At 37.1% G+C, this 57671-nt stretch carries 58 protein-coding genes (2 of these 58 running past the window's edge); 55 read left to right on the top strand and 3 right to left on the bottom strand.

Annotation, left to right across the window (positions count from 1 at the left end; genetic code table 11):
• The 27 genes from aroQ to JOC83_RS02145 all read left to right on the top strand — a co-directional run.
• Positions 1–420: the 3' portion of a type II 3-dehydroquinate dehydratase gene (gene aroQ, locus JOC83_RS02015; RefSeq protein ID WP_205183009.1), read on the top strand. Its footprint begins 24 nt before the window's first position; 420 of the gene's 444 nt are visible here — the last part of the coding sequence; its start codon lies off the left edge, out of view; it ends in the stop codon at positions 418–420.
• Positions 417–1478 carry a M24 family metallopeptidase gene (locus JOC83_RS02020; protein ID WP_239583265.1) on the top strand — a complete coding sequence of 354 codons (1062 nt, stop codon included), beginning with the start codon at positions 417–419 and terminating at the stop codon, positions 1476–1478. Before aroQ ends, JOC83_RS02020 begins: the two co-directional genes overlap by 4 nt.
• Positions 1479–1497: 19 nt before the next feature.
• On the top strand, positions 1498–2055 hold the full coding sequence (efp, locus tag JOC83_RS02025; RefSeq protein WP_205183013.1) for an elongation factor P: 558 nt from the start codon (positions 1498–1500) through the stop codon (positions 2053–2055).
• A gap of 200 nt (positions 2056–2255) precedes the next feature.
• A complete protein-coding gene (locus JOC83_RS02030; protein ID WP_205183016.1) occupies positions 2256–2537 on the top strand; it encodes a YqhV family protein in 282 nt (93 codons plus the stop codon).
• A 76-nt stretch (positions 2538–2613) separates the two neighbouring features.
• Positions 2614–3552 (top strand): stage III sporulation protein AA, encoded by a 939-nt coding sequence (gene spoIIIAA / locus JOC83_RS02035; RefSeq protein WP_205183018.1) that lies wholly within the window; start codon positions 2614–2616, stop codon positions 3550–3552.
• A complete protein-coding gene (spoIIIAB, locus tag JOC83_RS02040; RefSeq protein WP_205183020.1) occupies positions 3549–4061 on the top strand; it encodes a stage III sporulation protein SpoIIIAB in 513 nt (170 codons plus the stop codon). Before spoIIIAA ends, spoIIIAB begins: the two co-directional genes overlap by 4 nt.
• 18 nt (positions 4062–4079) lie before the next feature.
• A complete protein-coding gene (gene spoIIIAC / locus JOC83_RS02045; RefSeq protein ID WP_205183022.1) occupies positions 4080–4286 on the top strand; it encodes a stage III sporulation protein AC in 207 nt (68 codons plus the stop codon).
• A gap of 20 nt (positions 4287–4306) precedes the next feature.
• The gene (gene spoIIIAD, locus JOC83_RS02050; RefSeq protein WP_205184746.1) at positions 4307–4690 is read left to right on the top strand and encodes a stage III sporulation protein AD; all 384 of its coding nucleotides are present in this window, start codon (positions 4307–4309) and stop codon (positions 4688–4690) included.
• A gap of 26 nt (positions 4691–4716) precedes the next feature.
• Positions 4717–5895: a stage III sporulation protein AE gene (gene spoIIIAE, locus JOC83_RS02055; RefSeq protein ID WP_205183024.1), complete on the top strand. Its 1179-nt coding sequence runs from the start codon at positions 4717–4719 to the stop codon at positions 5893–5895.
• A gap of 16 nt (positions 5896–5911) precedes the next feature.
• Complete coding sequence (spoIIIAF, locus tag JOC83_RS02060) at positions 5912–6556, top strand: stage III sporulation protein AF (RefSeq protein WP_205183026.1); 645 nt, start codon at positions 5912–5914, stop codon at positions 6554–6556.
• On the top strand, positions 6549–7220 hold the full coding sequence (gene spoIIIAG / locus JOC83_RS02065; RefSeq protein WP_205183028.1) for a stage III sporulation protein AG: 672 nt from the start codon (positions 6549–6551) through the stop codon (positions 7218–7220). The genes spoIIIAF and spoIIIAG overlap by 8 nt, the downstream gene beginning before the upstream one ends.
• 2 nt (positions 7221–7222) lie before the next feature.
• Positions 7223–7867 carry a SpoIIIAH-like family protein gene (locus JOC83_RS02070; protein ID WP_205183030.1) on the top strand — a complete coding sequence of 215 codons (645 nt, stop codon included), beginning with the start codon at positions 7223–7225 and terminating at the stop codon, positions 7865–7867.
• Positions 7868–8426: 559 nt separating this feature from the next.
• Positions 8427–8945, top strand: a complete 519-nt coding sequence (gene accB / locus JOC83_RS02075; RefSeq protein ID WP_205183034.1) for an acetyl-CoA carboxylase biotin carboxyl carrier protein — start codon at positions 8427–8429, stop codon at positions 8943–8945.
• A 14-nt stretch (positions 8946–8959) separates the two neighbouring features.
• On the top strand, positions 8960–10312 hold the full coding sequence (gene accC / locus JOC83_RS02080; protein ID WP_205183037.1) for an acetyl-CoA carboxylase biotin carboxylase subunit: 1353 nt from the start codon (positions 8960–8962) through the stop codon (positions 10310–10312).
• A gap of 28 nt (positions 10313–10340) precedes the next feature.
• Complete coding sequence (locus JOC83_RS02085) at positions 10341–10742, top strand: Asp23/Gls24 family envelope stress response protein (RefSeq protein WP_205183040.1); 402 nt, start codon at positions 10341–10343, stop codon at positions 10740–10742.
• A gap of 152 nt (positions 10743–10894) precedes the next feature.
• Positions 10895–11284 (top strand): transcription antitermination factor NusB, encoded by a 390-nt coding sequence (gene nusB, locus JOC83_RS02090; RefSeq protein ID WP_205183042.1) that lies wholly within the window; start codon positions 10895–10897, stop codon positions 11282–11284.
• Between the two features lie 164 nt (positions 11285–11448).
• The gene (gene xseA, locus JOC83_RS02095; protein WP_205183044.1) at positions 11449–12789 is read left to right on the top strand and encodes an exodeoxyribonuclease VII large subunit; all 1341 of its coding nucleotides are present in this window, start codon (positions 11449–11451) and stop codon (positions 12787–12789) included.
• 5 nt (positions 12790–12794) lie between these two features.
• Complete coding sequence (locus JOC83_RS02100) at positions 12795–13028, top strand: exodeoxyribonuclease VII small subunit (protein WP_205183046.1); 234 nt, start codon at positions 12795–12797, stop codon at positions 13026–13028.
• Between the two features lie 38 nt (positions 13029–13066).
• Complete coding sequence (locus tag JOC83_RS02105) at positions 13067–13924, top strand: polyprenyl synthetase family protein (protein WP_205184748.1); 858 nt, start codon at positions 13067–13069, stop codon at positions 13922–13924.
• A gap of 434 nt (positions 13925–14358) precedes the next feature.
• Entirely contained in the window at positions 14359–16263 is a 1905-nt protein-coding gene (dxs, locus tag JOC83_RS02110) for a 1-deoxy-D-xylulose-5-phosphate synthase (protein WP_205184750.1), read from the top strand.
• Positions 16260–17096 carry a TlyA family RNA methyltransferase gene (locus tag JOC83_RS02115; RefSeq protein WP_205183048.1) on the top strand — a complete coding sequence of 279 codons (837 nt, stop codon included), beginning with the start codon at positions 16260–16262 and terminating at the stop codon, positions 17094–17096. The genes dxs and JOC83_RS02115 overlap by 4 nt, the downstream gene beginning before the upstream one ends.
• Before the next feature lie 222 nt (positions 17097–17318).
• Complete coding sequence (gene ahrC, locus JOC83_RS02120) at positions 17319–17768, top strand: transcriptional regulator AhrC/ArgR (protein ID WP_205183050.1); 450 nt, start codon at positions 17319–17321, stop codon at positions 17766–17768.
• 216 nt (positions 17769–17984) lie between these two features.
• Complete coding sequence (recN, locus tag JOC83_RS02125) at positions 17985–19706, top strand: DNA repair protein RecN (RefSeq protein WP_205184752.1); 1722 nt, start codon at positions 17985–17987, stop codon at positions 19704–19706.
• Between the two features lie 339 nt (positions 19707–20045).
• On the top strand, positions 20046–21329 hold the full coding sequence (spoIVB, locus tag JOC83_RS02130) for a SpoIVB peptidase (protein ID WP_205184754.1): 1284 nt from the start codon (positions 20046–20048) through the stop codon (positions 21327–21329).
• A 403-nt stretch (positions 21330–21732) separates the two neighbouring features.
• Complete coding sequence (spo0A, locus tag JOC83_RS02135) at positions 21733–22521, top strand: sporulation transcription factor Spo0A (RefSeq protein ID WP_205183052.1); 789 nt, start codon at positions 21733–21735, stop codon at positions 22519–22521.
• A gap of 148 nt (positions 22522–22669) precedes the next feature.
• Positions 22670–22912 carry a site-specific integrase gene (locus JOC83_RS02140; protein ID WP_239583266.1) on the top strand — a complete coding sequence of 81 codons (243 nt, stop codon included), beginning with the start codon at positions 22670–22672 and terminating at the stop codon, positions 22910–22912.
• Between the two features lie 318 nt (positions 22913–23230).
• Positions 23231–23872, top strand: a complete 642-nt coding sequence (locus JOC83_RS02145; RefSeq protein ID WP_205183054.1) for a hypothetical protein — start codon at positions 23231–23233, stop codon at positions 23870–23872.
• A 597-nt stretch (positions 23873–24469) separates the two neighbouring features.
• Here JOC83_RS02145 and JOC83_RS02150 read toward each other — a convergent pair.
• A complete protein-coding gene (locus tag JOC83_RS02150; RefSeq protein ID WP_205183056.1) occupies positions 24470–24610 on the bottom strand; it encodes a YycC family protein in 141 nt (46 codons plus the stop codon).
• Between the two features lie 124 nt (positions 24611–24734).
• Here JOC83_RS02150 and JOC83_RS02155 point away from each other — a divergent pair, with 124 nt between their 5' ends.
• Positions 24735–25460 carry a glycerophosphodiester phosphodiesterase gene (locus tag JOC83_RS02155; RefSeq protein WP_239583267.1) on the top strand — a complete coding sequence of 242 codons (726 nt, stop codon included), beginning with the start codon at positions 24735–24737 and terminating at the stop codon, positions 25458–25460.
• Between the two features lie 51 nt (positions 25461–25511).
• Here the strand turns inward: JOC83_RS02155 and JOC83_RS02160 are convergent, their stop codons facing one another.
• On the bottom strand, positions 25512–25772 hold the full coding sequence (locus JOC83_RS02160) for a DUF2627 domain-containing protein (RefSeq protein WP_205183061.1): 261 nt from the start codon (positions 25770–25772) through the stop codon (positions 25512–25514).
• 155 nt (positions 25773–25927) lie between these two features.
• Here JOC83_RS02160 and JOC83_RS02165 point away from each other — a divergent pair, with 155 nt between their 5' ends.
• The 17 genes from JOC83_RS02165 to JOC83_RS02245 all read left to right on the top strand — a co-directional run bounded on the left by JOC83_RS02165 (position 25928) and on the right by JOC83_RS02245 (position 46570).
• Positions 25928–27997, top strand: coding sequence for a sigma-54 interaction domain-containing protein (locus tag JOC83_RS02165; protein ID WP_205183065.1), 2070 nt, complete (start codon positions 25928–25930; stop codon positions 27995–27997).
• A gap of 130 nt (positions 27998–28127) precedes the next feature.
• Positions 28128–29042, top strand: coding sequence for a phosphate butyryltransferase (yqiS, locus tag JOC83_RS02170; protein WP_205183068.1), 915 nt, complete (start codon positions 28128–28130; stop codon positions 29040–29042).
• Positions 29043–29054: 12 nt separating this feature from the next.
• Entirely contained in the window at positions 29055–30158 is a 1104-nt protein-coding gene (gene bcd / locus JOC83_RS02175) for a branched-chain amino acid dehydrogenase (protein WP_205183084.1), read from the top strand.
• 150 nt (positions 30159–30308) lie between these two features.
• Positions 30309–31409, top strand: a complete 1101-nt coding sequence (gene buk / locus JOC83_RS02180) for a butyrate kinase (RefSeq protein ID WP_378912574.1) — start codon at positions 30309–30311, stop codon at positions 31407–31409.
• 18 nt (positions 31410–31427) lie between these two features.
• Positions 31428–32849 carry a dihydrolipoyl dehydrogenase gene (gene lpdA / locus JOC83_RS02185; RefSeq protein ID WP_205183090.1) on the top strand — a complete coding sequence of 474 codons (1422 nt, stop codon included), beginning with the start codon at positions 31428–31430 and terminating at the stop codon, positions 32847–32849.
• Between the two features lie 27 nt (positions 32850–32876).
• Positions 32877–33875, top strand: a complete 999-nt coding sequence (locus JOC83_RS02190) for a thiamine pyrophosphate-dependent dehydrogenase E1 component subunit alpha (protein WP_275580390.1) — start codon at positions 32877–32879, stop codon at positions 33873–33875.
• A 13-nt stretch (positions 33876–33888) separates the two neighbouring features.
• A complete protein-coding gene (locus tag JOC83_RS02195) occupies positions 33889–34872 on the top strand; it encodes an alpha-ketoacid dehydrogenase subunit beta (RefSeq protein ID WP_205183093.1) in 984 nt (327 codons plus the stop codon).
• Between the two features lie 14 nt (positions 34873–34886).
• Complete coding sequence (locus tag JOC83_RS02200; protein ID WP_205183096.1) at positions 34887–36167, top strand: dihydrolipoamide acetyltransferase family protein; 1281 nt, start codon at positions 34887–34889, stop codon at positions 36165–36167.
• Between the two features lie 173 nt (positions 36168–36340).
• Positions 36341–38422: an acyl-CoA mutase large subunit family protein gene (locus JOC83_RS02205; protein ID WP_205183099.1), complete on the top strand. Its 2082-nt coding sequence runs from the start codon at positions 36341–36343 to the stop codon at positions 38420–38422.
• Entirely contained in the window at positions 38423–40639 is a 2217-nt protein-coding gene (scpA, locus tag JOC83_RS02210) for a methylmalonyl-CoA mutase (RefSeq protein ID WP_205183102.1), read from the top strand.
• Positions 40617–41609, top strand: a complete 993-nt coding sequence (meaB, locus tag JOC83_RS02215) for a methylmalonyl Co-A mutase-associated GTPase MeaB (protein ID WP_239583268.1) — start codon at positions 40617–40619, stop codon at positions 41607–41609. The genes scpA and meaB overlap by 23 nt, the downstream gene beginning before the upstream one ends.
• Positions 41610–41818: 209 nt before the next feature.
• Positions 41819–42256, top strand: a complete 438-nt coding sequence (locus tag JOC83_RS02220) for a BrxA/BrxB family bacilliredoxin (RefSeq protein WP_205183108.1) — start codon at positions 41819–41821, stop codon at positions 42254–42256.
• Between the two features lie 318 nt (positions 42257–42574).
• On the top strand, positions 42575–43354 hold the full coding sequence (locus JOC83_RS02225; protein ID WP_205183111.1) for a transporter substrate-binding domain-containing protein: 780 nt from the start codon (positions 42575–42577) through the stop codon (positions 43352–43354).
• A gap of 95 nt (positions 43355–43449) precedes the next feature.
• Positions 43450–44109 carry an amino acid ABC transporter permease gene (locus tag JOC83_RS02230; RefSeq protein ID WP_205184759.1) on the top strand — a complete coding sequence of 220 codons (660 nt, stop codon included), beginning with the start codon at positions 43450–43452 and terminating at the stop codon, positions 44107–44109.
• Entirely contained in the window at positions 44102–44824 is a 723-nt protein-coding gene (locus JOC83_RS02235; RefSeq protein ID WP_205183114.1) for an ATP-binding cassette domain-containing protein, read from the top strand. The genes JOC83_RS02230 and JOC83_RS02235 overlap by 8 nt, the downstream gene beginning before the upstream one ends.
• A gap of 169 nt (positions 44825–44993) precedes the next feature.
• Complete coding sequence (locus JOC83_RS02240; RefSeq protein ID WP_378912576.1) at positions 44994–45944, top strand: aromatic acid exporter family protein; 951 nt, start codon at positions 44994–44996, stop codon at positions 45942–45944.
• Between the two features lie 125 nt (positions 45945–46069).
• Complete coding sequence (locus tag JOC83_RS02245) at positions 46070–46570, top strand: L,D-transpeptidase (protein ID WP_205183118.1); 501 nt, start codon at positions 46070–46072, stop codon at positions 46568–46570.
• A 108-nt stretch (positions 46571–46678) separates the two neighbouring features.
• On the opposite strand, the gene prli42 is transcribed toward JOC83_RS02245, so the two are convergent.
• Positions 46679–46774 carry a stressosome-associated protein Prli42 gene (gene prli42 / locus JOC83_RS02250; protein ID WP_205183129.1) on the bottom strand — a complete coding sequence of 32 codons (96 nt, stop codon included), beginning with the start codon at positions 46772–46774 and terminating at the stop codon, positions 46679–46681.
• A gap of 172 nt (positions 46775–46946) precedes the next feature.
• On the opposite strand from prli42, the gene mce reads away from it, so the two are divergent.
• The 10 genes from mce to JOC83_RS02300 form a co-directional block, all read left to right on the top strand.
• Entirely contained in the window at positions 46947–47360 is a 414-nt protein-coding gene (gene mce, locus JOC83_RS02255; RefSeq protein ID WP_205183132.1) for a methylmalonyl-CoA epimerase, read from the top strand.
• Between the two features lie 3 nt (positions 47361–47363).
• On the top strand, positions 47364–48914 hold the full coding sequence (locus JOC83_RS02260; RefSeq protein WP_205183135.1) for an acyl-CoA carboxylase subunit beta: 1551 nt from the start codon (positions 47364–47366) through the stop codon (positions 48912–48914).
• Between the two features lie 27 nt (positions 48915–48941).
• A complete protein-coding gene (locus tag JOC83_RS02265; protein ID WP_205183138.1) occupies positions 48942–50063 on the top strand; it encodes a tripeptidase T in 1122 nt (373 codons plus the stop codon).
• A gap of 487 nt (positions 50064–50550) precedes the next feature.
• A complete protein-coding gene (locus JOC83_RS02270) occupies positions 50551–51924 on the top strand; it encodes an NAD(P)-dependent oxidoreductase (RefSeq protein ID WP_205183141.1) in 1374 nt (457 codons plus the stop codon).
• 23 nt (positions 51925–51947) lie between these two features.
• The gene (gene preA, locus JOC83_RS02275) at positions 51948–53234 is read left to right on the top strand and encodes an NAD-dependent dihydropyrimidine dehydrogenase subunit PreA (protein WP_205183144.1); all 1287 of its coding nucleotides are present in this window, start codon (positions 51948–51950) and stop codon (positions 53232–53234) included.
• Positions 53235–53245: 11 nt separating this feature from the next.
• A complete protein-coding gene (gene hydA / locus JOC83_RS02280; protein WP_205183148.1) occupies positions 53246–54664 on the top strand; it encodes a dihydropyrimidinase in 1419 nt (472 codons plus the stop codon).
• Between the two features lie 244 nt (positions 54665–54908).
• Complete coding sequence (locus JOC83_RS02285; protein ID WP_205183151.1) at positions 54909–56381, top strand: NCS1 family transporter; 1473 nt, start codon at positions 54909–54911, stop codon at positions 56379–56381.
• A 9-nt stretch (positions 56382–56390) separates the two neighbouring features.
• The gene (locus JOC83_RS02290) at positions 56391–56603 is read left to right on the top strand and encodes a hypothetical protein (protein ID WP_205183154.1); all 213 of its coding nucleotides are present in this window, start codon (positions 56391–56393) and stop codon (positions 56601–56603) included.
• Between the two features lie 234 nt (positions 56604–56837).
• Positions 56838–57029 (top strand): hypothetical protein, encoded by a 192-nt coding sequence (locus JOC83_RS02295; protein WP_205183157.1) that lies wholly within the window; start codon positions 56838–56840, stop codon positions 57027–57029.
• A 114-nt stretch (positions 57030–57143) separates the two neighbouring features.
• Positions 57144–57671: the beginning of a PucR family transcriptional regulator gene (locus JOC83_RS02300; protein WP_205183160.1), read on the top strand. It continues 1086 nt past the right edge of the window; only the first 528 of its 1614 coding nucleotides appear in the window; it begins with the start codon at positions 57144–57146; its stop codon lies off the right edge, out of view.

Below are 57671 nucleotides of genomic sequence, written 5' to 3' on the forward strand. Positions count from 1 at the left end.
GGTCCTAATTTAAATCGTTTAGGCTTACGCGAGCCAGGGATTTATGGACATGAAACATTACAAACCTTAGAACAACATGTAAAAGCGTTTGGTGAAAAGCAACAAATCGAAATTGAATGTGTTCAATCAAATCATGAAGGTGTGTTAATTGATCACATTCATGCAGCTGATACAACATTTGATGGAATTGTGATGAATCCTGGAGCATTTACTCATTATAGCTATGCCATTAGAGATGCGATTGCAAGTATTTCAATCCCGGTAATTGAAGTACATATCTCTAATGTACATGCTCGTGAGGAATTTCGACATCATTCAGTTACGGCTCCTGTCACCGCTGGGCAAATTGTAGGATTAGGATTACAAGGGTATGAGTTAGGCATATTAGCACTTTTAAAGTTAAAAGAGGGGGAATCATGATGAAAGTAGCGAAGCTTCGTGAACAGTTTGCTTCATTAAATATTGATGGGATGTTAATAACGAGCGCGTATAATCGTCGTTATGTAACAAATTTTACTGGTAGTGCAGGTGTAGCGATTATTTCTAAAGATCGAGCTGTATTTATTACAGATTTTCGTTATATGGAACAAGCTGGTGAGCAAGCAGAAGGCTTTGAAATTGTTCAGCATAAGGGAGCTCTTGTGGATGAAGTAGGGCGCGTTGCAGCTGAGTTAGGAATTAAGCGTCTTGGGTTTGAACAAGATCATATGATGTATTCTCAATTTAAAATCTATGAACAAAAAGTTGATGGAGAGCTTGTACCTGTCTCAAATACCATTGAAAAGTTACGCTTGATTAAGAGCGACTCAGAGATTAAGATATTAAAGGAAGCTGCAAAAATTGCGGATGCAGCATTTGAACATATTTTGACGTTCATTCGCCCTGGTGTAACAGAATTAGAAGTTTCTAACGAACTAGAATTCTTTATGAGAAAGCAAGGTGCATCATCTTCTTCGTTTGATATCATTGTTGCATCTGGTTATCGTTCAGCTTTACCGCACGGTGTTGCAACCGATAAAATCATTGAAAAAGGTGAACTTGTTACGCTAGATTTTGGAGCATATTATAAAGGTTATTGCTCGGATATTACGCGTACATTGGCGGTAGGAGAAGTAAGCGATGAGTTAAAGAACATGTATGACATCGTATTACAAGCTCAATTAAAAGGTATGAATGGTATAAAACCAGGCATGACAGGTAAAGAAGCAGATGCGTTAACTCGTGACTATATCACAGCTAAAGGATATGGTGAGTATTTTGGTCATTCTACGGGTCATGGACTCGGAATGGAAGTGCACGAAAGTCCTTCATTATCATTGAAGTCTGATACAACGTTAGAACCAGGAATGGTTGTTACGGTAGAACCAGGTATCTACATAGCAGGTCTTGGCGGTGTTCGAATTGAAGATGACACAGTCATAACAAAAGACGGGAATGAGTCGTTAACATATTCAACAAAAGAGTTGATTATTTTATAAAATATAGGAGGATTTCTTCATGATTTCAGTAAACGATTTTCGTACAGGTTTAACAGTAGAAGTAGACGGAGGTATTTGGCGCGTTGTTGATTTCCAACACGTAAAGCCAGGTAAAGGTGCAGCGTTTGTTCGTTCAAAATTACGTAATCTACGTACAGGAGCGATTCAAGAAAAAACATTCCGTGCAGGTGAAAAAGTAGGAAGAGCTCAAATTGATAACCGCAAAATGCAATATTTATATGCAAACGGTGACCAACACGTATTTATGGATACGGAGTCTTATGAGCAAATTGAATTACCAGGAACTCAAATTGAGTACGAATTAAAATTCTTAAAAGAAAACATGGAAGTATCAATTATGATGTATCAATCAGAAACACTTGGTGTTGAACTTCCAAACACAGTTGAATTAACTGTAACAGAAACAGAACCAGGCATTAAAGGTGACACAGCTTCAGGTGGTACAAAACCAGCTATTCTTGAAACTGGCTTAAGTGTACAGGTGCCATTCTTCATTAACGAAGGCGATGTACTTGTTATTAATACTACAGAGTCAAGCTACGTGTCACGCGCATAATAAATGAAAGCCTCCTAATAGGGACTCCCTATTAGGAGGCTTTTTTTATTTTTAAAGGTATGTTAAAGAATGAATCTCCTAACTATTGGTGCTAACTATATCTATCACAGCATAGGTTGTACTAGAATTACCTTTTTTGTTCAACACACCTAACAATGATCGAAACGAAGCTAGATAGACTACTTATAGGAGAGGACGATATGAAGCAGTGGTTAGAAACAATAAATGGCTCTGTTTTAATAATGGCTTGTTTACGTTTTGTTTCTTCATTTATTGAGTTAACAGTCGCCGTTTTAATTTTAATGAACAATGATGTGAAAAAAGCCTTGATGTTTAATGGATTATTAGCACTTGTTGGCCCATTTATTATGATTGCATCTTTTACAATTGGGCTCGTATCTGTCGCGGATCAGTTATCGTTTGCAAAACTTGCTTTTATAGTGATAGGGGTACTTTTTATTTTAATCGGTATTTTTAAGTAGCGTGTTAAGAGACAAGTCATAAAGTAAACAAGCTCGCATACATTTTAACTAATGAAAAAAATGCGAGGGGATTCGTATGTTACAAGAAGTGATGCAAGTGTTACCGAAGTCAATAGAAGAAGCAGCCTCTAGGTATATCCATTCGTCAGCTAATTACTTAGAAGAGATTCGAATCCGTGTTGATCGACAAATTGAGTTCATTGTAAATAATCGACCCTACTTTCACCCCTATATCGCCACAAAGGAAGATGCGCTGTTCATCCTTAATAAGCTTAGCCATTTTTCCATTTATATGATTGAAGAGGAGTTAAAGAAAGGTTACGTGACAATTGAAGGTGGTCATCGAGTTGGTTTAGCAGGAAAAGTCATTACAGAGAACGGACGAGTGAAAGTCATTCGAGACGTAACGTCTTTTAACATTCGAATTGCTAAACAGAAAATAGGCATTGCTAATAAGTTAATTCCATTTTTACATGAGCGTAAGTGGATGAATACAGTACTAATTGGTCCTCCACAAACAGGAAAAACAACAATGGTAAGGGATTTAGCGCGAATTATGAGCCTTGGCGTAGCAGAACAACGTATTCAACCAGTAAAAGTAGGGATTGTAGATGAACGTTCTGAAATAGCAGGATCTGTAAAAGGAGTGCCTCAACATACATTTGGTACAAGGTTAGACGTGCTAGACAGTTGTCCTAAAGCCGAAGGTATGATGATGATGATTCGATCGATGAGTCCAGACATTATTGTTGTAGATGAAGTAGGCAGGCAAGAAGATTGTGATGCGGTACTAGAAGCTGTGAATGCGGGTGTGCATGTTGTTATGACTGTACATGGATATGACATTGAAGATTTAAAAAAGCGGCCAACAATAAGAGAACTATTAAATTTAGAAGTATTTCAGCGATTTATTGTTTTATCAAATCAAAATGGACCAGGAACCATTAAAACGATTTATAACGAAGCACATAAGCGAATCTATACTCAGCAAGCTGTAGAAGGTGATGTTATATGAAGGTATTTGGAGCCATTTTTATTTTGCTTGCATCGACATGGACGGGCTTTGAAATGGCAAAGCAACTAAGTGAGCGTCCGAGGCAATTACGACAGCTGAAAGCGGCACTACGTTCATTAGAAGCGGAAATTATGTATAGTCATCGACCACTACATGAAGTATCTTTGCTTTTATCCTCGCAAATGCCAAAGCCGTTGTCATGGCTATTTAAACAATTTGCAACCAAGCTGCAAAAAGGAGATCAAAACGTCAAGCAGTGTTGGGATGACAGCATTGATGAAGTGTGGAAAATGACAGCCTTTAAACAAGGTGAGCTAGAAGTATTAAAACAGTTTGGTGAAACGTTAGGTCAACACGATCGCTATTCACAACAAAAACACATTATGTTAGCGCTGAATCATCTTGAAAGAGAAGAAAGTGATGCAATTGAGAGACAGCATCGATATGAAAAAATGGTAAAGAGCTTAGGATTTCTTTCAGGGTTACTACTAGTCATCCTATTGATGTAGTGATTGGAGGATAACAGAATGAGTGTAGATATGAATACAATTTTTCAAATTGCTGGTATTGGGATTGTTGTAGCGTTTCTTGTAACAGTACTAGAGCAGATGGGGAAGAAAGATTACGCAAATTGGGTTACGTTAATGGGCTTTATTTACATTTTATTTATGGTAGCTTCCATCGTTGAAGACTTGTTTAAAAAAATTAAAGCAGTCTTTTTGTTTCAAGGCTAAAGGAGGGATTAGCGATTGAGATCATCCAAATTGTTGGCTTAGGATTAGTCGCGACGTTTTTAGCGTTAATTGTAAAAGAACAAAAACCCTCCTTTGCGTTTTTACTCATTGTATTTGTTGGCTGTGTTATCTTTTTGTTTCTAATTGATCAAGTATATGAAATCATTCGTATGGTTGAGAGGCTATCTGTAAATGCACATGTGAACATGATTTATGTTGAAACAATATTAAAGATTATTGGGATTGCGTACATTGCAGAATTTGGTGCACAAATTACAAAAGATGCTGGTCAAGGGGCAATCGCTTCAAAGATTGAGCTCGGAGGGAAAATTCTCATTCTAGCCATGGCCATCCCAATTTTAACCGTCATTATTGAAACCATCATCTCAATGCTACCAACCTAAAAACATTTATATCATGGGGTGACAAAATGAAGTGGGTAAATCTAAGGCACTATCGTCTCATTCTTTTTTTCTTACTCCTTTTTTTCTTGCCAGAAGAGGTACAAGCTTCTCAACCTCAACAGCAGCTTGTGGATAATCAGCTTGACACAATTGGAGTAGAAGAAATTAAAGCCTTTTGGGATGATATTCTAACGCAATATGGAGGTTTTTTACCAGAAAGTCAAAAAGGTAGTTTGGTAGACTTTTTAAGCGGAGAAAAGAAATTTTCAATAAAAGAGTGGTTTGTAGGGTTTGTAAAGTTCTTTTTACATGAAATTATTGCAAATGGAAAGTTGCTTGGTACGTTAATTATGTTAACCATCTTCAGTGTTTTTTTGCAGACGTTGCAAAATGCATTTGATCAAAAAGCCGTTAGTAAAGTCGCATATGCTCTTGTTTATATGGTACTCATTATTATTGCTTTAAATAGCTTTCAAGTAGCCATCTCCTATACGCAGCATGCCATTCAAACGATGACACAGTTTATTTTAGCTCTCGTCCCGTTATTACTTGCTTTGATGGCTACATCAGGAGGCATTATATCAGCTGCATTTTTTCATCCTATGATTATCTTCTTAATGAATACAAGTGGATTATTAATTCAATATGTTGTCATGCCGCTTTTATTCTTATCCGCACTATTAAGCATTGTGAGTACACTTTCAGATCAGTATAAAGTAACACAGCTAGCTCAGCTACTTCGGAACATTGCGATTGGATTACTCGGAATCTTTCTAACCATTTTCTTGGGAGTTATTTCTGTTCAAGGAGCTACTTCTGCTGTAGCTGATGGAATTACACTTCGTACTGCTAAATTTATTACAGGGAATTTTATTCCAGTAGTTGGAAGAATGTTTACAGATGCAACAGATACGGTTATGGGTGCTTCCTTGCTTTTGAAAAATACAATAGGTATTGCAGGGGTAGCCATCCTCTTACTAATTGTTGCTTTTCCTGCTTTGAAAGTTCTATCACTAGCCATTATTTATAAATTAGCAGCTGCCTTGTTACAACCAATCGGTGGAGGTCCTGTCATTACGTGTTTAAGTATTATTAGTAAAAGTGTCATTTATATCTTTGCAGCATTGGCAATTGTATCACTAATGTTTTTCTTATGTTTAACCGTCATTATTACAGCTAGTAATGTAACCATGATGGTTCGTTAAAGTAGGGAGTGAGTATATGGCTGCTTTGACAGGTTGGATTACGAACATTGTGTTATTCATCTTACTTGCAACAATTATTGATTTACTATTACCTAATTCGAATCTACAAAAGTATGCAAAACTTGTAATTGGGCTGTTGCTCATGTTAATTATCATTACACCTATTTTTCAAGTGTTTAAGGTAGACGTAGACAAGCTCTTAGTTTCTATGAATTTAACAAGTAATGATGAAGAACAAAAAATGAAAAATGTAATTGAATTAAAGAAAAAAGAAATACAAGCTTCTCATCGTGCATATACATTAGAACAAATGGCTGTCCAAATGGAGACAGGTGTCAAAGAGGAGTTGATGGAACAGTATGGTGTAGCAATCGATCATATTCACATCGAAACAGCAGAAACGACTGATACCCCCACACCAGAGAACATTAATGAAAGCATTCGCTCCATTCATATTGTGATTAGTGAAGATAAAGAGGAATCAGAATCAGAAGTTGTTTCGGCCGTGAAAGTCGTTTCCATTGATACCTCCAAACCAATGCAAGTTGAAAAACAACATAAAGAAACGTCACACATCTCGGCGTATCTCGCAAATAAATGGGGCATCGATCTAAACAAAGTCACTGTGAACTTGGAGGAGGGATTAGAAGAAAATGAGTAAGAATCATGACAGCCCGTCTTTTTTTCGGCGTCTCTTTTCAACCAGTAATCAAACGACTGATAAAAAAGGTGATAAGAAACCACCGAAAATCGCTTATATGGGTGTGTTGCTAGCAGCTGGTGTAGCCATAATGTTAATAAGTAATTTAACATTACTTAATGAGCCTGCAGCGCCAAGTGGTGGGACGATTCAAGTGAATAGCAGTGAGGAAGCACCTGCTTTTAGCCAAAAAAAAGCACCTCAATCAAGTTCAATGGCAGATTATGAAGCTCATTATGAATCGCAATTAAAGGACGTATTGCAAGCCATTGTTGGGGTAGATGATGTTGAAGTTATTGTCAATCTTGATGCAACTGAATCAAAAGTATATGAGAAAAATAGTGTCAGCCAATCACAAACGACCGAGGAGACAGATAGAGAAGGTGGCACACGAAAGGTTCAAGATAGTTCAACAGATGAGCAGTTAGTGATCGTACGGAACGATAATCAAGAAAAGCCAGTTGTTGTCAAAACAAAAAAGCCTGAAATTCGAGGTGTACTTGTTGTGGCAAAAGGGGCTAACAACATTGAAGTAAAGAAGTGGATCATTGAGGCTGTCACGAGAGTGTTGGATGTTCCAAGTCATCGTGTTGCTGTTTTACCAAAGAAATCTAAGGGGGAATAAAAATGTTACTTAAAAAGCAAACAGTTTGGTTGTTAACAATGTTAAGTTTGGTTGCCGTGTTATCCGTTTATTATATTACATCACCTGAAACTCCACCGAGCAACATGGCAGTGGCACCGGAAGAAGAGAAAGAAGTAACAGAAGAGGAAAAGTCTGCTGACGGCAAAGAGGAGAAACCTGCTGAAAGTGGCGAAGAAAAGTCTGATGAAGAAGGTACAAAAGATGAAGAAGGAAGCAAGGATACAAAAGAGCAAAGTGCTGTAAAAGAAACAACCGTTGTATCGAGTGTAGATAGTGATGAGCTATTTACTGCACTTCGCTTAGATATTACAGATGAAAGAAGTAAATTACGACAAGAACTCACAGATGCAACAGCAGCAAAAGGGGCAACACCAGAACAAGTGAGTAAGGCAATGGATAAAATTCAAGAATTATCACAAATTGAAGAAAAAGAACTTGTTCTTGAAACATTGATTAAATCAAAAGGATACGGAGACGCACTAGTAAGAGCAGATGGAGGACAAGTGAAAGTAACGGTAAAAGCGAAAGAGCAATCAGCGAGTCGAGCCAATGATATTATTCAACTAGTGAAAGATGAATTAGGTTCAAAACAATATGTAGCAGTAGAATTCCAACCTGAAAAATAAAAAATGAGGGGGCGACCACACTGTGGTTGCCCCCTCATTTTGTGGCTTGGCTAAATAATTGAACATTTTTTGTTAGAGTCACAAGAGAGAGTAAAGTAAGGAAAGATTAAAATTTAAAGAAATTGTTCAAATCAAATAAAAAATAGTTATAAGGGAGTACTTTTTTTACAATAGTGTTTTATGGAAAAAGAGGGTGAAAAATTTAACATGGCGTTATCATGCTAAATCAGTTATAATAGGTTTCATACCCTTGTATTAGTACTAAGTAATAAAAAAGTGATTTAACGGTTTACTAGTTATTTATATAGGATTTGTAAGCCGTTTTTTGGTTTTAAATAGGCTAGACAAATAAAAGATACTTTATACATGTTAGCGCCTATTTATTACATAGCCTCAAAATTATATGAGAAAAGTAATGAGTTTGATGATGTGACATAAGTAACGAAAAAAAGAATGAAAGTGTTCTCAATATTTTTTCAGAATTATTGAATTACAACAAGTTCGTGTCGTATCATTAGAGTAAGTTAAAAAGTATAATTATTAGACAGGAGTGTTTTGTTTGTTAAAGATTCAAGAAATTCGCGAAATCATCAAATTAGTCGATCAATCAACTATTGAAGAGTTTGTGTATGAACACTCAGATTCGAAAATTAAGTTAAAGAAAAAGGGTGCTATTACAGCAAAGCAAGCAACAGCTCCACAAGTAATTGTAGAAGAAGTAAGACAACCAGTTGCTGAATCAACTCAACCTGTAGCAGCTGTCCAAGAAACAGTAGCACCAAAAGTAGCAGATAATCAACAGGTAGAAAAGAATACAGCTACAAGCCAAGATGAATCTTTACATAAAATTACCTCTCCAATGGTAGGAACATTCTATGCATCTTCTTCTCCGGATTCAGATCCATATGCACGAGTTGGAGATCGTGTGAAGAAAGATAGTGTTGTATGTATTGTAGAAGCAATGAAATTATTTAATGAAATTGAAGCGGAAGTAAATGGTGAAATCGTTGAAGTATTGGTTGAAAATGGACAGCTTGTAGAATACGGACAACCACTTTTCTTAGTGAAAGCTGAGTAAGGGGAGCGTTTGATATGATAAAAAAAGTCTTAATTGCCAATCGTGGAGAAATTGCTGTCCGTATTATCCGCGCTTGCAAAGAATTAGGGATTGAATCAGTTGCTGTTCATTCAGAAGCAGATCGTAATTCCTTACATGTACAATTAGCAGATGAAGCTTATTGTATAGGTCCTACAGCTTCTAAAGATAGTTATTTGAATTTCACCAATATTATTAGTGTAGCTACATTAACAGGGTGCGACGCGATTCATCCAGGATATGGATTTTTAGCGGAAAACGCTGATTTTGCAGAGTTATGTAGGGAATGTAACATTATATTTATTGGCCCAAGTCCTGAAGCTATTACGAAAATGGGGACTAAGGACATCGCACGTGAAACAATGAAGGAAGCAGGAGTACCGATTGTGCCAGGCTCTACAGGAATTGTAGAATCTGTTGATGATGCAATGAAGATTGCTAATCAGATTGGATATCCTGTAATTATTAAAGCAACTGCGGGTGGTGGAGGAAAAGGTATCCGTGTTGCACGAACAGAACAAGATCTTGTAAAAGGAATTAAAATTACACAACAAGAAGCAGCAACGGCATTTGGAAATCCAGGTGTGTATCTTGAGAAATACATTGAAGACTTCAGACATGTTGAGATTCAAGTGTTGGCTGATTCACATGGTAATACTGTTCACTTAGGTGAGCGCGATTGTTCAATCCAGCGACGACTTCAAAAGTTAGTCGAAGAGACACCTTCTCCTGCATTAGACGGTGAAACACGTCAGAGAATGGGTGAAGCTGCAGTAAAAGCAGCTGAAGCTGTGAACTATACAGGTGCTGGAACAATTGAATTTATCTATGATCATAACGAAAATACGTTTTATTTCATGGAAATGAATACACGCATTCAAGTAGAGCATCCGGTTACAGAAATGGTAACGGGGGTAGACTTAATTAAAGAGCAAATTAAAGTTGCAAATGGCGATAAGCTTTCGTTCAAGCAAGAAGAAGTTACATTTAACGGTTGGGCGATTGAATGTCGAATTAATGCAGAGAACCCAGAGAAAAACTTTATGCCTTCTCCAGGAACGATTCATATGTATCTACCTCCAGGTGGGTATGGAGTTCGTGTTGACTCGGCAGTTTATCCAGGGTATGCTATTCCTCCATACTATGATTCAATGGTGGCAAAGTTAATCGTTCATGCGCCAACGCGTGAAGAGGCAATTGCACGTATGAAGCGAGCGTTGAGTGAATTTGTAATTGAAGGGGTAGCCACAACTGTGCCTTTTCATTTAAAATTGTTAAGTCATCAGAAGTTCATAGACGGTGAATTTAATACAAAGTTTCTTGAGCTACATGATGTAATGAATTCGTAGTATAGTATAAGTATAGGAGGTGCTGTACATGAATGAAAATCATGTATTAGAAATGGAAGAACATCCGAATTCCCTTGGAAGAGTAGAAATTGCACCAGAGGTCATTGAAGTGATTGCTGGCATTGCAGCATCTGAAGTTGAAGGTGTGACTGCAATGAGAGGGAACTTCGCAACGGGTGTGGTTGAGAAATTAGGTAAGAAAAACCACGGTAAAGGCGTAAAAGTCGAATTGAGTGAAACTGGCATTAAAGTGGACGTGTATTGCATGATGAAATTTGGTGTGTCTATCCCAGTTGTTGCACAAAAAGTTCAAGATAATATTCGTCAAGCATTAAAGAATATGACCGCAATTGAGCTAGAAGAAGTCAATATTCATATCGTGGGTGTTCAATTCGATGTCCCTAAATTAGAAGTAGAACAACCTGAATAATCACCACGAAAGTTTGTTTCTTTTCAAAGCAAGCTGTGGTAAAGTGAAAAAGACTGTCTCGTTATGATAGACGGTCTTTTTTCATGCTTAGAAACTATGTTATGATCTTGGTATAATATAACGATAAGGTTAAATAAAGGAGAACATGTAAGATGAAAAGACGTACAGCACGCGAAAAAGCATTACAAGCAGTGTTCCAATATGACTTAGGACAAATTGAACCAGCAGAGGCTATTCAAAATGTCGCTCCACAACAAGAGGTGGATAGCTTTTTACAACGATTAGTATTAGGAACAGTTGAACATAAAGAAGAAATCGATGCGATGATTCGCACTCATTTAGAAAAATGGACGCTTGAGCGTGTTTCAACCGTAGATCGTTCTATTTTACGATTAGCGATTTATGAAATGAAATATGAGCAAGATATTCCAACAAGCGTAACATTAAATGAAGCAATTGAGTTAGCTAAAAAATTCAGCGATGAGCAAGCAAGTCGTTTTATTAACGGTGTGCTCTCAAAAGTAGTGATGGATTTATCATAACTAGTCGTATGATTTTTTTGGTAAATGGAAAAAGGAAAAGCAATAGAAGAGAAAAAGTATACCTCATCTGTTTCTTTTCCTTTTCCTTCAGTATACCAATAAAATGGTTGACTATTACTCACGCGTAATGACTAGTTGTGCCTCTTTTAAAAGGAGACGATTGTATGAGTGAAGTACGATATTTAACGGTTACCGCTTTAACAAGATATATTAAACGAAAATTTGATGTTGATCCCCACCTTCAAGATATATGGATAAAGGGTGAGATTTCTAACTTTAAACTCCATAGTCGTGGCCACATGTATTTTACCCTTAAAGATGAGAATGCACGTATTCAAGCTGTTATGTTTGCTGGACAAAACCGTCAGCTAACCTTTCGCCCGGAAGAGGGAATGAAGGTGTTAATTCGAGGTGAAATCTCTGTTTATGAACCTAGTGGTAATTATCAAATGTATGTAAAAGAGATGCAACCGGATGGTGTCGGTAGCTTATATTTAGCTTATGAACAATTAAAGGCAAAGCTTGAACAAGAAGGGCTATTTTCTTCTATACATAAAAAATCAATTCCAACTTATCCAACCCATGTCGGAGTGATTACGTCTCAAACAGGAGCAGCAATCCGAGACATCATGACGACATTGAAGCGAAGATATCCTATTGCAAAAGTCATTGTAATCCCCGCCTTAGTTCAAGGAGTTCACGCAGCGCCTTCTATTGTACAAGCTATTGAAAAAGCTAATGAGCTTGGACAATTAGATGTGTTAATTGTTGGGCGTGGTGGAGGTTCAATTGAAGAGCTTTGGGCTTTTAATGAAGAAAGTGTAGCAAGAGCGATTTTTAAATCGACAATTCCTATTATTTCAGCCGTTGGTCATGAAACAGATTTTACAATTGCGGATTTTGTTGCAGATTTACGAGCTCCTACTCCAACGGGTGCTGCAGAACTAGCCGTCCCTCATATAACAGAAGTGAAAGAGAGACTGAGTCAACGGAACATACGAATGCAAAGAGCAATGAAAGAAATGATGACGCTTCAAAGTAAACGTTTAGAGCGGATGAAGCAGTCCTATGCTTTTCGTTACCCTCAAAAACTAGTTGAGCAAAAAGAGCAACAACTTGACCAATTGATGGATCGCCTTTATCGTGAAAGTAAAAGGTATCTTCAGCTTAAACGAACGCAATATGAACAACAAACGGGCTTATTGATGCGTAATCATCCGAAGAAAAAAGTAGAACAAGCGCGTGAAAAGCACCAAACGCTAACAAAAGACTTACAACGAGACATGCATACAATCTTAAAGCAAAAGCAATTGCTATTTTCTTCTACTGCATCAAAGCTTCACGCGCTTAGTCCTTTAAAAACAATGGAACGCGGTTACAGCCTTGTCTATAATCATGAACAAGCCTTAATAAAAACAACTAAACAAGTATCAAAGGGTGATACCGTAACGGTTCGTTTAAGCGATGGACAATTACAATGTAAGGTATCACAAGTAGAGGAGTGAAAAGAATGAGCGATAAGCAACAGCATTCATTCGAAGAAGCGATGGAGCAATTAGAAGAAATCGTTGATAAACTAGAAGAAGGAGACGTTCCGTTAGAAAAAGCAATCGAGCAATTCCAAAAAGGAATGGAACTGTCAAAATTTTGTCATGATCGCTTACAGCAAATTGAAAAACAAATGGAACAAATTTTACGTGAAGATGGTCAGCTCGAGCCATTTGTAGTGCAGGAGGAAGAGTAGTTGTGAATAATCCTCATTTTGAACAATACTTCGCTACAATGAAGGAAAAGGTAGAAGTGCAGCTTCCGAATGTTGTTGATCAATTATCTGCACCGTCTAAGCTTAAAGAATCGATGCTCTATTCCTTAACAGCTGGTGGTAAAAGGTTGCGTCCTCTTCTTATTTTTGCTACGTTAAAAGCTTTTCAAAAAAATGAAGAGATAGGGATAGGGGCAGCTTGTGCAGTTGAAATGATACATACCTATTCATTAATTCATGATGATTTACCTAGTATGGATAATGATGATTTACGTAGAGGGAAGCCTACGAATCATAAAGTGTTTGGAGAAGCAGTCGCTATATTAGCGGGAGATGCGCTGTTAACAAATAGCTTTCAAATGATTACGCAGCATAAACACCCTGATGTAAGTGCGGAAATGAAGCTAAAGTTAGTGACAGAATTAGCAATAGCAGCAGGAACAGAGGGGATGGTTGGCGGCCAAATTGCGGATTTAGAAGGAGAGAATCAGCAACTATCACTTGAAGAGTTAGAATATATTCATTTACATAAAACAGGAGCATTGCTACAGTTCTGTGTGAAAGCAGGAGCCATTTTATCTAACGCTTCAGAGTGTCAAGTGTACCAGCTAGAAGAATTTAGTAAGCATATCGGACTCGCATTTCAAATTCAAGATGACATTCTAGATATTGAAGGTACAGAAGAAAAGCTTGGTAAGCCAATTGGTAGTGACACAACGAATGAAAAAACAACGTACCCAGCATTGCTTGGCATGACAAAAGCAAAAGAGAAATTGACTTACCATATCGATCAAGCTTTACATGCTTTATATGAAGCCAATATCGATCATGACATGCTAGAGCAACTTTGTTTATACATAGCTAATCGTGAAAATTAATAAGAGCTGAAAGACCATTCTTAATCGCAAATTTTAATTGAGTAAGCAAAATGCATATGATATAATCTAAACACTACTATGTAAAAAAGGTAGTGCATAGGTTTTTACATGATTATAAGGTTTTTTGGTCGCCGTTATCACATTTGTGTTAGCGGCTCTTTTTTCATATAAGACCAATCCTTAACGAGTGTAATGCTTGTTCCTTAGGGTAGAGTAGTAGTAAAGGCGTTTAGAATAACATGTTAAAATAATCGAATAGGAATTTGCTAGATACACCCTCGTATAGGTATAGCATAGATTTATTCATTGTTTATTGGTAAAATATCAAAGGTGCTATAAGGTGGAAGAAGTACTAAAGGTTGACGTCTATGCATAAAACATTACACAATGTATTAAGGTATATTTATAATATGTGCGAAAGTGAGTGATCCATGTTGGATCTTACAACGATAAAGAATCCTGAGTTTTTGAAAAATATGTCTAGAGAGCAACTCGAGTCATTAAGTGAAGAAATTCGTCAATTTTTAATTACAAAGCTTGCTGTAACAGGCGGCCATATTGGACCGAATTTAGGTGTAGTTGAATTGACAATTGCTTTACATACCGTATTTAATAGTCCAAAAGATAAATTTATCTTTGACGTAGGACATCAATCTTATGTGCATAAAATTTTAACGGGTCGAGCTTGTGATTTTGAGACTATTCGTCAATATAAAGGGTTATGCGGATTCCCTAAGCGAAATGAAAGTGAACATGATGTATGGGAAACAGGGCATAGCTCAACATCTCTTTCGGCTGCGATGGGAATGGCGGTTGCCAGAGATTTAAAGAACACAGGCGAGTACATCATTCCAATTATTGGTGATGGTGCTCTTACAGGTGGAATGGCGCTTGAAGCGTTGAATCACATCGGCCATGAACAAAAAGATATGATTGTTATTTTAAATGATAATGAAATGTCAATTGCTCCTAACGTTGGAGCGCTTCATAGTGTACTTGGTCGCCTTCGTACAGCTGGCAAATACAATTGGGTGAAAGATGAATTAGAAGTATTGCTTAAAAAGGTTCCGGCTGTAGGTGGAAAGCTAGCTTCAACGGCTGAGCGAGTAAAAGATGGCTTAAAATACATGTTTATTTCAGGGATGTTTTTTGAAGACTTAGGTTTTACATATTTAGGGCCTGTAGATGGTCATAATTACGATGAATTGTTTGAAAACCTTCGTTATGCTAAAAAAACAAAAGGGCCCGTGATTGTTCATGTCATTACGAAAAAAGGAAAAGGTTATTTGCCGGCTGAATCTGATAAGATTGGAACATGGCACGGTACAGGACCATATAAAATTGAGTCTGGTGATTTCATTAAACCTGAAAGTCCGCCACCAATTGCATGGAGTAAGCTTGTAAGTGAAACGGTAAGAACTGTTGCTCGTGAAGATTCAAGAGTAGTTGCCATTACACCAGCAATGCCAGTTGGCTCGAAATTAGAAGGCTTTCAAAAGGAATTTCCAGAACGTATGTATGATGTTGGAATTGCCGAACAGCATGCTACGACGATGGCAGCAGGTCTTGCTACTCAAGACATGAAACCGTTTTTAGCGATTTATTCAACGTTTTTACAAAGAGCCTATGACCAAGTTGTACACGACATCTGTCGTCAAAATTTAAATGTCTTTATCGGAATTGACCGTGCAGGTCTTGTTGGAGCCGATGGTGAAACGCATCAAGGTGTATTTGATATTGCATTTTTGCGTCATCTTCCAAACATGGTCTTAATGATGCCAAAAGATGAAAATGAAGGTCAACATATGGTTCATACTGCTCTTAAATATGATGATGGACCAATTGCACTTCGTTATCCTAGAGGAAACGGGCTAGGTGTTCCGTTAGATAAAGAGTTAAAGGCAATTCCAATTGGGACGTGGGAAGTGCTGACGGAAGGGTCCGATGCGACAATTCTTACATTTGGCCCAACTTTACAGATGGCTCTTGAAGCAGCGGATCAATTAAAAGAACAAGGGATATCTGTTGAAGTAGTGAATGCTCGTTTTATCAAGCCTCTTGATGAAACAATGCTACACCATATCTTAAAAGCGAAAAAACCGATCTTAACGATGGAAGAAGCGGTTTTACAAGGCGGATTTGGTAGTGCAGTACTTGAGTTTGCAGCTGAACAAGGTTATCATACAGCTAAAATTGACCGTATGGGTATTCCAGATTACTTTATTGAGCATGGAAGTGTGAATGAACTATTAAAAGAAATTAACTTTACAACAGAAGAAACCGTAAAACGTGTAATGAAATTAACGCAATTAAAACAAAAAGGGCTTGAGGTACGTTGACAAAAAAAGAACGAGTAGATGTGTTATTAGTTGAAAGAGGCTTAGTGGATACAAGAGAAAAAGCTAAGCGTACAGTAATGGCAGGTCTTGTTTATTCAGATGGAAATCGTTTAGATAAGCCAGGTGAAAAAGTAGCACGAGATATTCCGCTATCTATTAAAGGAGCAGTTATGCCTTATGTGAGTCGAGGAGGCTTTAAGCTTGAAAAAGCACTAGCTGAATTTGACGTTGAGGTAACAGGCAAAGTAATGATTGATATTGGAGCATCTACAGGAGGCTTTACAGATTGTGCTCTTCAAAATGGAGCAGTTATGTCTTATGCTCTAGATGTAGGATACAATCAATTAGCGTGGAAGCTAAGACAAGATGAGCGAGTTGTCGTAATGGAGCGAACAAATTTCCGTTATGTCACACCAGCTGATTTAATAAAAGGTATGCCAGAATTTGCTTCAATTGACGTATCTTTTATTTCTCTTCGTTTGATTTTACCTGTGTTAAAAACATTACTAGTTTCTAATAGTGATGTGGTCGCTCTTGTCAAACCCCAATTTGAAGCGGGAAGAGAGCAAGTCGGTAAAAAAGGAATTGTAAGAGACGTTAAGGTTCATGAAGAAGTGTTGCAACAAATGGTCGATTTTTCACTAAAACAAGGATACAATGTACAAGACATGTCGTTTTCACCGATTACAGGTGGAGATGGTAACATTGAATTCTTACTCCATTTAAAGTGGTTAGGAGAAAGAGAAGTTGGAGAAGATGTATCCAATAAAAGTGTAGAACAGACCGTACAACAAGCTCATGATACATTAAAGGCGAAGAAACAAGAGAATTAAACTACCAATGTCAGTGTAATCACTGACATTGGCAACTTGATCATATGCCCTTGTCTTAGATAAAGGCATATGATCAAGTTGATATCATTGAGTACGCTTTTTTTCGAACTATTTTGCCTTTTATAAGTGTAAAAAGGGTTGGAAAACAGCCATTCATTAATCATCGCCCAATTCTTAATTCTTATATAGCGTAACATTATGATAAAAGTGCGAGGTGCCGAAATGAATAAAGGACAAAGACATATTAAAATTCGTGACATTATTACAAATAATGATATTGAAACACAAGATGAGTTAGTAGATATTTTAAAAAATCAAGGATTTAACGTTACTCAGGCAACTGTGTCACGTGACATTAAAGAGTTGCATTTAGTAAAAGTACCTTTGATGGATGGGCGTTATAAATATAGCCTTCCAGCAGATCAACGCTTTAACCCTCTTCAAAAGTTAAAAAGATCGTTAATGGACGCATTTGTTAAAATTGATGGTGCAGGCCATATGCTTGTTATGAAAACTTTACCGGGTAATGCAAATGCGATTGGTGCCTTAATTGATCACTTAGATTGGGAAGAGATTTTAGGGACAATCTGTGGAGATGATACTTGTTTAATCATTTGTCGAACTCCTGAAGATACAGAAGTGATTTCAAATCGCTTTTTAGAGATGCTTTAACAGAATGGGCTGTGTCAAAGAGATCAAAAGGTGTCTCATTTGACACAGCCTGAACATATTCTGTTCCTAGTTCTAAAGGCTTATGAAATGTTCTTTTTTCGGTTCGTTTACGAATTCTTTGTAAGGTATATGAAACAAAACTTGAACTAAAATAGCTCCAAACGATGTTGGCTAGCTGGCATCTGTTTTGAGTGCAATAAAGGTGCGTGAATCTTGTTGTTAGCAGAGTTATCGATTAAAAATTTTGCGATTATTGAATCTTTGTCTATTTCATTTGAGAAAGGTTTAACTGTCTTGACTGGTGAAACAGGAGCGGGGAAATCAATTATTATTGATGCCATCCATTTACTTGTTGGAGGGAGAGGGTCTTCTGAATTTGTTCGCCATGGAACAAATCGAGCTGAAATTGAAGGGCTTGTTTTAATAGACGATCAGCATCCTTGCTATGAAAAAGCAGCTCAAGTAGGCGTGGGAATTGACGACGGCATGATTGTGCTAAGGCGTGAAATTACGACGAATGGTAAAAGTATTTGTCGGGTAAACGGTAAACTAGTTACATTAGCTGTTTTGCGTGAAATCGGGCAAACGTTAGTCGACATTCATGGGCAACATGAGCATCAAGATTTAATGAACCAAGACCGTCATTTAATGTTAGTGGATCAATACGGTGGAGCGAAGATTGATCGTGCGTTAAGTGAGTATCGTCATTTGTTTTATAAATATACAGATTTGAAAAAGCAATTAGAGCAATTAACAGAAAATGAGCAAAAGATGGCTCATCGTCTTGATCTTATTCAATTTCAATTAGATGAAATTCAAGCAGCTAATTTACAACCACAGGAAGACGAGCGATTAACAGAAGAGAGAATAAAAATTGCTAACTTTGAAAAGGTTTACTCAGCCTTAAATGACGCTTACAATGCGCTACATGGTGAACATAAAGGGTTAGATTGGATAAGCTTAGCAATGAATAATACAGAAGATATCGCTTCCATTGAGAAAGAGTATGAAAACATCTCAGAAACCGTTTCAAATTGTTTTTATCAATTAGAAGATGTTTCGTATAGAATTCGACAGCAACTAGATTTGTTAGAATATGATCCAAAAAGGTTAAATTTTATTGAAACAAGGTTAAATGAAATTAACTATTTAAAGCGTAAATATGGACAATCTGTTGAAGAAATTTTAGAATACAGTGCTGCAATTGAAGATGAAATCGATAAAATTAAGAACCGTGATACACATGTTAGTAAGATTAAAGAACAACTAGATAGTATCGCAAAGGATTTATTAGTAGAAGCAACAAATGTGTCAACGGTTCGAAAACAGCTTGCTCGTCAACTAACAGAGAACATCCATCGAGAATTAAAAGAGCTATACATGGCAAAAACAGTATTTGACATTAAAATAGGAAAAATAAATGCAACAGCAAGTGACTTAGTGATTGATAACAAACCAGTAAAGTTTACTAAGGATGGAATTGATCATATTGAGTTTTACATTTCAACAAATCCAGGTGAACCGTTAAAGCCGTTAGCAAAAGTAGCGTCGGGTGGAGAGCTATCACGTATCATGCTAGCGCTAAAGAGTATTTTTTCTCAACATCAAGGTGTGACATCGATTATTTTTGATGAAGTAGACACAGGTGTAAGTGGAAGAGTAGCTCAATCAATCGGTGAAAAAATTTATCATATTGCGGTTAATTCACAAGTATTGTGTATATCTCATTTACCACAAGTAGCGGCCATGGCTGATACACATTTATTTATTTCCAAAACGGTCAAAGAAAATCGTACAATGACATCGGTTGATCCGCTAACAAATGAAAACAAAATCAAAGAAATAGGCCGTATGATTGCAGGCGTAGAAATTACAGATTTAACAAAAGAACATGCAAAAGAATTACTTGCCTTAGCAGATAAAATAAAACAAGCTTAAAGACACATCAAAGTAATGAAATCTCGATGTGAAAAGTGACTTATTTGATATTATTTACAACATGCCTTTCCTCTAAAAATCAGTTATGTCAAAGTGATAGGAGGTAAGGCGTGTTGTATAAAACCCTCTTCTTCTCCTCTCTTTCATAACGAACAAAATAGCCTCTTTTTTATGTAACAAAACTTCTTTAAGGATGTCTTTTTACCCTTACTAAATTTTCTGTGTGAAATTACAGAGTTTTTTCTCGTTGAAGTTATAAATGAAGTGCAAGAAGGTAAAAGTAAAGATGTAGCCATTAAGTTATGGTGTGGATAGGAAGCGAGGAGAGTGGAAAATGATATGCTAAATAGATATAGATATGTAATAGGCGTAATTCTCCTTGTTTCACTCATTATGGTAGGTTTTTTCCCAAAGTTACAGCAATATGTAAATATTCCAAAGAAAATCATCGTATTTGAAAATCAAACCGTTCATATGAATACATCTCTACCTGTATCGTCCATGTATGGAGAATCAACGATTTATGATATAAATCAAGGTGATTCTAAATTGACGATCGCAGGAAAAGAGATTGGAAAAGAAGAACTTATGCTACATTTTGCGGGTATTCCTGTTAAGCAAGTAGATGTGCAAGTTCTCTCCGATTTCAAAGTTATTCCAGGTGGTCAATCAATAGGGGTAAAATTAAATTCCCGTGGTGTGTTAGTAGTAGGATATCATCAAGTTGATACAAAAGAAGGTAAAAGATCTCCAGGTGAAATAGCCGGAATACAAGTTGGAGATATGATTACAAAAATTAATGGAACAACCATTGAAAAAATGAGTGACATTACACCGTTTATTCAGCAATCTGGTAAAACAGGTGAGCCATTAAACTTAGAAATTATCCGCGATAAAAGCAAATTTCAAACGAAGTTAGTTCCACTAAAAGATAAGCAAGACTACGCTTATCGAATTGGACTCTACATCCGTGATTCAGCAGCTGGAATTGGCACAATGACATTCTATGATCCTAAATCGAAGAAATACGGGGCGTTAGGACATGTTATTTCCGATATGGATACAAAAAAGCCAATTGTTGTAGAAAATGGACAAATTGTCAGATCAACCGTTACATCCATTGAAAAAGGAACCAATGGTGTACCAGGTGAAAAATTAGCTCGTTTTTCAGAAGATAAAGAAATCATTGGTAGCATTACACGAAATAGTCCATTTGGTATTTTTGGAAAGCTTTCTTCAAAAATTGAAAATGGCGTCATGGATAAGCCATTACCAATTGCTTTGTCTCATCAAGTCAAGGAAGGGCCTGCTAAAATTCTTACGGTTGTCAATGATGATGAAGTAGAAGAATTTGATGTAGAGATTGTAAGTACAATTCCTCAAAAATTCCCAGCAACAAAAGGGATGGTTATCAAGATTACCGATTCTAAACTGTTAAATAAAACAGGGGGAATTGTTCAGGGGATGAGTGGGAGCCCAATTATTCAAGATGGTAAAGTGGTAGGAGCAGTTACACACGTATTTGTAAATGATCCAACGTCAGGTTACGGCGTTCACATTGAGTGGATGCTAAGTGAAGCAGGAATTGATATTTATGAAAATAGTCAAAAGAAGGCGAGCTAACTACATTAGTTCGTCTTTTCTTTAGTCATTTTTAGAAAGAATGGCTGTTCAAAAATTGTTTTTAAATCTGTTGGTAATGACAGAGAAAGCTGAGTCTTTTGCGTGGTTTATCAAATAGCAACAAAATGTACGGAAATAGCTTAAAAATATCTCTTCTACAACAGTAATCATTAGTCATAAAATGAAAAGAGTGACTGAATGTAGACAAACAAAAATGTCAACTTGCAATTCAAGTCGAAAAATGAAGAATAAAGAAGAAAATGATAGATTTTCCAATAATTTGAGTTTTTTTCAAAAAAATAAAGGAAAATTTGTTGCATTGTCGAATTCATCAATTAGAATAAAGGATAGGAATCGTTGATGAATCGATATATAACTTTAAGGGATTGAGGAGGAATCTGTTGTGAAAAAGATCAAAGTTTGTTTAGTTGACGACAACAGAGAGTTAATAGGCTTACTAGAGGATTATATTTCAGATCAAGAAGACATGGAAGTAATAGGGGTAGCTTATAACGGACAAGAATGTTTAACGATGTTAAAGGAAAAAGATCCAGATGTTCTTGTTTTAGATATTATTATGCCTCATCTTGATGGACTAGCGGTGTTAAGTCAGCTTAAAGAAATGAAAAAAGAGAACTATCCAAATGTAATTATGCTTACTGCTTTCGGACAAGAAGATGTGACAAAAAAAGCCGTAGATTTAGGCGCAGCTTACTTCATTTTAAAGCCATTTGATATGGAAAACTTAGTTGACCATATTCGTCAAGTAAGCGGTAAAACATCGGCAGTAATTAAGCATCATTCATCTTCTATGAGAACACAACGTGAAGCAAAATCGAACAATTTAGATGCAAATATTACAAGCATTATTCACGAAATTGGTGTACCTGCACATATTAAAGGTTATTTATATTTACGTGAAGCTATTTCAATGGTTTATAAAGACATTGAGTTATTAGGCTCAATTACAAAAGTATTATATCCGGATATCGCTAAGAAATATAACACAACGGCAAGTCGCGTAGAGCGTGCGATTCGTCATGCTATTGAAGTAGCATGGAGCCGTGGTAATATTGATTCCATCTCTTCCCTTTTTGGATACACTGTCAGCATGACCAAAGCAAAGCCAACAAATTCAGAGTTTATCGCAATGGTTGCCGATAAATTACGGTTAGAACATAAAGCTTCTTGAAATTGATAGGGTCAAGGACTTTGACATTCATTTTGTAATTAACGAAAACCAATAAACATGATTTTAAATCAATAAATATTTTTAACGTATGCCCTATGAATTATTTTATTCATTGGGCTTTTTGTGTTTGTGAAAAGAGGAGGGAATCATGAAGTTGTCTGAAACAGAATGGTACTTAAATGAATTTTTGATTTTCTGTCAAAGCAAAAATTTGTCAAAGAAAACCATCTCATCATACGAGCAGACATTAAAACTGTTTCTTTTATGGTTAAAGAATAAGCAAGACCTGGAAGAAATCAATCGAGTGAAGACAGGACACATCATATCAATGAATTGTATCTTGAATTCAAACAGCAAGGCATCAACAAGGATTTATTCCGTAAGGTCTTGACATAAGTGAAAAGTAAAAAGAATATCCGCAATTTTAAAGCGTACTTACGGGGAGCATTGAATAATGTTACTAATTATGTTTCCTTCCGTAATGGCACAAAAGCGTATGATAATCCTATGCACCAATTATTTTACGATTACATAAAATGACGATATTGAAGAAAAATCAAAAGCTGATGTATTCAGTGCGTTTTAGCGATTTGTGCAATGGGTCGTAACAAAACACTCATTAGTTAAAATTTCTCACTTTTTCCCTATTCACCATTTTTTACATAAAGTATAATAAATTGAAATGTATTTCAGGGGAGAGGAAAGCCAGATGAAAAAAGCATTAATCAGTATTTCAGCAGCTTTGATGTTATTGTCACCATTTGCTGGACAAGCAAGTGCAGCTGAATCAAAAGTAGCGTGGAAGGGAAATGAAATCAAAGTCAATCAACTTGGCGTAGTACACTTCGTGAAAGATGTTAAAACATACAAGCGCAACCCAGAAGGTGAAATCATATCTGTTGAGCGAGGTAAGGCTGGTTTGGCGTATCGTGTATATTCGATTGTTAAGAAAGGCGATACTATCGTTTATAACATCGGAGCGAATACACAAGTACAGCAAACAAATCTTGTAAAATATGAACAAGTTCCTGTAGAAATTAGAAGCAAGTTTTTTAATGCAGGCACAAAAGCTCCTGATTTTGATTATGTTGAATATCCGCAATTTACAGGTTTCTCAACAAGCCAAATCGTCAATGAAAAAATTGAAAAAATAATCAATGAGCATATCCAAAACAATCAAACACATATTTTTATGACAACTTACGAAACGAATTTTGATGATAAAGAAGGAAAACTTTTAACGCTCCTTTTCCGTCACTGGTTCTCTAGCAATTACCATGAAGTTGCACAAAAATACTTAATCAATTTAAACAATGGCGAAGTAACTCGATTATCAACAATAGTGTATTAAAACAGTGGTTTGAAATTGATGACTTGAAGAACCTCCCATAATAGGAGGTTCTTTTGTTTATGGAAATTAAAATGAACGAACTGAATAGGTCATAGTTGTGTTTTTTCGAGGTAGGGAGGAAATATCATAAGACACAAAAACACCAATGCTCAATGCATTGGTGCGTTTTGGTGACAATCCTGATCTTTCATCACAATATTATTAATTATTGTTTTAATACTTGCTGGAGTATTTGAACCTCAGCCGACATTACGACCTCTTTTATGCAATTTGATTGAAGTATCAAATATGCGTAAATCATATTAATTGATGGACATAAATTAGTTGAACTTATATTCAAATACAAACTTGAAAATGAAATAATTGTAGATTACGGCACAATAACCTTAGATTGTTGCTTTTTTAAATTATAAAATGGAAATTTTATAAAGGTATTCTACGGAGTGTCTTTATTTTTTTGCCTTCCTTTTTAATAAGGGTTTTTAATTACAAAGTGAGAGAAAAGAGCCTACTTCCTCAGAGTTTATCGCAATGGTTGCCTTTTAGATGTACGTTTCATCGTATATAAAGGCAACCTGGCTTTTTACTTATAAATGATTACTTGTTTTCTTCTTCATTTAACTGTGCTAACTTTTGTAGCAAAATATGTTGAGGCATGTGCATTAATTGTTCAAGAGGAACGTTTAACTTCTCCGCTAACTTAAGAGCCGTTTCGGGTGAAATTTGTAAAGGTTTCATACATAACAACTTCCTTTCAATTGTAAAATGTATGTGTAAGTATAGCAAAAAAAATGTAAAAAGGCAGGTTTTTTTCTTAATTAATGTTATGGTAATGAAAACGAGAAAAGGGGTTGAAGGCACATTGCGTATATTTGGACATAGAGGTGCAGCTGGAACGTATCCAGAGAATACGATGATTTCTTTTAAAGAAGCCATTCGAGTAGGAGCAGATGGTATTGAATTAGATGTGCATATGACAAAAGACAACGAGCTTGTTGTTATTCATGATGAAAAAGTAGATCGAACAACAAATGGAAAAGGATATGTAAAAGACTTAACGTATGCTGAAATTAAAAAACTAGATGCTAGTTATAAATTTAAAAAGCAATATGGAGTCTGTCCAATTCCATCATTAGAAGAGGTTCTACAGTGGGCAAGTGAGCAATTAATAGAAGTTAACATTGAACTAAAAAATGATATTTTTGAATATGCTTATATGGAAATAAAGGCCATTGAACTTATCTATAAATATAAGATGCAGGATCGAGTTATTATTTCCTCATTTAATCATAACAGTTTAGCAAGAGTGCTATCGTTAGATTCTAATCTGGAAACAGCTGTATTATATTCGTATCCACTCTTTGAACCATGGTTATACGCTCAGCATTTAGGGGCAAAAGCATTGCACCCTAATTATCGTACAGTCAATGCAGTGAATGTTGATGTATCTCATGACTTTGCTTTGAAAGTAAGACCTTATACGGTAAACGATATGGATGTAGCGAAACGAATGTATGAATATGGATGTGATGCAATCATTACAGATTATCCAGAAAAAATGGTGAAAACATTTAAACCAACACTTTAGACAATATGACAAAAAATAAACAAGCTATCTCATTTGTATGAGATAGCTTGTTTATTTTTTTGCAGATGTTACTTGTTCAGTTTGTTGAAATCGAGGTTGAACTTTATTTCGCTTTCGATCTCGATGTAAGATGAAGCCTGCGACAAATCCTAAACCTACTAAAAATAAAAGTAATCCTGCTGAAAATTGAACGAAAAGAGAAGTAAACGGTGTCTGTAAGACGCCAAATACCATGTCGCGCATTAGTTTAATACCGTAGCCTGCTAGAATCCCTGGAATTAGTAAAATAAGTAGGGCAATTATTCGTATCATAAAAAGGTCCTTTCCAGAAAATATCTTCTATTTAAGATGATAAAACAATGAAAAAAATTGTCAAGACGCTTTCTTATTCATTATGATAATACTATGCAAAAAGTTGCAAGTGAATGATGACAAAAAATTCATTCGGTTTAAGGAGGGAAAATAAGATGCAAAACGTGTTAATTGTTGGAGCTGGAAAGGGAGGATTAACGGTTCTGAAAATTGTGATGGCAGCAGATATTTTAAACATTTATGCAATTGCTGACATTAATGAACATGCCCCTGGGATCGTGTTTGCGAAGAAGAATGGTATTCATACTAGTACAAATTGGCGTGATTTAATTCATAACAATATCGATATTATTATTGATACGACGGGTGATCAAGCGGTGTTTTATGAATTATATGAAGAAAAGCCAAAAGGTGTAGTGTTAGTACCGGGATCCGTTGCTCACATTACGGCTGAATTAATGGAAGAAAAAGAAGAGCTTGTGAATCGCTTTAAAAATGAATCTTACAAATATGACTTAATTTTTAACTCTACTCATGATGGCATGATTGTGATTAATGAAAATGGAATGATTACATTATTTAATCGAAGTGCAGAAAGAGTAACGGGCTTACAGAAGGAAAAAGTAATTGGTAAGCACATTCACGATGTGATTCCTACAAGTCAGCTGCCTCTGACATTACAAACAAAAAAGGTTGATCGCAACCAAGAATTTTTATTGCAAAATGGCCGCAAAATTATTACCTCACGCATCCCAATGCTAAATGAGTCGGGTGAGTTATTTGGCGCATTTTCCATTTTTAAAGATATAACAGAAGTCGTTGACTTAGCTGAAGAGGTAACGAATTTAAAAGAAATACAAATTATGTTAGAAGCCATCATTCAATCATCAGAAGAAGCGATCTCTGTTGTTGATGAAAAAGGACGGGGACTGCTTATTAATCCAGCTTATACAAGATTAACGGGATTAAAAGAAGAAGATGTTATTGGAAAACCAGCAACAGCAGATATCTCTGAGGGTGAGAGTATGCACATGAAAGTGTTGCAAACAAGAAGGCCCGTTCGTGGAGTGAGTATGAAGGTTGGGCCAAATAAAAAAGATGTTATCGTTAATGTAGCACCGGTCATCGTAGATGGAAGGTTAAATGGAAGTGTAGGTGTTATTCATGATATGTCTGAAATTCAACAGTTAACGGTAGAATTAGACCGTGCAAGGCAAATTATTCGGACGCTTGAAGCAAAATATTCATTTGATGATATTATTGGTTCATCAGAAGAATTTCAGTTAGCAATTGAACAAGCAAAACTAGGGGCAAAAACACCAGCAACTGTATTATTGAGGGGAGAATCAGGTACCGGAAAAGAATTGTTTGCTCATGCCATCCACAATGATAGTAATCGAAAATACAATAAATTTGTACGAGTGAATTGTGCTGCTTTATCAGAAAGTTTGTTAGAGAGTGAACTGTTTGGCTATGAAGAAGGTGCTTTTTCAGGGGCGAAACGTGGAGGAAAAAGGGGTCTGTTTGAAGAGGCGAATAATGGGAGTATCTTTCTAGATGAAATTGGTGAGCTGTCTGCAAGTATGCAAGCGAAGTTACTTCGAGTATTGCAAGAAAAAGAAATAGTTCGTGTAGGAGGAACAACACCTATACCCATTAATGTGCGAGTCATTGCCGCTACAAATGTCAATCTTGAAAAAGGAATTGTAAACGGGAAAGTAAGGGAAGACTTATATTATCGACTCAATAAAATTCCAATCCAAATTCCTCCACTTCGTCATCGAAAAGAAGACATTGAATCTCTTGCTCAGCATCTCATTACAAAAATAAATCAAGATTATGGTCGGAATGTAGAAGGGTTAACAAAAGAAGCGTTAATTTCTTTACGCTCATACGATTGGCCAGGAAATGTTCGAGAGTTAGAAAACATCTTAGGTAGAGCTATCATTTATATGCATTATAGTGAAACATTTATTGATGTTCGCCATTTGCCGATGTTAGAAGGTCATCGAATTGAGAATCAAGTTCAAAGTGAAGATATAGAGCTTTTTGATAACCGACATTTATCAGATTTAGTAGAGGATTATGAAGCGAAAATAGTAAAACAAGTTTTAGAGGCGAATAAGTACAATAAAACAAAAACAGCGAAACAGCTAAATATCTCATTACGCTCGCTTTATTATAAAGTTGAAAAATACAAAATTGCAAAAGATGGCATGCAATAAATTGCATAATGTGCAATTTATTGCATGTTTATTGTTAGGAAAGTCCTTGCTTTTAGTGCAAATAAAGTTGGCACGGTACTTGCATATAATAGTAATGGATGAGCAATAAAGAAGAAAGGTAGAACAGAACATGAAGCTAGCAGCATTATTAGAACAAGCAACGAACACCAATCCATTAACAGTAGCTGTTGCAGCAGCAGATGACCAGGAAACAATTGAAGCTGTATATGAAGCTGTTGAAAGAAAACTGGCACACTTTCTTTTATTTGGAGACAAAGAAAAGATAAATAGCAGAATCCTTCAATATCAGCCTTCTCTACTAGAGAATCATTCTATACAGATTGTCGATGCAAAAACTGTGCAAGAAGCTGCAACGCTTGCAGTGAAAGCTGTTCATAATCAGGAAGCACAATTGTTAATGAAAGGTCACCTTTCTACATCAATTATATTAAAAGCCGTTTTAAATAAAGAGTATGGTTTGCGTACAGGAAGCGTGCTTTCCCATGTTGCAGTCTTTGAAGTTCCGAGCTACGACCAATTCGTTTTTGTAACGGATGCAGCGATGAATATTCAGCCTACTTTACAAGAAAAAGCACAAATTTTAACCAACGCTGTCCAAGTTGCACAAGCGGTAGGTATTAAAACACCAAAGGTTGCTCCAATTGCTGCTGTAGAAGTAGTAAATGAAAATATGCAAGCAACTGTTGATGCAGCATTGCTAACACAAATGAATAAAAGAGGACAAATTCAAGGATGTATCGTTGATGGACCTCTTGCGTTAGATAATGCCATTAACATCCAAGCAGCTCACCATAAGGGAATTACAGGGGAAGTGGCTGGTCAAGCTGATATCCTACTCGTTCCGACCATTGAAGTTGGAAATGTTTTATATAAATCTCTTGTGTATTTTGCAAAGGCAAAAGTAGGAGCGGTGATTGCCGGAGCGAAAGCACCTATTGTGCTAACTTCTCGTGCAGATTCATCAGAAAGTAAGCTTTATTCTCTTGCCTTAGCGATATGTGTAGCAAATAGACAGTCATACTAGGAGGAATAGGAAATGGAAATTTTTAAATATATGGAAACGTACGATTATGAGCAATTATTATTTTGTCAAGATAAAGAGTCCGGTTTGAAGGCTATTATTGCTATTCATGATACAACGATTGGACCGGCTTTAGGTGGAACAAGAATGTGGACGTATGACACAGAGGCATCTGCAATTGAAGATGCGTTACGTCTTGCTAAAGGAATGACTTATAAAAATGCAGCTGCCGGTTTAAATCTAGGTGGAGGAAAAACAGTTATTATCGGAGATCCTCGTAAAGATAAGAATGAAGAAATGTTCCGTGCGTTTGGTCGCTTTATCCAAGGATTGAATGGTCGCTATATTACAGCAGAAGATGTAGGAACAACGGTTGAAGATATGGATATTATCTATCAAGAAACAGATTATGTAACAGGAGTCTCCCCTGCATTCGGTTCTTCTGGTAATCCATCACCTGTAACAGCATATGGTGTGTATCGCGGCATGAAGGCAGCAGCAAAAGAAGCGTTCGGTACCGATTCGCTTGAAGGAAAAGTAATTGCTGTTCAAGGTGTTGGAAATGTTGCATACAATCTATGCCGTCATCTTCATGAAGAAGGCGCTAAGTTAATTGTGACAGATATTAATAAAGAAGCTGTACAGCGTGTGGTAGAGCAATTCGGTGCAAAAGCTGTAGACCCAAGTGAAATTTATAGTGTAGATTGTGATATTTATGCTCCTTGTGCATTAGGTGCAACAATTAATGATGAGACAATCCCACATCTAAAAGCAAAAGTGATTGCGGGAGCTGCGAACAACCAGCTGAAAGAAACTCGACATGGTGATTTAATCCATGAACTAGGTATTGTTTATGCCCCTGATTATGTTATTAATGCAGGTGGTGTTATTAACGTTGCGGATGAGTTAATTGGATATAACCGCGAGCGTGCATTGAAAAAAGTAGAAGGAATTTATGACAATATTGCTAGTGTATTTGAAATCTCAAAGCGTGATGGGATTCCAACATACTTAGCAGCTGACCGTTTAGCTGAAGAGCGTATCGAAACTTTACGCCGCTCGCGCAGTCAGTTCTTACAAAATGGACAGCACATTTTAAGTCGTCGTCAATCACGTTAATAAAATAGTAAAAAGGAATGTGTAACAGATCCATTGAATTAATAAAAAAGAGATCTGTTCAGGCTGTGTCAAATGAAATATATGTTCTTCATTTGACACAGTCTCCACCATTTCTTTGTTATTTAAGTGTAGGAGGATTTTACGTTGGAAATGCAAGACTATCGAATAGTTGTCATTAACCCTGGTTCTACCTCAACAAAAATTGGAGTGTTTCATAATGAAAAACCTATTTTTGATCGAACCATTCGTTACGATGCTAGTGTGTTAAATCAGTATAAGACGATTTATGATCAATATGAATTTCGCAAACAATCGATTCTACAAGCGCTTGATGAAGAAGGAATTAACCTATCAAAGATTAGCGCGGTATGTGGAAGAGGTGGATTGCTACGTCCAATCAAAGGTGGTACATACGCTGTTAATGACATGATGCTACAAGATTTGAAAGACGGATATGCAGGGCATCATGCTTCAAATTTGGGTGGCATTCTTGCATACGAAATCGCATCAGGATTAAACATTCCTTCTTACATCGTAGATCCAGTTGTTGTAGATGAATTAGATGACATTGCGCGTATTTCAGGTTTTGCCCTCATTGAGCGAAAAAGTATTTTTCATGCCTTAAATCAAAAAGCAGTTGCGCGTAAAGTAGCAAAGCAAATGGGACGTAAGTATGAAGATCTTTCACTTATTGTGACACACATGGGTGGAGGAATTACGGTTGGTGTTCATAAAAACGGAAAAGTAATTGATGTGAATAATGGTTTGCATGGTGATGGTCCGTTTAGTCCTGAGAGAGCAGGAACCGTTCCGGTAGGAGACCTTGTGAAGCTTTGCTTTTCTGGACGCTACTATCGTGAAGAAATTATGAAGATGATTGTAGGACAAGGTGGGCTTGTTGGGTATCTTGAAACATCCGATGCCCAAAGAGTTGAAGCGCTTGCTAATAAAGGTGATGAGAAGGCAAAGCTCGTTTATGAAGCAATGGCCTATCAAGTGGCGAAAGAGATTGGTGCAGCTAGTGCGGTGTTAGCAGGTAAAGCGGATGCGATTATATTAACAGGTGGATTAGCTCATTCAAAAACATTCGTTGCAAACATTGTGAAAAGGGTAAACTGGATTGCTGATGTCATTGTATCGCCGGGGGAAGATGAATTGCAAGCACTGGCTGAGGGAGCTCTGCGTGTACTATCAGGAGAAGAGGAAGCCAAAGAATACCCTGGTAAAGAAATTCGTACAACGATTTTTTAAAAAGGAAGGCGGGAGAACATGGCAACAGAATATGATCTAGTCATACTTGGAGGCGGAACTGGGGGATATGTAGCAGCGATTCGCGCTTCACAGCTTGGTTTAAAAGTAGCAGTTGTTGAGAAGAAAAAATTAGGTGGGACATGCTTGCATGCAGGGTGTATTCCGAGTAAAGCTTTATTAAGAAGTGCTGAAGTATATGCATCAGCAAAAGAAAGTAGTGAATTCGGTGTGGTGACAAGTGATGTTACACTGAATTTCCAACGAGTACAAGAGCGCAAAAATAAGATTGTTTCACAGTTATATAGCGGTGTACAAGGTTTAATGAAAAAAGGAAAGATTGATGTGTATGAAGGCATTGGGCGTATTTTAGGTCCATCTATTTTCTCGCCAATGCCAGGAACCATTTCTGTGGAATTAAATAGCGGCGAAGAAAACGAAATGCTTATTCCCAAAAATGTTCTTATTGCCACAGGTTCAAGGCCGCGAACACTTCCTGGTATAAAAGTAGATGGAGAGTTTGTAATGACTTCTGATGAGGCTTTGCAAATGGAGCATTTACCAAAATCGATCATCATTGTGGGCGGAGGCGTTATTGGAATTGAATGGGCATCTATGTTAGCCGACTTTGATGTAGAGGTAACGGTATTAGAATACAGTAATCGTATTTTGCCAACAGAAGATGAAGATATTTCAAAAGAAATGACCCGCTTATTAACGAAAAAAGGAATCAATATCGTTACATCTGCGAAAGTGTTAGCTGACTCATTAAAAGTAGATGAGGGTGTTGAAATTTCTGCAGAGCTTGGCAATGAAACAACCTTATTTACTGCTGAAAAACTACTTTTATCAGTTGGAAGGCAAGGAAATGTTGAAGACATTGGATTAGAAAATACAGATATTGTATTTGATAAAGGTGTTATTGAGACAAACCAATACTACCAAACAAAAGAATCACATATTTATGCAATTGGAGACGTAATTGGTGGATTACAACTTGCCCATGTTGCTTCTCATGAAGGAATTGTTGCAGTAGAGCATATAGCAGGACAGCATACAGAGCCTTTAAATTATCAAACTATTTCAAAGTGTGTGTATAGTATCCCAGAAGTAGCAAGTGTTGGATTAACTGAAAAAGAAGCAAAAGAACAAGGGTATGAAGTGAAGATAGGGAAGTTTCCATTTAAAGCAGTGGGGAAAGCACTTGTGTATGGTAAATCAGAAGGGTTTGTGAAAATTATTGCAGACCGAAAAACAGATGATTTATTAGGTGTACATATGATTGGGCCACACGTAACAGATATGATTTCTGAAGCAGGATTGGCAAAAGTATTGGATGCTACACCATGGGAGATTGCTCATACCATTCATCCTCACCCAAGTCTTTCAGAAGCAATTGGAGAAGCAGCATTAGCTGTTGATGGCAAGGCTCTGCATAGTTAATGAGGAAAATACAAGGAGGCCTGTTAAATGAAGATGACAGAAAATCGTCATGCATCTTTAGGATTAAGTGATGAACAAGTAGTGGAGATGTATAAAACAATGTTGTTAGCTCGTAAATTAGATGAGCGTATGTGGTTATTAAATCGCGCAGGAAAAGTTCCGTTCGTTATTTCTTGTCAAGGTCAAGAAGCAGCACAAGTTGGAGCGGCTTTTGCTTTAGATCGTGATAAGGACTACGTATTACCATACTATCGAGATATGGGCGTTGTATTAACATTTGGGATGACTGCAAAAGATTTAATGTTGTCAGGCTTTGCAAAAGCGGAAGATCCTAACTCAGGTGGTCGTCAAATGCCTGGTCACTTCGGCGATAAAAGTCGACGTATCGTAACAGGGTCTTCTCCAGTTACAACTCAAGTGCCTCATGCAGTAGGACTAGCATTAGCAGGACGTATGGAAGGTAAGGATCTAGTAACATTTGTGACATTTGGAGAGGGTTCATCGAATCAAGGGGATTTTCATGAAGGTGCAAACTTTGCAGGTGTTCATAAACTTCCTGTTATCTTCATGTGTGAAAACAATAAGTACGCGATTTCTGTTCCAATTGAGAAGCAACTTGCGTGTGAAAATGTATCAGACCGTGCAATTGGGTATGGAATGCCTGGATATACCGTAGATGGAAATGATCCTCTTGAAGTGTATAAAGTTGTCAAGGAAGCGGCAGACCGTGCAAGAAAAGGTGAAGGACCAACTCTTATTGAAACTATATCATATCGCTTAACAGCCCATTCAAGTGATGATGACGACCGCATCTATCGAGGTCAAGAAGAAGTATCTGAAGCTCGTAAGAACGATCCAATTATCGTCTTTGCTACGTATTTAAGAGGTGTGGGTGTCTTAACAGATGAGATAAATCAACAAATTAATGACGAAATTATGGCGCTTGTTAACGAAGCTACAGAATATGCTGAAAGTGCACCATATGCAAAAGCAGAAGATGCATTAAAATACGTGTACGGAGAGTGAGGAGGAACCTTCTATGCCAGTGATTTCATATATTGATGCTGTGACAATGGCCATTCGTGAAGAAATGGAACGTGATTCACGTGTATTTGTATTAGGGGAAGATGTAGGTCTAAAAGGAGGCGTTTTCAAAGCAACAAATGGATTATATGAGCAGTTTGGAGAAGCGCGTGTCATAGATACACCGCTAGCTGAATCTGCGATTGCCGGTGTTGGGATTGGAGCGGCTATGTACGGGATGAAGCCAATCGCTGAAATGCAATTTGCTGATTTCATCATGCCAGCTGTTAACCAAATTATCTCTGAAGCAGCTAGAATCCGTTATCGTTCAAATAATGATTGGAATTGTCCAATTACAATTCGCGCTCCGTATGGCGGTGGCGTTCATGGTGCACTTTATCATTCTCAATCGGTTGAAGCGATCTTTGCCAATCAGCCTGGATTAAAAATCGTTATGCCTTCTACCCCTTATGATGTCAAAGGGTTATTAAAAGCAGCCATTCGCGATGAAGACCCTGTTTTATTCTTTGAGCATAAGCGTGCATACCGTTTGATTAAAGGAGAAGTTCCGGAAGATGATTACGTATTACCAATTGGTAAAGCGGATGTCAAGCGTGAAGGGGAAGACATTACAGTCATTACATATGGGCTTTGTGTACACTTTGCATTACAAGCAGCTGAAAAGTTAGCGGCAGATGGGATATCAGCTCATATTTTAGACTTGCGTACAGTTTATCCTTTAGATAAAGAAGCAATTATGGAAGCAGCATCGAAAACAGGCAAAGTCTTGTTAGTGACAGAGGATAATAAAGAAGGTAGCATCATGGGAGAAGTGGCTGCAATTATTGCAGAGAATTGTTTGTTTGACTTAGATGCACCAATCAAGCGCTTAGCAGGACCAGATATTCCGGCTATGCCGTACGCACCAACGATGGAAAAATACTTTATGGTAAACCCTGATAAAGTAGAAAAAGCAATGCGCGAATTAGCTGAATTTTAAAGGAGGTTATCACATTGGCAATTGAAAGAATTACTATGCCACAGCTAGGTGAAAGTGTAACAGAAGGAACAATTAGTAAATGGCTTGTATCTGTAGGAGATAAAGTAAATAAATATGACCCGTTAGCTGAAGTGATGACCGATAAAGTAAATGCTGAAATCCCTTCGTCTTTCAGTGGAACAATTAAAGAATTAATTGCAAGTGAAGATGCTACATTACCGGTTGGAGAAGTTATTTGCTTAATTGAAATTGAAGGTCAAAGCAACGAATCTAGTTCTTCTACAGCTACAAAAAAAGATGAGCAAAAAGTAGAACCAAAAGCGAATGCTGATCAATCGAATAAACGTCGCTATTCTCCTGCCGTCCTTCGATTAGCTCAAGAAAATGGGATTGATTTAGAACAAGTAACTGGAACAGGTGCTGGTGGAAGAATTACACGTAAAGACATCCTTTCATTAGTTGAAAGTGGCAATATTCCACAATCAAAAGTCGAAGAGCCTGTGCAAGCAACGAAGATAGTAGAAGAAAAGTCAATTGAAGCTACTTCAACTACTACAAATCAATCATCTCTACCAGCAATTGAATCAGCAGTAGGCGACATTGAAATTCCTGTATCTGGTATACGAAAAGCGATTGCGGCAAATATGAAGCGCAGTAAGCATGAAGCTCCTCACGCTTGGACAATGATTGAAGTAGATGCGACCAATTTAGTTGCGTATCGTGATTCTTTAAAGGACAACTTCAAACAAAAAGAAGGATTTAATTTAACATACTTTGCATTTTTCGTAAAAGCTGTTGCTCAAGCATTGAAAGAATTTCCACAAATCAATTCAATGTGGGCAGGAGATAAGATTATCCAAAAGAAAGATATTAATATTTCCATAGCAGTAGCGACAGATGATGCTTTGTTTGTTCCGGTTATTAAACAAGCAGATGAAAAAACAATTAAAGGGATTGCGCGTGAAATTGCAGACTTAGCAGGGAAAGTACGAGCTGGAAAGTTAAAAGCAGAGGACATGCAAGGTGGTACGTTTACCGTAAATAATACAGGATCATTTGGCTCTGTTCAATCAATGGGTATTATCAATTATCCGCAAGCTGCAATTTTACAAGTAGAATCGATTGTGAAGCGACCTGTTGTTATGGATAATGGAATGATTGCGGTAAGAGACATGGTCAATCTATGCATGTCGTTAGACCACCGTGTACTAGATGGTCTTGTTTGTGGCAAATTTTTAGCTAGAGTAAAAGAAATCATTGAACATACATCAAAAGAACATACATCCATCTATTAAGTGTAATGGTTAGTAAGTAATTGGTGTTTTGGGGTGTGTCGGGCGTTTTTGCTCTTTTTGACACACCCTTTCGCTTTTCTTGTATTGATAGATTGTGGTTTTTTGTATTAAGATAAAAAGAGAGAAAATTTTAAATAATGAACACAATTTTCTATAAGTAAAGGGGTAATGGAATGAACGTAAAAGATATATCATTTCATGAGTTTTCAAACGTCAATGTTGAAAGATGGATTCAGGAAGTAGAGAAGACATTAAAAGGTAAAAGTCTAGATTCTCTGCAAAAAGAAACATACGAAGGAATTTTTTTGAAACCGCTTTATTGTTTCGAGGACATTCAACATTTAACATATGTTGACGACTTACCAGGAAAAGATTCTTATGTGCGAGGAACAAAAGCTTCAGGCTATCTACAAAAGGGATGGGAAATAGCTCAAGAGATTGATGCTCCAGACACAAAGCAATGTAATCAATTGTTACATTCTTCTTTAAAAAGAGGACAAACGATGATTGCCCTTCATTTAGATGATGCCACATCTACTTACATCGATGCAGATTTTGCAGATGAGCGAGATATTGGAAAAGGTGTCTCTATTAGTCATTTACAAGACATGGAACAACTATTTCAAGGTTTATCTTTATCAGAGTATCCGCTTTTTATTAATACGCAGTTTACTTCTCTTCCATTTATTTCTCTATTAACAGGTTATTGTGAAAAACATGGTATTTCCCTTAAATCTTTATCAGGCACCATTGGAATGGATCCATTAGGCTCCATAGCAAAAATGGGCGTAGCACCTATTCAGCTTCAAAAGATGTATGACCATATGACAGATATAACAAAATGGTCTTCTCTACAAGAAAATTCATTAAAGACAATCTTAGTAACTAGTCATCCATATCATAATAGTGGAGCAAATGCTGTTCAAGAGCTAGCTTATGTAATGGCAACGGCAGTAGAGTATATCGATGAATGCTTAAAGAGAGGCTTATCATTAAAAGCGGTAGTAGAGCGCATGACAATTTCATTCTCAGTGTCTTCTAATCTCTTTATGGAAGTTGCCAAACTACGTGCATTTAAAGTCTTGTGGACAAATGTCATTCGTGCGTTTAAAGAAGATGAGGTCATGATCACTCCATTTATCCACGCGAAGACTTCTCTAATAACCAAAACAAAATATGACGCTCATACCAATATGTTACGTGGTACAGTAGAGGCCTTTGCAGCTGTATTAGGAGGAATAGATGCTTTGCATGTTTCTCCTTATGATACATTGTTGCAACCTTGTTCAGAATTTTCGAACCGTATCGCTCGAAACACGCAATTAATTCTACAAAAAGAAGCGCATTTAACAAAGGTGATTGATCCAGCAGGTGGTTCCTGGTATGTAGAATCCTTAACAAACCAACTTGCTGAAAAAGCTTGGGAATTGTTTCAACAGATAGAGAGTAAGGGTGGAATGTATGAGTCTTTAAAACAAGGATTTGTACAATCTCAAATAACAGAAACGTTAGAAAAGCGTCAATCGACTATTTCAAAGCGTAAAGAACGTATTGTTGGCGTTACACATTACACCAACCTAAATGAGCAGATTAGTGAAAGGCAGAATGATTTTGCTTGCAACAGGGTAGAAGCATTAAAGCAGTATCGCCAAGAATATTCTACAGATATAAAAGAAATCGACTTACATAAAGACCTTCTTACAGCGTATAAAGAATCATTGTTAAAAGGTGCGACGTTAGGTTCGGTAATGGAGCATATAAAGCTTCATTCAGAGCGTGAAGAAGTAATTTTATTACCAATCTGGCGTAAGGCTGAGCTATTTGAACAATTAAGAATGCGAGTAGACAAAGAGAATGCTACTAGAGAGAATCCATTAACAGTTGGTGTCATTTTATTGTCAAATGAGCGGTTGACAAACCAACGAGCAGACTTTGCTCAATCTTTTGTTCAATCGAGCGGCATGAAAGTAGAAACGAGTCATCTCTTACATTCTGCTTACGACGCTGTTGATTGGATAAAACAACATCCATACGATGCTTTTGTAGTGTGTGGTACGAGCGAAAATTATGAAGACGTTTTAGCCGATATCTTAAGCTTTGTAAAGGGTGACAACCAGCCTTTTTACATCGTTGGACAACCAACAGGGATTGAGCAACAATCTCTTGTTCAGGCTGGTTTAAGTGGTGTCATAACAGAACAAGATAACACGGTGCAGGTAATGAATCAGTTACTAGATCAGTTAGGGGTGAAATAAATGTATCAAAAACCTGTGTTTTCATCTCTTTCACTCACATTACCAAAGCAATCAACGAAAGAACAGTGGAAAGTGCGAGTAGAGGATGAAACGAATCAAACAGTTGAGGACCATATGTTTCATACGAATGAACAAATTGCAGTTAAGCCTGTATACACAAAAGAAGATATAAAAGAATTAGATTTTCTAAAATTCTTTCCAGGGCTGCCACCTTTTTTAAGAGGACCATACTCAACGATGTATGTAAATCGTCCGTGGACCATTCGTCAATATGCTGGCTATTCAACAGCAGAAGAGAGTAACGCCTTTTATCGACGTAACCTTGCAGCTGGACAAAAAGGTTTATCTGTAGCATTTGATTTAGCGACACATCGTGGATATGATTCAGACCATCCTCGTGTTGTAGGAGATGTAGGAAAAGCAGGGGTAGCCATTGACTCTGTATTAGATACAAATATTTTATTTGATGGTATCCCTCTTGATCAAATGTCTGTTTCGATGACAATGAATGGTGCTGTATTACCTATTATGGCTTTTTATATTGTTAGTGCGGAAGAACAAGGTGTCAAACAAGAACAACTTTCTGGAACCATTCAAAATGATATTTTAAAAGAGTATATGGTTCGTAACACGTATATTTATCCACCTGAGATGTCGATGAAAATCATTGCGGATATTTTTGAATATACGTCCAAGTATATGCCGAAGTTTAATAGTATTAGTATTTCAGGCTATCATATGCAAGAAGCGGGTGCTCCAGCAGATCTTGAACTGGCTTATACATTAGCGGATGGCTTAGAGTATGTACGAACGGGCTTAAAAGCAGGAATTGATATTGACTCATTTGCGCCACGTTTATCATTCTTTTGGGCTATTGGGATGAACTACTTTATGGAAGTTGCAAAAATGAGAGCGGCACGTCTTTTGTGGGCAAAATTAATGAAAGAATTCACCCCTAAAAATGCAAAGTCTTTAGCGTTACGTACGCATTCTCAAACATCTGGATGGAGTCTAACCGAACAAGACCCTTACAACAATGTCGTTCGAACTTGTGTGGAAGCATTAGCAGCAACGCTTGGACATACACAATCACTCCATACAAATGCACTTGATGAAGCGATTGCTTTACCAACTGATTTTTCAGCTCGTATTGCTCGTAATACACAGCTCTATTTGCAAGATGAAACAGAGATTTGTTCGGTGATTGATCCGTGGGGTGGCTCTTATTATGTTGAATCACTCACCAATGATCTTATGAACCGTGCGTGGGAACACCTCGAAGAAATAGAAGAACTAGGTGGTATGGCTAAAGCGATTGAAACAGGCATCCCCAAAATGAGAATTGAAGAAGCAGCAGCGAGAAGACAAGCGAAAATTGATTCGGGGGCAGAAGTCATTATTGGTGTGAATCAATATCCAGTAAATGAAGAGGAACCATTAGAAATATTGGATATTGACAATACAGCGGTTCGCTTAAAGCAAGTAGAGCGTCTAGAACAATTAAGAAGAAATCGCGATAATGACAAGGTGCAAGAGGCTTTAGCGGCGCTTACAGAAGCTGCTCAAACTGGCAATGGCAATCTACTTGAATTAGCGGTTGAGGCAGCGCGTGTGCGAGCGACATTAGGAGAAATTTCTGAAGCGATTGAAAAAGTTGCAAGTCGTCACAAAGCAGTTATTCGCTCAATAAGCGGCGTATATAGTGCAGAATATGCTAACGGTAAGCAAATTGAAGAAGTGCGGGAACGAACAGAAAAATTCCTTGAAGAAGAAGGAAGACGTCCACGAATTTTAATTGCGAAGATGGGACAAGATGGACATGATCGAGGCGCAAAAGTGATTTCCACGGCTTTTGCAGACTTAGGGTTTGATGTTGACATTGGACCACTGTTTCAAACGCCTGAAGAAACGGCTTTGCAAGCTGTAGAAAACGATGTACATGCTATTGGCATGAGCTCATTAGCAGCCGGTCATAAAACATTGCTACCACAATTAATTACTGAACTTAAAAAATATGGACGTGACGATATTGTCGTAGTTGTTGGCGGCGTTATTCCTCAGCAGGATTATCCGTTTTTATTAGCTAATGGCGCTTCTGCTATTTTTGGCCCAGGAACAGTTATTCCAAAAGCAGCTATACAAGTTATTGAAGAGATTCAAAGGCGGTTGAATGCTGAAGAACAGGAGTCTGCGCATGCGGAATCTGAGAACAACTGACCAGTTTGTAGAAGCAATATTACGACAAGACCGTGCAGCCTTAGCGCAAGGAATTACATTAATTGAGAGTAATGCACGAAAGCACTTTTCACCAGCACAGGAATTAGTAAAAGCTATTTATCCTTATTCAGGTAAGTCCATTCGAATTGGTATTACAGGTGTTCCTGGAGCAGGTAAAAGTACCTTTATTGAAGCACTCGGTATGTATTTATGTAGACAGGGTCATAAGGTGGCTGTTCTTGCAATTGATCCAAGTAGTACATTATCTGGTGGAAGTATACTAGGTGATAAAACAAGAATGGAAGAGTTATCGAAAGAAAAAAATGCATTTATTCGCCCTTCTCCATCTCAAGGTAAGCTCGGGGGTGTACATCGTAAAACAAGGGAAACGATGTTTCTTTGCGAAGCTGCTGGTTTTGATGTCATTATCGTTGAAACAGTCGGAGTAGGGCAAGGAGAAACCATTGTAAAAGGTATGGTAGATGTTTTTTTACTGCTTGCTTTAACAGGGGCTGGAGATGACTTACAAGGAATCAAAAAAGGGATTATTGAACTAGCCGACCTTATTTGCATCAATAAAGCTGATGGAGACAATCGACGAAAAGCAGAAAAAACGAAAGTAGAATATGAAGGATTTCTTCATTTTCTTCAGCCAAGCACAGAAGGATGGAGTCCAACTGTTATGACATGTTCTGCATTGTATAATGAGAACATTGATGAACTATGGAGGAACATTCAAGACTATGAAGCATTTTCAAAACGTACACATGCTTTTACCTTAAAGCGTCGTCAACAAATGAAAACATGGTTAAATGCGATGATTTCAGATTACTTGCATGACTCTTTTTATGGGAAAGAGCAGATTAGAGAGCGCATCAATAAGGTTGAAATAGAAGTTGTACAAGGAGATTGTACGGTCTCTGAAGCAGTGGAACAATTAATTTTGGCATATGAAGAAAGCTTCAAATAACAAATAGCACCATAAAAACACAAAATGGCTGACTCTATATCATAGAGTCAGCCATCTTAGCTAGGGAGTTTAGGGGTATAGATCTAGATGTAGTTATAGTATAGCCAAAATTATTTTTATTAAACACGTTGAATCGTTCTTTTTTAGTTGAAATAAATCGTTTACAATTGCTATGATAGAAAGTAGTAATCAACAAGGAGGTCTTTTACATGAATATTGATTTTAATTTATTTATGAATGATGTTGTACGACAAGCACGTCAAGAAATTGTTGCTGCTGGATATACAGAGTTAACAACACCTGAAGAGGTGGATGAAGCGTTCAAAAAGCCAGGAACTACATTAGTGATGGTGAACTCAGTTTGTGGATGTGCAGGAGGAATTGCAAGACCAGCTGCTGCTCATTCTGTCCACTATGATAAGCGTCCTACTCAATTAGTGACGGTATTTGCAGGTCAAGATAAAGAAGCGACAGCAAGAGCTCGTGAATACTTTGAAGGATATCCACCTTCTTCTCCTTCTTTTGCTTTATTAAAAGACGGAAAAATTATTACAATGGTTGAGCGTCACGAAATTGAAGGTCACGATCCAATGTCAGTTGTTTCTAAGCTACAAGAAAATTTTGAAAACCATTGTGAAGAAGTTTAAAAACCGCATTTTATGCGGTTTTTATTTATTCAGTTTTTATACAGTTAAATTCAAAAGGATAATGCATATGAAAATATGTGTATAGCAATCTTGTAATATTAAGAAAGAGAGGAGAACTCGTTCTCCTCTCTTTCTTAATATTATTTTCAAAACATATAATTTATATTTAGAAATTACATTGCATAAATATAAAAGTGTGTTAGAATACAGTTAGTTGAATAAAAATTTATTTTTTGGTAACTACTTGAAATAATCTAAAACTTATTTCATAATATTATTAATTTTTAGAAAAATAATAGATTCATAGGGGGAAATAAAATGAAAAAGTGGTTTTCGTTAGGAATGGCAGCGGTTTTGACTACCAGTTTGTTAGCAGGTTGTGGAACAGGAAGTGACGAAACGAGTGGAGATGGGAAAAAAGTATTGAAGATGGGGACATCTGCTGACTATGCACCATTTGAGTACATTGACACAGCAGTAAGTGATGAGATTATTGGTTTTGATGTTGATTTAGCGAAGGCAATCGCAGGAGAGCTTGGATATGAAGTTAAGATTGAAGACATTGATTTTAATGGATTAATTCCAGCATTAGAATCAGAGAAAGTAGACTTTGTATTAGCAGGGATGACACCTACAGAAGATCGAAAGAAAAACGTGGATTTCTCAGATGTTTATTACACAGCTAAACATATGATTGTAACGAAAAAAGGCAGCGATATTAAAACATTAGAAGACTTAAAAGGTAAAAAAATAGGGGTGCAAGTTGCATCTATTCAAGAAGGTAAAGCAGAAGAGCTAGCGGAGGAATTAAGCCTTACAGTTGAGAATCGTAACCGTATCCCAGAGCTAGTTCAAGAAATCAATTCAAATCGATTTGATGCCATTATTATTGAAGATACAGTAGCAAAAGGCTACTTGGAGAATAACGAAATTGAAGGCTTTGTTCTAGAAGAAGGCGAAGATGGTGACGCGGGATCAGCTATTTCATTTCCAAAAGGTAGCGAGTTAACAGAAGACTTTAATCGCGAATTAAATGAAATGAAAGAAAATGGAGAGCTTGAAGAACTAATTGTGAAATGGTTTGGTGGAGAAGAGTAAGGATAGAAATCACTCAGGTATATATCTACTTAATTGAGTTACTTTCTTTAGTAAAAACCATGAAAACTTAGATTAAGAGAGGACGGGCAATGGGCATGAATTTGGACTTCACGCAAATTGTGCCCTCAATCCCTTACATACTAAAAGGGATATGGGTAACATTACAAATTGTTTTAGCGGCAGCAGCTGTTGGTTTTGCACTAGGGATTATACTAGCTTTATTCAAAATTGGACGAATAAAGGTGTTAAAGTGGTTAGCGGATATCTATACATCTATTTTTCGTGGTACACCACTTATCTTGCAGCTGCTAATTATCTATTATGGAGCACCGCAAATCGTTGGATTCGATATAGATGCATATCCAGCGGCTGTTTTAGCCTTCGGTTTAAACTCGGCTGCCTACATTTCAGAGGTCATTCGTGCTGGGATTTTGGCTGTAGATAAAGGACAACGAGAAGCAGCCATGGCATTGGGCATTCCTTATAAAAAGATGATGCGTCACATTATCCTACCTCAAGGGTTAAAGAACATCTTACCTGCCTTAATGAATGAATTTATTACACTCACAAAAGAGTCGGCTGTCGTTACGGTTATTGGTGTAGCTGATATTATGCGTCGCTCATACATTGTTGGTGGACAAACATATAAGTATTTTGAACCTTTGTTGTTTGCTGGATTAATTTATTACATTATGGTCATGGGCTTAACGCTCCTTGGGAAAGCGGTCGAGAGGAGAATGAGAAAAAGTGATTAAAATTGAGAAGTTACACAAATCATTTGGGAAAAATGAAGTGTTAAAAGGAATCTCGACAACGATTAAAGAGGGTGAAGTGGTTGCTATTATCGGCCCTTCAGGATCAGGGAAGTCTACATTTCTACGCTGTATTAACATGCTGGAGGAACCGACTAGCGGACAAATAGTTGTGAAAGAGCAAGAAATTACAGGTGCTAAGACAAATATCATGAAAGTACGCGAGAATGTGGGAATGGTGTTTCAGCATTTTCACTTATTTCCTCACATGACAGTGATTGAAAACTTAACGTATGCGCCAATGACTGTGAAAAAAGTGTCAAAAGCAGAAGCGGAGAAGAACGCACATGAGCTATTAAAAAAAGTAGGGCTTTCAGAAAAAGCGAATGAATATCCAAATCGCTTATCTGGAGGACAAAAGCAACGTGTAGCCATCGCACGTGCGTTAGCAATGTCACCAGAGGTTATGTTATTTGATGAACCTACTTCAGCGTTAGATCCAGAGATGGTAAAAGAAGTGCTAGATGTTATGAAGTCACTTGCACATACAGGGATGACAATGGCTATCGTCACGCATGAAATGGGCTTTGCGAAAGAGGTGGCAGATCGTGTGCTATTCCTTGATGAAGGCTCTCTAGTAGAAGAGGCACATCCACAAGAGTTTTTTACTTCACCAAAAAGTGAGCGTGCGAGGCTCTTTTTACAAAAAGTTTTATAAGTAACACTTAAAGATGAGTAGGCCATGTTAAAAGGGCTGACTCATCTTTTTTGATTAGGCGTTCATAAAAGTTTAATCTATTGTATGCTTTACACATGTGCTAATAAATATTAATATGTCTATTTATAATAAACATGAATTAATCATGAATGTAGGAGCTTTGTGAATGATAAAATTTAAAATTGGATATCGAACATTAAAGACAGCAATTGGTACATCTCTAGCAATTATTATTGCTCAGTTTTTTGAACTGAGCTATTTCTCTTCAGCAGGTATTATTACGATCCTTTGCATTCAAAACTCCAAAAAGAAATCACTTCAAAGTGCCTCACAGCGATTTATTGCCTGTTCATTAGCTATTTTATTTTCATTTGTCTTTTTTGAAGGAATTGGCTATCATCCACTTGTCATCGGTCTTATGTTGCTATTTTTTATCCCGACAACTGTAATTACAAAAGCAAAGGAAGGAATTGTGACAAGCTCAGTTATTATTCTTCATATTTATTCAGAGGCAGATATGACGTGGGGAGTTGTATTTAATGAATTTGGCTTAATTATTATCGGGATTGGCGTTGCGCTAGTAGTTAACCTTTATATGCCAAGTCTAGATGATAAGTTAAAGCAATATCAAAAGCAATTGGAACGTAATTTTCGGAACATCTTAAAAGAAATTGCTGATTATTTACGTACAAACGAAACACATTGGACTGGAAAAGAAATTACAGAAACAGCAAGAATTCTAGAGGAAGCAAAAAGTTTATCTTTCCGAGATGTTGAGAATCATTTTATGCGTTCTGAGAATTACTACTATCATTACTTTAAAATTAGAGAAAAACAATTTGAAATTATTGAGCGGGCACTACCATTAGTCACATCCATTGATCCATTATTTGATCAACGCTATATGATTGCAGACTTTTTGGAGGAGCTCAGTTTATCTGTACACCCTGGAAATACAGCTAAACTATTTTTAATTAAACTTGAACAGTTACGAGAAGAGTTCAAAGAGATGCCGTTACCTCAAACGCGAGAGGAATTTGAGGCAAGAGCCGACTTGCTTCATTTTGTAAAAGAAATTGAACAATACTTAGTCATTAAAACATCTTTAAAATTAGATTAAGTTACGATGCATGGTCATTTGCCTTCTTACGAATAATATGAAATAGCGTAAAAGATAACATAGAGAGTCAAAGAATGGATTCTCTATGTTTGTCTTTATTATCTACATCAGAAGGCGGTGGGCATATGAACATTTTCTTGATTCTTCTTGTTACAATGATGTCACCAATCTGGCCTTTAGGAGAAAATCCTTTGTCTGGAGACCCTTTTGTTATTGTTAATAAACAAACAAATGAGCTTGCCTATATTCAAAATGGACACGTTGAACGTGTTTCTAAAGTAGCGACAGGCAAGACAGAGGACTTAACACCAGAAGGAGAGTTTACCGTTGTAGTGAAAGCGAAAAACCCTTATTATCGTCGGGGAAAGATAGAAGGTGGATCCCCAGAAAATCCACTTGGCACAAGGTGGATTGGCTTTGATGCGAGAGAAACAGATGGGCGAATCTATGGAGTTCATGGTACGAATCAACCAGACTCTATCGGGAAATTCGTTTCAAATGGATGTATTCGTATGCAAAAAGAACAAGTGGAAGAGCTTTACGAAAAGATACCGATAGGGGCAAAAATTTTAATAGTAAAGTCTAATCAATCGTTTGAAGAGATTGTCAAAGAACGAGGGCTGTAATAAAAAAAGGTGTAGGAAGTCACGCAGTGACTGTTCCTACACCTTTTTTTGTACTCGTATTTTAGAGAAGTTTCCATATAAAATACGGAACTTCTTTCAATGATGAATTTACATCCACATTGTTAAGCCGGCTAAAAGTGTTGTTAACACCATTGTACCTAGCATAAGAAAAACAATGATTTTTTGCATTTTTTTATTTGACATAAAAGCCTCCTCAAGCCTTTGTTTGTTTATATTTTACACATATTTTTGCACGAGGACAAGCAAGTGTAAAACAGGATTTTTTAAACACCAAGTCATAACTTTGCAGGATATTGTCGATTCACCGAGAAGATATATATTAGTTCTGTTGAGAAGGCAACAAGGGGGAGAAGGTATGGTAAACAAGGTGGATCATATAGGGATTGCTGTTAAATCAATTAAAGAAGCCATTCCATTTTACGAACAAACGTTAGGACTTTCACTAATGGGAGAAGAAACAGTCGAAACGCAAAAAGTAAAAGTCGCCTTTTTACAAGCTGGGGAAACGAAAATTGAATTACTAGAGCCATTATCATCAGACAGCCCCATTCAAAAGTATTTAGATAAAAAGGGAGAAGGCGTCCATCATATAGCTTTTGGTGTCACGAGTATTGAGGAACGAATTACTCAACTCAAAACAGAAGGAATTCGTATGATTGACGAACAACCTCGAAAAGGGGCAGCGGGCGCAAATATTGCATTTATTCACCCAGCTTCTACAAAAGGGATTTTGTATGAATTATGTGAAAAGCAAACAAAGGGGGACTAACACATGATTGATATTTATGAAAAGTTAAATGAATTATATGACTATCGCCGTCAAGTGGAATTAGGAGGCGGAGATGATAAAATTAATAAGCAGCATAATAAAGGAAAGCTAACTGCTCGAGAAAGAATTGACTTACTGGTGGATTATGATAGCTTTGTGGAGCTTAACCCATTTATTGAACATCGTTGCAACGATTTTGGCTTAAAAGATAAAAAAGGACCAGGAGATGGAGTTGTCACAGGATATGGAAAAATCCATGGTCGTCCAGTGTATTTGTTTTCTCAAGATTTCACTGTGTTCGGTGGAGCCTTAGGAGAGATGCACGCGAAAAAAATTGCCTATGTTATGGACTTAGCTGCAAAGACAGGTGTCCCTTTTATTGGGCTAAATGATTCGGGTGGAGCACGAATTCAAGAAGGAGTAGTTTCATTAGACGGATATGGCCAAATCTTTTATCGTAACTCCATTTATTCAGGAGTAATTCCGCAAATTTCTGTTATTATGGGTCCTTGTGCCGGTGGAGCCGTTTATTCACCAGCCATTACAGATTTTGTTTTCATGGTGGAAAAGACAAGTCAAATGTTCATTACAGGTCCAAAAGTAATTGAAACGGTAACAGGAGAGAAGATCACAGCAGAAGATCTAGGTGGTGCAAAAGTTCACAATGAAATTAGTGGAAATGCTCACTTTTCTGCGGAAACGGAGGAGGAAGTACTCGCAGGTGTACGTTTATTATTAAGCTATTTGCCGCAGAATAATGAAGAAAAGCCACCGATGCAGCCTTTTGATATTGATTCAAATTACCGTCCTGATTTAATTGATGTGATACCGTTTGATGCGATTCGCCCGTATGATGTAAGAAAAGTCATTGAACAAGTTGTAGATGAGAACTCATTTTTAGAAGTTCAAAAAGATTTTGCAAAAAACATTGTCATTGGATTAGCAAGGATTGATGGACATGTAGTCGGATTAGTTTGTAATCAACCAAAAGTAATGGCTGGAGGGCTAGATATTAATTCATCGGATAAAGCAGCTCGTTTTATTCGTTTCTGTGACTCGTTCAATATCCCGCTCATTACATTTGAAGACGTGACAGGGTTTTTCCCAGGTGTTAAACAAGAGCATGGAGGAATTATTCGACACGGTGCGAAAATTTTGTATGCGTATTCAGAAGCGACTGTTCCTAAAATTACAGTAATTTTACGCAAAGCTTATGGAGGAGCTTATGTGGCATTGAACAGTAAGTCTATTGGTGCAGACATCGTCTACTCATGGCCAAATGCAGAGATTGCTGTAATGGGTCCTCAAGGAGCTGCTAATATCATTTTTGCTCAAGAAATTAATAGCAGTGAAAACCCAGAAGTAACTAGAGCAGAGAAAATCGAGGAATATCGTGAAAAGTTCGCGAACCCATATGTAGCTGCGAGATTAGGAATGGTAGATGATGTCATTGATCCTCGAGATACACGAATTAAACTTATACAAGCTCTTGATATGTTGCAAAATAAAAAGGAAGAGCGTCCACGGAAAAAACATGGTAACATACCATTGTAAGGTTAGTTTTTTGGAGGGATACATAATATGGTAAACGAACAGCGTCTTGTTGATTTATTTTTAGAGTTAGTACAAATTGACTCAGAAACAAAATATGAAACAGAAATTGCAAAGGTATTAAAGGGAAAATTTACAGCTCTTGGTGTTGACGTAATCGAGGATGATACAACAAGTATAACTGGTCATGGAGCAGGTAACTTAATCTGTACACTTAAAGGAACGAAAGAAGAAGTAGATTCAATCTACTTTACATCTCATATGGATACGGTTGTACCAGGTAAGGGAGTGAAACCGTCTATCCAAGATGGTTATGTTGTGACAGATGGGACAACGATTTTAGGTGCGGATGATAAAACAGGATTAGCAGCAATGCTTGAAGCAATTCAAGTGTTAAAAGAAAACAACATTGCACACGGAACGATTCAATTTATTATTACGGTTGGAGAAGAGTCTGGTTTAGTAGGAGCAAAAGCTTTAGATCCAAAGCTTGTTACGGCTAAGTTTGGTTATGCCCTCGACAGTGATGGAAAAGTAGGAAATATCATTGTAGCAGCTCCAACACAAGCGAAAGTAAAGGCAACAATCTTTGGAAAAACTGCTCATGCTGGCGTGGCACCTGAAAAAGGAGTGTCAGCAATTACACTAGCGGCAAAAGCAATTTCAAAAATGCCTCTAGGACGAATTGATAACGAAACAACAGCGAATATTGGTCGTTTTGAAGGTGGTACACAGACAAATATCGTGTGTGATCGTGTAGACATTTTAGCCGAAGCTCGCTCATTAGTTCCTGAAAAAATGGAAGCACAAGTACAAAAAATGAAAGAAGCATTTGAATCTACGGCTGCTGAATTTGGTGGACGTGCTGAAGTAGAAATCAATGTTATGTATCCAGGCTTCAAATTTGGTGAAGGAGATCACGTAGTTGAGGTGGCAAAGCAGGCAGTTGAAAAGATTGGACGCTCATCTCAATTGCTAACAAGCGGTGGCGGAAGTGATGCCAATGTCATTGCTGGTTTCGATATTCCAACCGTTAATTTAGCTGTTGGCTATGAAGAAATTCATACAACAAATGAGAAAATGCCAATTGAGGAGCTTGTGAAAACGACAGAATTAGTCGTTTCAATTATTCAAGAAGTAGCAGGAAATTAAGGATAGAAAGAGAAGTGTACACATGTATACTTCTCTTTTTGTTTTACACAATGAATAGTAAATAGTCTGAATTTTTTTACAAAATGTATAATGTTTCTTTGAGCTTGTTTAAGTAAAATAATTGTAATGTATCAGTATTTTAAAAGGAGGTTAGTTATTCTCAGATAGGAAATTTGTTCATTTTGATACAAAAAAATATGTAAGCGTTTTCAAAAACTCCAACGAACGAAATGACTAATTTGTTTGCTCACTTCACATTCATGACAACATGTCATATACACAATAAATAGTGTCTCCCATGTTTTAGAGGTCATTTTTTGAGTCAACCTCTCTTCTTATTTATTTAATCGTTTCTATAAGCATCATTTCGTCTTTCTACTTTCATATGGAATAAGGATTATGCTGTTTTAGATAGTTCTTTTAATTAAGAAAATATCATTCCGATAAAAATGCAATTTCTATTTATCATACTTAGGGGGCTGGTTCAATGAGTTCATCTTTAAAAGATCAAGTCACATTGCAACATGTAGTGAAAAATTTTGATGAAGTTCATAAAGGGCTTTCGAATCGTGATGCTCTTGAGGAAGCAAATCGATGTTTGTATTGTTATGATGCTCCTTGTATTACTGCATGTCCAACAAGCATTGATATTCCAAGTTTTATTAAAAAAATTGCTTCAGGTAACTTAAAAGGATCAGCTAGAACGATTATGACAGCCAATCCTGTGGGAGCGAGCTGTGCACGAGTATGTCCCACTGAAGAGTTATGTGAAGGAGCATGTGTATTAAATCATTCGACTAAACCAATTATGATTGGGAATTTACAACGATATGCAACAGACTGGGCTATTAAAAACCACCAAGTGTTGTTTGAGAAAGGTGAATCAAATGGTAAAAAAGTAGCGATTGTAGGGGCCGGACCAGCTGGATTATCTACTGCTAGAGAACTTGCTCTTCTTGGCTATAGCGTCACCATTTTTGAAGCTGAAAAGGAAGCTGGTGGATTAAATACGTACGGCATCGTTTCGTTCCGTTTACCAAAAGATATTTCATATTGGGAAGTGAATCAAGTGCGTAGCCTTGATGTTGAAATAAAAACGAATACGCGAGTTGGAAAAGATGTTGCGCCTAAACAATTACTAGAAGAATTTGACGCTGTCGTCTTAGCGGTTGGAATGGCAAATGTACCGAACCTCGGCATTGAAGGAGAAAACCTTGAGGGCGTTTATGATGCAATTGAATTTGTGAAGTCGACAAAAACGAATGAGTTGACAACCGATTTTGTGGGTAAACGTGTTGTCGTCATCGGTGCAGGTAACACAGCAATTGATGGTGCGACTTGTTCCGTTCGTCTAGGAGCAGAAAACGTAAAAATTCTTTATCGCCGAACAGCTGAAGAAATGACCGCTTATGATTTTGAATATGAATTTGCAAAGCAAGATGGTGTGGAATTCAGGTGGTTAACAGCTCCTAAACGAATAATTGGAGATGAGAACGGTAAAGTAACTGAAATTGAATGTGTAAAAATGCAGCTAGGTGAACCCGACTCAGATGGACGTCGTCGCCCTGTTGAAGTGAAAGGATCTGAATTTACACTTGAAGTAGATGCTGTCATTAAAGCAATTGGTCAAGAGCGTCATTTACCATTAATCGATCAATTTGAATTAGAACATGACGGTGGTGTTATTAAGATAAACAAAGAAACGTTTCAGACATCAAATTTAAACGTATTCTCTTGTGGAGATGCGATCTTTGGAAAAGGGCAAGGAGAAGCGATGGTTGTTACTGCAGCACAACAAGGTAAAGAAACAGCGCGTGCAATTCATCAACAGCTCACACCAGAAATTGTTGAAACAGTGTAATCATACAAAGGGGGAATTGTATCATGGCTGATTTACGTATTAACCTTGCAGGAATTCAATCACCTAATCCATTTTGGTTAGCATCTGCACCTCCAACAAATTCGGGATATCAAGTGCAAAGAGCGTTTGAAGCTGGATGGGGCGGAGCTGTTTGGAAAACGCTTGGAGATCCAATCTTAAACGTTTCTTCTCGATTTGCAGCTGTGAGCTTTAATGGACAGCGTGTTGCGGGATTTAATAACATCGAGCTCATTACAGATCGACCACTTGAAGTGAATTTAAAGGAAATCTATGAAACGAAAAAACGCTTTCCAAATCATGCAATCATTGCTTCTTTAATGGTAGAGCCAAAACAAGAAAAGTGGCATGAGATTGTAAAAAGAGTCGAAGATGTTGGAGTGGATGGATTAGAGTTAAACTTTGGCTGTCCTCATGGGATGGCTGAGCGAGGAATGGGCGCAGCTTCCGGACAAGTACCTGACTTAGTGGAACGTCAAACGTATTGGGCTAAAGAAGTAGCTCAAACGCCTGTTATTGTAAAGTTAACACCTAACATTACAGATATCACTGTAACAGCTGAAGCCGCTGTTCAAGGTGGAGCAGATGCTGTGAGCATGATTAATACAATTAATAGTTTAGCTGGAGTAGACATTGATTCATGGAACACCATTCCCCATGTTGGTGGAAAAGGTGCGCATGGTGGTTACTGTGGTCCAGCAGTAAAGCCTATTGCCTTAAATATGGTAGGAGAATGTGCACGAAATTCACGGATTAACGTTCCTATTTCAGGTATGGGAGGAGTATCAAACTGGAGAGATGCTGTTGAATTTATGTTAATGGGTGCAACAGGTGTACAAATTTGTACAGCCGCGATGCACCATGGTTTTCGCATTGTAGAAGATATGATTGATGGACTCAATACGTACCTTGACGAACGTGGTATTGAAAGTGTGAGTGAAATTGTCGGAGGAGCTGTCCCTAAGTACTCAGACTGGGGTGATTTAGATTTAAATTATAAAGTAGTAGCGAGAATTAACACTGAAACCTGTATTAACTGCAACAAATGTCATATTGCTTGTGAGGATACGTCTCATCAATGTATTGATATGTTAAAAGACCCAAGTGGAAAGAGTTATTTAAAAGTAAGAGAGGAAGATTGTGTAGGCTGTAATTTGTGTTCAATTGTATGTCCTGTCGATGATGCAATTTCGATGATTGAGGTAGCAAGCGAACATCCACCAATGACATGGAATGAACGTCAAACTGCATTGGCAAAAACATCACAATGTGAAATCGATGTACTAAAATAGGGGGCTTTCATATGAAGAAAATTATTAAAAATGGCTTAATTGTAACTGCTTCTGATACGTATCGTGGTGATTTGTTAATTGAGAATGGTGTGATTGCGTCTATTGGCCAGCAATTTGATGAAACGAACTGTGAGGTTATTGATGCAAAAGGTCATTACATTTTCCCTGGGGGTATTGATCCCCATACCCATTTAGATATGCCGTTTGGTGGAACAATTACAAAAGATGATTTTGAAACGGGAACGATTGCAGCTGCATTTGGTGGAACGACAACTGTTATTGATTTTTGTTTAACGAATAAAGGAGAACCATTGAAAAATGCAATTAAAACGTGGCATGAAAAGGCAAAAAGCAAAGCTTCAATCGATTATAGCTTCCATCTCATGATTGGAGAGATGACAGATGCCGTCTTAGATGAGTTGCCAACGGTAATAGATGAAGAAGGCATTACTTCATTTAAAGTATTTATGGCATATAAAAATGTTCTTCAAGCCGATGATGAAACATTATTCCGTACACTTGTAGCAGCGAAAGATTTAGGTGCACTCGTTATGGTACATGCAGAAAATGGAGATGTTATTGACTATTTAACGAAGCAAGCACTAGAACAAGGAAATACAGATCCAATTTATCATGCACTCACTCGTCCTCCTGAAATAGAGGGAGAAGCAACGGGGAGAGCATCACAGTTTACAGGATTGGCAAATTCTCAATTATACGTGGTGCATGTTTCATGTGCTCAAGCCGTTGAAGAAATTGCCAAGGCGAGAAAACAAGGAATTAATGTATGGGGTGAAACATGCCCTCAGTACCTCGCTTTAGATCAAACGTACCTCGAAAAACCGAATTTTGAAGGGGCGAAGTATGTGTGGTCTCCACCACTTAGAGAAAAATGGCATCAAGATGCGCTATGGAATGCACTGCGAAACGGAGATTTACAAACACTTGGATCTGATCAATGCTCTTTTGATTTTGAAGGCCAAAAAGAGCTTGGACGTGGTGATTTTACAAAGATTCCAAATGGTGGCCCGATGATCGAAGATCGCTTAACCATTCTCTTTTCAGAGGGAGTTAAAAAAGGAAGAATTACCCTGAATCAATTCGTCGATATAACTTCGACACGAATTGCAAAACTCTTTGGATTGCATCCTAAAAAAGGAACCATATCAGTCGGAGCGGATGCAGACCTTATCATCTTTGATCCAAATGTAGAGCGAACCATTTCAGTTAAAACGCATCATATGGCTGTTGATTACAATGCATTTGAAGGAATGAATGTAACAGGCGAGCCAATTTCTGTTTTATGCCGTGGTGAGTTTGTTGTAAAAGATAAGAAATATGTAGGCAAACAAGGATATGGTCAATATTTAAAACGAGCAAAATATAACTCTACTCTTGAAAATGAGCGTAATAAGCAAGTAACTATTTAATAGATGAAATTTTCATTCAAACATTCACCCCCCTTTTTTCATGAATAAATAAAAAGAGAAAAGTTGTACGTTAAGTTGGGACTGTTTCAAAAGCTATGACAGATAAAAAGGGAGCTCTTCTTACGCTCTTTGAAACAGCCCTTTCTGTATATGAATCGTTAGCTTATGCTTTGTTGATTATCATGTTGATAGAATCAAGGTTTACGTGAAGCGTGTTTATTTTGAATGATAAGGGGTGTGTACAATGAAAAAGCAAACAAGTTATTTGAAATCACCAGATTTGTTACCTATCGCTCATAGTGATAAGAAGATAGGGACGTTTGGCTTTGCTTTAATGTGGGTGAGTATGGCAGTTGTACTAGCAGCATTTGCAATTGGTGGAGCTGGTGTTGGAAGTATTTCACTAGGATGGGTCGTCTTTGCGACAGTCATTGGTTCAGTAGCAATTGGATTATTTATGACAATCATTGGTGATATCGGAATTGAGCATGGGCTCTCATTTCCAGTTTATATGAGAGCACCTTTTGGTACAATTGGCACTCATATTCCATCGCTCGTACGTGGAATTGCTGCATCGTGTTGGTTTGGAATTAACACGTATTTTGGATCAACAGCCATGAATGGGATTTTGAACGTGTTAGTTGGTTTTGATAACTGGCTCGTTTGTTTTTTCCTCTTTGCTTTATTTCAGCTTATCAACACTGCATTAGGTATTAAGGCAGTAGAACGATTTGCAGACTTGGCGGCTCCCATTATTATCATTATTTCAGCATGGATGTACACAACACTATCTGATAAAGCATTGGCGGAAGGAAGAGAAGTGTGGGCTTGGATTGAAAATCCAGTGACTGGCGGCGCAGCTGTAACAGCATTTGTTATTGTTATAATGAGTAATATGGGATTTTGGGCAACTTTAGCAGCGGATATGCCTTCTATTTCTAGGTATATTAAAGCACCAAAGCATGAGCGCAACTGGTTTAAACGAAACAAATCGTCATTAGTGGGAAGTGTTGTTGCCTTACCCTTAACACAAACGTTTATGGTTATCATTGGTGGTGTCTCCTATATCGCTGTGAAAAATTACGATCCAGTGGTCGCATTACAAGAAGCAGCAAGTGGATTTATTTTAGGAATTTTGTTACTCATGATTGTATTTGCTCAATGGTCAACCAACATATCTGCTAACTTGATTCCAGCTGCAACCATTTTTTCAAATGTAGGTGGACCAAAAGTACCTTTTTGGGTAGGCGTTCTAATGGCAGGAATCATTGGTACAATCGTTCAGCCGTGGAGTCTATTCGGCATCATTATTCCTGCGTTACTTGTTATTGGAGGAATTTTGTCATCGATTGTAGGGATCTTGTTTGCTGATTATTATTTGCTACGCAAACGCAGAGTGAATGTGACAGATTTATATGAAAGTGAAGGACAGTATAAATATCTTAATGGTATTAATGTGGCAGGATTTATTGCATGGATTACAGGTGGTTTAGCAGCTTATTTTTTAGCCAACTACTCATTCATCGTTGGGTTTTTAGTAGGTTCTAGTTGCTATTATGTTTTAGCAAAGTATTGGTGGTTTAAAAAGTATAAGCAAGCAGAAATTGAAAATCCGGATGATGAAACATACTTAGGAATCACTGTAGGAAGAGACTGGGTTATTGAAGTAGACGAAAAGATAAAAGTACCAAGTGAAAAATCCATTACAATGAATTGAGGTGAAAGGATGTCTTCCTATCAAGAGTTTATAGCAGAACGAGATAAGATTGATTATTTAATCCAGCAAGGATATAAAATTAAAGCTGTAACAGAAAATTTAAGTGGAGCTTTCGTTCAATTTGAAAAAAGCCAAGGTCACGAGAAAGATGAATGTGTTATGCACATTTTAACGGCAGATGCACGTAAATACTTTTCCTCTATTATGATCCATCAAACGTGATGGGATAATGAGTAATGGGTGAAAATATTACCACGTCCAATGAACAATAAATCGTAGAACTGTTTTATCAGTTATCGCTTTTTACAGTGAGCCTGCTAAGGTTAATGCAACTTTAGCAGGCTTATTTTAAATGTCTTTTGTAACACATACATTACAATTAGGTTACAAGACCCAAAAAGGGTTTCGAACTAACGTATTTTGTAGTAATTAATAGTTAGGAAGGATGTGCCGGTTATGATTAATATGAGTGAAGGTATGACACCAGAGGAAGTACATTTGATTGATAAATTAAAAATGGAGATGCTAAATGCGGTTTCATTACAAGATTTGCAGTTTTATAAAAAGGAAATCACAAGAATTAAAGAGCAAGCAGCAAAAAGACATCGATTTTTACATAAATTAACAAAAAGAGCTGAGAAGTTGTGATCATTTCTAAAGTGATTACAACTTTTTTTATTAAATCGCTTTATTTTCTGAAAATTTAATATAATATTAATAAATATAAAGATCAATCTTACATCATAAAAAGGTGGTGCCCGCTTGAAATCATATTTAACAGTTAATGAAATATTAGGTAGAAAGCATTTTGTTTGTAGTGAAGTGATTGCAGGGAAAAAAGGGCTCAATAATATGGTGAAATGGGTACATATTATGGAAGTAACGAACGTGAACAAATTATTAAATGGAAACGAACTTATTTTATCTACAGGGGTCGGATGGAAAGAAAACAAAGAGGTCTTTATTTCATTTCTTCATCAATTAATTGAATGTCGTGCAGTTGGATTATGTATCGAAATAGGAATATACACCTCTGAGATTCCTCCAGAAGTGGTTAATATTGCAAATGAACATGATTTTCCAATTATTATTTTTCACGAAGAAGTACCATTTGTAGAGATTACGCAAGATATTCACTCAATGTTGATTAATCAACATTATCAAATGATTTCAGACTTAGAGAATTATTCTCAGCAGTTAAATAAGCTGTTATTAACCATTAATCATCCTCAGGAAATCTTAACTTTCTTTCACAAATATACAAACTTACAAGTTGCGCTTCGCTTAAAT

Source organism: Priestia iocasae (assembly GCF_016909075.1).
Classification (GTDB): domain Bacteria; phylum Bacillota; class Bacilli; order Bacillales; family Bacillaceae_H; genus Priestia; species Priestia iocasae.

Coding starts and splice junctions, on each gene's coding strand:
- JOC83_RS02245 (WP_205183118.1), top strand. CDS start 46,070: ATGAACATTTTCTTGATTCTTCTTGTTACAATGATGTCACCAATCTGG.
- JOC83_RS02220 (WP_205183108.1), top strand. CDS start 41,819: ATGAATATTGATTTTAATTTATTTATGAATGATGTTGTACGACAAGCA.
- JOC83_RS02230 (WP_205184759.1), top strand. CDS start 43,450: ATGAATTTGGACTTCACGCAAATTGTGCCCTCAATCCCTTACATACTA.
- JOC83_RS02225 (WP_205183111.1), top strand. CDS start 42,575: ATGAAAAAGTGGTTTTCGTTAGGAATGGCAGCGGTTTTGACTACCAGT.
- JOC83_RS02160 (WP_205183061.1), bottom strand. CDS start 25,772: ATGATACGAATAATTGCCCTACTTATTTTACTAATTCCAGGGATTCTA.
- JOC83_RS02205 (WP_205183099.1), top strand. CDS start 36,341: ATGAACGTAAAAGATATATCATTTCATGAGTTTTCAAACGTCAATGTT.
- lpdA (WP_205183090.1), top strand. CDS start 31,428: ATGGCAACAGAATATGATCTAGTCATACTTGGAGGCGGAACTGGGGGA.
- spoIIIAC (WP_205183022.1), top strand. CDS start 4,080: ATGAGTGTAGATATGAATACAATTTTTCAAATTGCTGGTATTGGGATT.
- xseA (WP_205183044.1), top strand. CDS start 11,449: ATGAGTGAAGTACGATATTTAACGGTTACCGCTTTAACAAGATATATT.
- nusB (WP_205183042.1), top strand. CDS start 10,895: ATGAAAAGACGTACAGCACGCGAAAAAGCATTACAAGCAGTGTTCCAA.
- meaB (WP_239583268.1), top strand. CDS start 40,617: ATGCGGAATCTGAGAACAACTGACCAGTTTGTAGAAGCAATATTACGA.
- JOC83_RS02270 (WP_205183141.1), top strand. CDS start 50,551: ATGAGTTCATCTTTAAAAGATCAAGTCACATTGCAACATGTAGTGAAA.
- JOC83_RS02085 (WP_205183040.1), top strand. CDS start 10,341: ATGAATGAAAATCATGTATTAGAAATGGAAGAACATCCGAATTCCCTT.
- JOC83_RS02190 (WP_275580390.1), top strand. CDS start 32,877: ATGAAGATGACAGAAAATCGTCATGCATCTTTAGGATTAAGTGATGAA.
- efp (WP_205183013.1), top strand. CDS start 1,498: ATGATTTCAGTAAACGATTTTCGTACAGGTTTAACAGTAGAAGTAGAC.
- JOC83_RS02165 (WP_205183065.1), top strand. CDS start 25,928: ATGCAAAACGTGTTAATTGTTGGAGCTGGAAAGGGAGGATTAACGGTT.
- JOC83_RS02295 (WP_205183157.1), top strand. CDS start 56,838: ATGATTAATATGAGTGAAGGTATGACACCAGAGGAAGTACATTTGATT.
- spoIIIAA (WP_205183018.1), top strand. CDS start 2,614: ATGTTACAAGAAGTGATGCAAGTGTTACCGAAGTCAATAGAAGAAGCA.
- JOC83_RS02140 (WP_239583266.1), top strand. CDS start 22,670: ATGAAGTTGTCTGAAACAGAATGGTACTTAAATGAATTTTTGATTTTC.
- scpA (WP_205183102.1), top strand. CDS start 38,423: ATGTATCAAAAACCTGTGTTTTCATCTCTTTCACTCACATTACCAAAG.
- prli42 (WP_205183129.1), bottom strand. CDS start 46,774: ATGTCAAATAAAAAAATGCAAAAAATCATTGTTTTTCTTATGCTAGGT.
- ahrC (WP_205183050.1), top strand. CDS start 17,319: ATGAATAAAGGACAAAGACATATTAAAATTCGTGACATTATTACAAAT.
- JOC83_RS02030 (WP_205183016.1), top strand. CDS start 2,256: ATGAAGCAGTGGTTAGAAACAATAAATGGCTCTGTTTTAATAATGGCT.
- spoIIIAB (WP_205183020.1), top strand. CDS start 3,549: ATGAAGGTATTTGGAGCCATTTTTATTTTGCTTGCATCGACATGGACG.
- JOC83_RS02070 (WP_205183030.1), top strand. CDS start 7,223: ATGTTACTTAAAAAGCAAACAGTTTGGTTGTTAACAATGTTAAGTTTG.
- mce (WP_205183132.1), top strand. CDS start 46,947: ATGGTAAACAAGGTGGATCATATAGGGATTGCTGTTAAATCAATTAAA.
- JOC83_RS02265 (WP_205183138.1), top strand. CDS start 48,942: ATGGTAAACGAACAGCGTCTTGTTGATTTATTTTTAGAGTTAGTACAA.
- JOC83_RS02145 (WP_205183054.1), top strand. CDS start 23,231: ATGAAAAAAGCATTAATCAGTATTTCAGCAGCTTTGATGTTATTGTCA.
- spoIIIAE (WP_205183024.1), top strand. CDS start 4,717: ATGAAGTGGGTAAATCTAAGGCACTATCGTCTCATTCTTTTTTTCTTA.
- JOC83_RS02260 (WP_205183135.1), top strand. CDS start 47,364: ATGATTGATATTTATGAAAAGTTAAATGAATTATATGACTATCGCCGT.
- yqiS (WP_205183068.1), top strand. CDS start 28,128: ATGAAGCTAGCAGCATTATTAGAACAAGCAACGAACACCAATCCATTA.
- bcd (WP_205183084.1), top strand. CDS start 29,055: ATGGAAATTTTTAAATATATGGAAACGTACGATTATGAGCAATTATTA.
- spoIVB (WP_205184754.1), top strand. CDS start 20,046: ATGCTAAATAGATATAGATATGTAATAGGCGTAATTCTCCTTGTTTCA.
- accC (WP_205183037.1), top strand. CDS start 8,960: ATGATAAAAAAAGTCTTAATTGCCAATCGTGGAGAAATTGCTGTCCGT.
- JOC83_RS02285 (WP_205183151.1), top strand. CDS start 54,909: ATGAAAAAGCAAACAAGTTATTTGAAATCACCAGATTTGTTACCTATC.
- JOC83_RS02195 (WP_205183093.1), top strand. CDS start 33,889: ATGCCAGTGATTTCATATATTGATGCTGTGACAATGGCCATTCGTGAA.
- JOC83_RS02150 (WP_205183056.1), bottom strand. CDS start 24,610: ATGAAACCTTTACAAATTTCACCCGAAACGGCTCTTAAGTTAGCGGAG.
- JOC83_RS02020 (WP_239583265.1), top strand. CDS start 417: ATGATGAAAGTAGCGAAGCTTCGTGAACAGTTTGCTTCATTAAATATT.
- hydA (WP_205183148.1), top strand. CDS start 53,246: ATGAAGAAAATTATTAAAAATGGCTTAATTGTAACTGCTTCTGATACG.
- buk (WP_378912574.1), top strand. CDS start 30,309: ATGCAAGACTATCGAATAGTTGTCATTAACCCTGGTTCTACCTCAACA.
- JOC83_RS02100 (WP_205183046.1), top strand. CDS start 12,795: ATGAGCGATAAGCAACAGCATTCATTCGAAGAAGCGATGGAGCAATTA.
- preA (WP_205183144.1), top strand. CDS start 51,948: ATGGCTGATTTACGTATTAACCTTGCAGGAATTCAATCACCTAATCCA.
- spoIIIAF (WP_205183026.1), top strand. CDS start 5,912: ATGGCTGCTTTGACAGGTTGGATTACGAACATTGTGTTATTCATCTTA.
- JOC83_RS02290 (WP_205183154.1), top strand. CDS start 56,391: ATGTCTTCCTATCAAGAGTTTATAGCAGAACGAGATAAGATTGATTAT.
- spoIIIAG (WP_205183028.1), top strand. CDS start 6,549: ATGAGTAAGAATCATGACAGCCCGTCTTTTTTTCGGCGTCTCTTTTCA.
- JOC83_RS02105 (WP_205184748.1), top strand. CDS start 13,067: ATGAAGGAAAAGGTAGAAGTGCAGCTTCCGAATGTTGTTGATCAATTA.